The following is a 55,407-nucleotide window of genomic DNA, read 5'->3' on the forward strand; positions in this document are numbered from 1 at the left end:
TGAGCCCTTATCAGACCCAGCTTGGCGCCGCCGATGCCAGTGGTAATCGGCAACTCACCGTTGTCGACAGCCTCGGTGGCATGACCTTGCGCCGAACGGTCAGCCAACGCCAGTTACAGGAGCAGCGCCTGCTGATCGACCTGGTCGATGGCCTTCACCGTGACCTGCAGATCGCCGAGGGGCGCCTGCAGCCTTGTGTCATCGCGGCTTTGCAGCAACGCCAACAACCTGCGGGAACCTTTGCCTGAGTGGCGCATCAGACACAGTAGGGCAGCCAGCCAGCACACAGCTCCGGTGATGGCGGGTTGTCACGGGAAGTCCAAGAGGACTTTCGATTGGCCCCGGGCGTCCTCCCCAGCGTCCCGGGGTTTCTTTTTTATCGCCCTTCGAAAAAATGCCTGCTCTGCTCCAGGTACTCTGTCTGGAACTCCGGATCCAGCCACCTGGCATAGAGCGCTGGAAGGGTGTCCTGGCGCAGCGCGGACAGCAGTTGGTCTATATGCGCGATGGCTGCGCGCCCCGATGGCGTATCGGAGCAGCCCACATGCAGGAACTGATAGCGGTCCACGCCTTGTATCGGGTGAAACTGATAGTCATCGAGCGAGCCGCCTTGTTGCTGGATCAGGTAGCGCACTTCCGGCCAGTAGCCGAGCACCAGTTGCAGGCGCCCCAGGCGCTGCATCTGCAGTAGGTTGGCAGTGGCATCGTTACCATAGTGGCGGCTGAGAACCGAGTCGGGAAGCGGGTGCAGGATCGCATCGATCTGGGTGCTGTAGCTGCGCCCGGCGACGAGGCCGAGCTTCAGTTGCTTGTCGCTCAACAAGCGCTTGAGATCGATCTGCGCGCCATCCAGAAACGGTGCCAGCAGTGGTTCGGCTTGCTTGCGCACCACCAGGCCACCGCTCATCGCCCCCAGCGCCGGTTTGGAGAAGTGCACGAACTTCGCGCGCTCCGGTGTCCACATCAAGGTCGGGTCGCAGGTGAAGCTGGCAGGGTCCTGCAGCATCTGTATGCCGCGTGCCCGAGTGACGCGCACGATGTCGTGGTCGTATTCGGGCATCTGCTCGATCAGCAGCGCCAGCATCCGGTCGATCGCACCTTGGCCTTTGGCCGCACCCTCCAGGATGGTGAAAGGCGGCAGGTCGCGGACCAGCCATAGCAGGCGTTCCTTGGCCTGCACTGGCGCGATGGCCATGGCGAGCAGCAGCCCGAACAGCAGGGACAGGCGCGTGCGCACGGGCGGAGGCGACCTCAGACTGCGCCGGCCTGGCGCAAACGGGCGATGGCGGCGGCGTCATACCCCAGGGTGCCAAGCAGGGCGTCTGTGTGTTCGCCTAGCGCCGGGCCCACCCACTCGGCCGAGCCGGGTGTCTCGGACAGCTTGGGTACGATGCCTGGCATCTTGAACGCTTTACCGTCTGGCAGGCGGGCCTGCAGGAACATTTCGCGGGCCAGGTACTGCGGGTCGCTGAACATGTCTTGCGCCGAATAGATGCGGCTGGCCGGAACATCGGCGACGGTCAACGTCTGCATCAGCTGCTCCAGCGGCAAGCTGTTGGCCCAGCGGTCGATAACGCCATACAGCTCGTCACGCCGTGCATCGCGGCCATCATTGCTGGCCAGCGCCGGGTCGTCGGCCAGGTCGTGACGGCCGATGGCCTGCATGAAGCGTTTGAAGATCGCATCGCCATTGGCACCGATCTGCACGTGCTTGCCGTCGGCGCTGGTGTGGATGGAGGAGGGCGTGATGCCTGGCATGATGTTGCCGGTGCGTTCGCGAATGAAGCCAAACACATCGAACTCCGGGACCATGCTCTCCATCATGGCGAAGATTGCTTCGTACAGCGCCACGTCCACCACCTGGCCCTGGCCGCCGTTGACTTCGCGGTGACGCAGCGCCATCAGTGCGCCGATCACGCCCCACAATGCAGCGATCGAATCGCCGATGGAGATGCCGGTGCGTACCGGTGGGCGGTCATCGAAGCCGGTGATGTAGCGCAGGCCACCCATCGACTCGCCCACGGCGCCGAAGCCTGGCTGATCCTTCATCGGCCCGGTCTGGCCGAAGCCTGACAGGCGCACCATCACCAGTTTCGGGTTGAGCTCGTGCAGCACATCCCAGCCCAGGCCGAGCTTTTCCAGCACGCCCGGGCGGAAGTTCTCGATGAGAATGTCGGCCTCGGCCAGCAGCCGCTTGAGGACCTCGCGGCCATCGGGGTGCTTGAGGTTCAGGGTCAGCGACTGCTTGTTGCGCGCCTGCACGAACCACCACAGCGACGTACCCTCGTACAGCTTGCGCCATTTACGCAGCGGATCACCGCCATCGGGCGACTCGACCTTGATGACCTCGGCCCCGAACTCGGCGCAGATGCGCGAGGCGAACGGGCCAGCGATCAGGGTGCCAAGCTCGATCACTTTCAGGCCGGCGAGGGGTTTGCTCGGTGTAGGCATGGGGCATCCGGGGCGAATGGGCAGAGGCGTGGTTTTATCATAGGTCGTTGGCGGCAGATACTGCTGCGGCGCAACGAAGAGCAGGATCGGGTAGACTGTGTGACTTTTCTTTGCGCAAGAAGCCCGTCGACCATGGCCCAGCCGTCCACCACCTACAAATTCGAACTGAATCTGACCGATCTCGATCGCGGCGTGTACGAAAGCGTCAAGCAGACCATCGCCCGTCATCCTTCGGAAACCGAGGAGCGCATGGCCGTGCGGCTGTTGGCCTACGCACTTTGGTACAACGAGAATCTGTCGTTCGGCCGCGGCCTGTCGGATGTCGACGAGCCTGCCCTGTGGGAGAAGAGCCTGGACGACCGCGTGCTGCACTGGATCGAAGTGGGCCAGCCTGACGCTGATCGCCTGACCTGGTGTTCCCGCCGTACCGAGCGCACCAGCCTGTTGGCCTACGGCAGCTTGCGGGTATGGGAGTCCAAGGTGGTGGGCGCGGTCAAGAACCTGAAAAACCTGAACATCGCCGCTGTACCGCAAGAGGTGCTCGAAGTGCTGGCCACGGACATGCCGCGCAGCATCAAGTGGGACGTGATGATCAGCGAAGGCACGGTGTTCGTCACAGATGACCGTGGCCAGCACGAAGTGCAGCTGCAGTGGCTGCTCGGTGAGCGTGGCTGAGCCAACCGACCCATGCGTATCGAACCCCGCCCGCTGCCGCCGACACTGCCGTTTCTCGGTAACCTGCCACCCTTGCTGACCCGACTGTATGCCGCCCGTGGCGTGCAATCTGAGGCAGAGCTGGACAAGAGCCTGGCGAGGCTGTTGCCGTACCAGCAGCTAAAGGGCATTGATGCCGCGGTAGACTTGCTGGTCGAAGCGCTCGACCAGCGCCAGCGCATCATCATCGTCGGCGACTTCGATGCCGACGGCGCCACCGCCAGTACGGTCGGCGTACTCGGGCTGCGCCTGCTGGGGGCAGCCCATGTCGACTACCTGGTGCCCAACCGTTTCGAATATGGCTATGGCCTGACGCCAGAGATCGTCGAGGTGGCGCTGCAGCGCCAGCCACACTTGCTGATCACGGTCGATAACGGCATTTCCAGTGTCGAGGGTGTGGCGGCAGCCAAAGCGGCCGGGCTCAAAGTGCTGGTCACCGACCACCACCTGCCAGGCCAGCAGCTGCCGGACGCCGACGCCATCGTCAACCCGAACCAGCCAGGTTGCGGCTTCCCGAGCAAGTCGCTGGCCGGCGTCGGGGTGATCTTCTATGTGCTGATGGCCTTGCGCGCCCGCCTGCGCAGCCTGGGGCGCTACGAAACACAACCACAACCGAACATCGGTGAACTGCTCGACCTGGTCGCGCTGGGCAGCGTTGCCGACGTGGTGCCGCTGGATGCCAACAACCGCATTCTGGTGCACCAAGGCCTTGAGCGCATCCGCGCCGGCCGGGCACGGCCGGGGCTGAAGGCGATTCTGGAGGTGGCACGTCGCGACCACCGGCGTATCACCTCCACCGACCTGGGTTTCATTTTAGGCCCGCGGCTCAATGCCGCCGGGCGCCTGGACGACATGAGCCTGGGTATCGAGTGCCTGTTGTGCGAGGACGAGGCGCTGGCCCAGGACATGGCGCAGCAGCTCGATGGCCTGAACCAGGACCGCAAGTCGATCGAGCAGGGCATGCAGCGCGAAGCGTTGGCCCAGCTCAAGGATTTGCCGGTCGAGGCCATGCCGTACGGCCTGTGCCTGTTCGATGCCGAATGGCACCAAGGTGTGATCGGCATTCTTGCCTCGCGCCTGAAGGAGCGTTACCACCGCCCGACCATCGCCTTTGCCGATGCTGGCGACGGCATGCTCAAGGGCTCCGCACGTTCGGTGCCGGGGTTCCATATCCGCGATGCGCTGGATGCAGTGGCGGCGCGCCATCCGCAGTTGATCAGCAAGTTTGGCGGCCATGCCATGGCTGCAGGCCTGTCGTTGCCCGAAAGTCATTTCCCGGCGTTCGCCGAAGCGTTCGATGAAGAAGTCCGGCGCCAGTTGCGCGAAGACGATTTGACCGGCCGTCTGCTTTCGGACGGCAGCCTGGCGGTGGAGGAATTTCACCTGGACCTGGCAAAGGCCCTGCGTAATGCCGGGCCTTGGGGGCAACACTTCCCCGAACCACTGTTCCATGGCGTGTTTCAGTTGGTCGAGCAGCGTGTGGTCGGCGAGCGGCATTTGAAGGTGGTGCTCAAGAGCGAATGTGGCTCGGTTCGTCTGGACGGCATCGCCTTTGGCATTGACCGCGAAGTCTGGCCCAACCCGACCGTGCGCTGGGTGGAGCTGGCGTACAAGCTGGATGTGAACGAGTTCCGCGGGAACGAAAGTGTGCAGTTGATGATTGCGCATATGGAGCCGCGCTGAGGAGCCTGCAGGTGCCTGACTTGTCTTTGCGGGGCGGCGCTCGATTGCCCTGGCGCCGTAAACCTAAAGGTCAAGACCTAGGCTCCCTGACACTTTAGCCATCCGAAGAAAGTTAGCCTGTCATGCCTAACTCGGCATCATCCATCAGTGCCTTGGCCATGGCACTGAGGTAGTGGGATGCCCAGATCATCATCGGTTTTTCATCCATCAGGCCGATGATGGTCAGCTCTCGTACATAACCCATCAATTCCGAGGCCTGCTCACGGGCATCGCGGCAGGGAATCCCTGGCTCGATGCGGAACAGTGGGTGAGTCTGGTGTTCACCTTGAAAGAAGGTGGTCTTCCCGACAGTAAAGTGGGTGTCGTCTGTGGTCATCGAATTCTCTCCTGAAGTTTCTCGATTGCTTGTTCTGGCCTCTTTTTGGGCAAGCTCCCACAGGTCATCTGCAAGTTTTGAGGATTGGGATGCCCCGGTGGCTGCGGGGTTACCCGCGAAGAGGCCAGTGGATCCAACCTCAATGCAGGGTAGTAGTACGCTCCAAGGCCAATGACAGCGCATCCGCTTGGCCCCAGGCAATCTGCAGGGCACGCAGCCCATTCACAAGCGATTCCCGGGAGCTGTCATCTTCGACGGCATCGAGGACTCGATGGCAATGGTTGTAAGCGAGCATCAGGTAATGGGTGACATTCATCAACACGTGATCGATTGGCACGATGCCTTCGTTCACGGCGTTGGTCAGGGTCTTGTCGGAGGGAAGGTCGAAATGGTGCGGTGGATCGGGGACTAGTTTTTTCATAGTGAACGACTCGTAAGGTTACTGATTGACCGACCTGTCCGATTCCACACGGATGGGTGGCAGTTGTACGCGGTGTGGAATCCAGGCTACGAGTAAACCCGGTAGGCTTTGCGGCCTCCCGCGCACAACTGCCATGACGACAGCAACTCAGTAATTGACAGGATTCCACTCCCGGACGCCAAACATCAGCGACGCAAGAAGCCTAAAGGGTGGGGTTTCCAGGGACAATCAGCCGCGAGTCGACAAGATTCGTAGGATATTTTCCTGATGTAAGTATCGCTAGCTCATATGTGTAGGAAATATCTGGTGCGCGCGTCGGAGCAGTCAGCAATCTGAGGGAACCTTCCCCCCCACCAATCTGGTCTAGTCTGATTAATGACTGGCACCGGGCCAGGGATGTGCACTTGAATGCCCGGGCCGGATCACCATTGGAGTCCTTGGGAGGTGCCCTCATGAGCCTGCTGCTCGAGCCTTACACCCTGCGTCAGCTGACGTTGCCCAACCGCATCGCCGTCTCGCCGATGTGCCAGTATTCCGCCGTCGATGGCCTGGCCAACGACTGGCACCTCGTTCATCTGGGCAGCCGTGCCGTCGGCGGCGCCGGGCTGGTCATCACCGAAGCGGTAGCCGTGACCGCCGAGGGCCGCATCACTGCCGAGGACCTTGGTCTGTGGACCGATGATCAGATCGCGCCATTGCAGCGCATTACGCGGTTCATCACTGCCCAGGGCGCTGTGCCGGGCATCCAGCTGGCCCACGCCGGGCGCAAGGCCAGCACCTATCGCCCTTGGCTGGGCAAGCATGGCAGCGTCAAAATCGAGGAAGGAGGCTGGCAGCCGGTGGGCCCCTCGAAAATTGCCTTCGACCCTGAACACACGGCGCCACGTGAGTTGAGCAAGGACGAGATCCAGGATGTTGTAGCCGAGTTTGTCAAAGCCACCGAACGCGCGTTGCAAGCGGGTTTCAAAGTGGTCGAAATCCACGCCGCCCATGGCTACCTGCTGCACCAGTTCCTCTCGCCGCTGAGCAATCAGCGCCGCGATGAATATGGCAGTTGCTTCGAAAACCGCATCCGCCTGACGTTGCAGGTGACCGAGGCGGTGCGTAAGGTCTGGCCGCAGGAACTGCCGCTGTTCGTGCGTGTGTCGGCGACCGACTGGGTAGAGGACGGCTGGAACCCGGACGAAACCGTGGAACTGGCCCGCCGGCTACGTGTGCTCGGGGTCGACCTGATCGACGTGTCCTCCGGCGGTACTTCGATGAATGCGGAAATCCCCACCGGCCCCGGCTACCAGACCCGTTTCGCCGAGCGTGTACGCAAGGAATCGGAAATCGCTACCGGCACGGTGGGCATGATCACCGAACCGGCCCAGGCTGAACACATCCTGCGCACCGGGCAGGCCGACCTGATCTTCCTGGCTCGCGAGCTGCTGCGCGACCCTTACTGGCCGTTGCATGCCGATGATGACCTGGGCGGTAACAGGGCTACATGGCCGGCGCAGTATCAACGGGCTACCAGCCGGGCAAATCCGATACATGAGTCGGATCTGCGCGACTGATTGACCCCCTCAGCTGTAAGCGGCCTTGCGCAGCCTATCGCTGACCCACTGATTGATGCTTTTTCCCGCCAGCTCGGCCTTTGCGGCCACGCTGGCGTGAAGGGTGGGCTCAAGGCGCAGACTCAGCTTCCCCGAATAGGTCTTGTGCGGCTCACGGCCAAGGCGTTCACAGGTTTCGAGGTGTCATAAACGGCCTCCTCGACAGCCGGACTGTAGGAGATAGGGACGGTGCTTGAAGGAAAGGTCCTAGGTATCCATGCGAGGACGATCGCCACTTTGTACCGGCCTCCTTGCTGACTTGCCTCAGCAGAGGCCGGTAGCTTCACATCACGTTCAGTGCTTGATCATCACATGCCGCACGCAGGTGTAATCCTCCAGCCCATACATCGACATGTCCTTGCCATACCCCGAATGCTTCTGCCCGCCATGGGGCATTTCGCTGACCAGCATGAAGTGGGTATTGACCCAGGTGCAGCCATACTGCAACCGCGCCGCCAGGCGGTGGGCGCGGCCGGTGTCGCGGGTCCACACCGACGAAGCCAGGCCGTACTCCGAGTCGTTGGCCCATTCCAGCGCCTGCGCTTCGTCAGTGAAGCGTGTTACCGACACCACTGGGCCAAACACCTCGTGACGCACGATCTCGTCATCCTGCAGCGCATCCGCCAGCACTGTTGGCTCGAAGAAGAAACCCTCCCCCGGTAGTGCCTTGCCTCCGGTGACCAGGCGAATGTGCGGCTGGGCGATGGCGCGCCCGACCAGGCCGGCTACCTTGTCACGGTGCTGGGCGCTGATCAGCGGGCCGAGTTCGGTGTCCTCGGCATCCTGCAGGCCGGTTTTAAGGCTGGCCACGGCTTTGCCGAGGCGTTCGACGAAACGTTCGTAGATGCCCGCCTGCACATACAGGCGGCAGGCCGCAGTGCAGTCCTGCCCTGCGTTGTAGAAACCGAAGGTGCGGATGCCATCGATGGCGGCATCGATGTCGGCATCGTCGAACACCAGCACCGGCGCCTTGCCGCCCAGCTCCATGTGCATGCGTTTAACGCTGCCCGCCGTGGCGCCGATGATGTGCGCGCCGGTGGGGATCGAGCCGGTCAGCGAGACCATACGCACCTTGGGGTGGGTCACCAGTGGGCTGCCCACCGTCTGGCCGCGGCCGAAGAGGATGTTGAGCACGCCGGCCGGCAGTAGGTTCTTGGCCAGTTCGCCGAGGCGCAGGGCGGTCAGCGGGGTGAGTTCGGACGGCTTGATGACCACGGTATTGCCAGCCGCCAAGGCGGGGGCGATCTTCCACGCCAGCATCATCAGCGGGTAGTTCCAGGGCGCAATCGAGGCCACTACGCCCAGCGGGTCGCGGCGGATCATCGACGTGTGCCCGGGCAGGTATTCACCAGCCGCCGAGCCACCGAGGCAGCGGGCGGCGCCGGCAAAATAGCGGAACACATCGGCGATGGCCGGTATCTCGTCGTTCAGGGCCGCTGCGAACGGTTTGCCGCAATTCTGCGACTCCAGCCTGGCCAGCTCATCGGCATGCGCCTCGATCGTGTCGGCCAGCGCCAGCAGGGCCAGCGAGCGCTCTTTCGGGCTGGTCTGCGACCAGCTGTCGAAAGCCAGGTCGGCGGCGCGCACTGCCGTATCGACCTGGGCCTCGGTGGCTTCGTTGATCTGTGCCAAGGCACTGCCTTCGGCGGGGTTGAGCACGGTCCAGGCCGGGCCATCGCCTGCGACCAGGCGACCGTTGATCAGCATGTTGGTTTGCATCGGGGGCTCCTTGTGGGTCATTTGCCGCTGCCCGCAACGCTTTCACCGTCGCGGGTCAGGTAATAGGCGCCGAGGATCGGCAGCATGGTCACCAGCATCACCAGCATGGCAACCACGTTGGTCACCGGCACGTCGATGGGCCCGTCATCGGCCTGAGCGCGGCCCTCGTTCGGTCGTCCTGCAGACGCAGGTCGAGGTGTTTCCAGTTGGGAATCGGCCCGGTATTGATCGGCTGCAATCAAGAAAGCAGTGAAGCGATCGTCATAGGTGTAAAGCGCTTGTGGCGAAATCGAGTCTAGTTGGCTTTTTGCCTACCGATGCAACATCCGGAAGCAAATCCACGGGTGGCCCTGGGCCCTGCAGGCCTTACTCTGAACGTCATTTTCCGCAGCGTGGAGCCATGCCAATGAATACTCGGGGTCTGCTCGATCAACTGCTCAAATCCGGCCAGGAACTGCTGAACAAACAGGGCGGCGCAAGCAAGCCGGCCGCAGGCTCAGGCGGCCTGGGCAGCCTGTTGTCCGGCGCTGGGGGCGGGGCGCTGGGTGCCGGCGCCCTGGGCTTGCTGTTGGGCAACAAGAAGGCGCGCAAGTACGGGGGCAAAGTGATCACCTACGGTGGCCTCGCCGCGCTCGGTGTGCTGGCCTACAAGGCCTATGGCAACTGGCAGGCCCGTCAGGGCGCAGGGCAGGGGGCCGAACCGCAAACCCTCGATCGCCTGCCCCCGGCCCAGGTCGAGCAGCACAGTCAGGCGGTACTGCGGGCGTTGGTGGCAGCGGCCAAATCCGATGGTCACATCGATGACCGTGAGCGTGCGTTGATCGAAGGCGAATTCACCCGCCTGGACAGCGACCGTGAACTGCAGCACTGGTTGCACGCCGAGCTGAACAAACCGCTGGACCCGGCCGAAGTCGCGCGCGCCGCACAAACACCAGAGATGGCTGCCGAGATGTACCTGGCCAGCCTGATGATGGTCGATCAGGAGAACTTCATGGAGCGTGCATACCTGGACGAACTGGCCCGCCAGCTTCGCCTGGACCCAGCGTTGCGTCAGGAACTGGAAAGCCAGGCCCGCCTTGCCGCCGCAGGTCAATGACGCGCAAATGGCCTGATCTCAAGGCAGGGATGCCTGATTGCCCCGCATATTCAGCCGCCTAAGCGTAGGAAGCCTGGGCTATACTTCGGCGATTTTTCCCGCTCGTTGTGAATTCCTGAGGGCTGAATGTGAAGAACTGGACCTTGCGCCAACGGATCCTGGCAAGTTTCGCCGTGATCATCGCCATCATGTTGCTGATGGTCGTAGCTGCTTACTCGCGGCTGGTGGCGATCGAAAGTGCCGAGGAGGCAGTGGGTACCGACAGCATTCCCGGGGTCTACTACAGCTCGATGATCCGCAGTGCCTGGGTCGACAGCTATGTCACCAGCCAGCAGTTGGTGGGGTTGTCCGACCACCGCGAGATCACAGCCGCCGACATGGAGCTGTTCAAAAGCTTCGACGAACGCCTCAAGCAATATCTGGCCAGCTACCAAGGCACCATTCACGAAAAGGACGACCAGGCCCATTTCGACGCCTTCATCCAGATGGAGGCGAACTACACCCAAATCATTGGCCAGGTGATCGAAGCCTACCGTCAGCGTGATTATGCCGAGGCAGAGCGCTTGATCAAGGACGTGCTGGCACCGGTCTGGTCCCAGGGCCGGAACCACCTCAACACGATGATCGAGTACAACCGCGAAGCCGCTGACACCGCTAACCACCAGATCGTCGGTGCCGTGAGCACTGCCAAAGGCAGCATGATCGTTTCGCTGTTGTTGGCAATCATCGCAGCGGGCATCTGCGGCCTGCTGCTGATGCGCGCCATCACCGCCCCGGTGCAGCGCGTGGTGCACGCCCTCGACAAGCTGCGCTCGGGCGACTTGAGCATGCGCCTGAGCCTGGAGCGCAAGGACGAGTTCGGCGCCATCGAAAGCGGCTTCAACGAGATGGCCGAGGCGCTGGCCAAGCTGGTGTCCCAGGCTCAGCGTTCTTCGGTGCAGGTGACCACATCGGTCACCGAAATTGCCGCCACGTCCAAGCAACAGCAGGCCACCGCCACCGAAACCGCTGCGACCACCACGGAAATAGGGGCCACTTCGCGCGAAATTGCGGCGACATCGCGCGATCTGGTGCGCACCATGACCGAAGTCACCAGTGCCGCCGACCAGGCCTCGAGCCTGGCCGGTTCCGGCCAGCAAGGCCTGGCGCGCATGGAAGACACCATGCACCAGGTCATGGGTGCAGCCGACCTGGTCAATGCCAAGCTGGCGATTCTCAACGAAAAGGCCAGCAACATCACGCAGATGGTGGTGACCATCGTCAAGGTCGCCGACCAGACCAACCTGCTCTCGCTCAATGCTGCCATCGAAGCGGAAAAAGCCGGCGAGTATGGGCGCGGCTTTGCCGTGGTAGCCACCGAAGTAAGGCGCCTGGCGGACCAGACGGCTGTGGCCACTTACGACATCGAGCAGATGGTGCGGGAAATCCAGTCGGCGGTATCGGCAGGGGTGATGGGCATGGACAAGTTTTCCGAAGAAGTACGCCGAGGCATGTTCGAAGTGCAGCAAGTGGGCGAGCAACTGAGCCAGATCATTCATCAGGTACAGGCGCTGGCGCCACGGGTGTTGATGGTCAACGAAGGCATGCAGGCCCAGGCTACGGGGGCCGAGCAGATCAACCAGGCACTGGCTCAGCTCAGCGATGCCAGCACACAGACGGTGGAATCGCTGCGCCAGGCCAGCTTCGCCATCGACGAGTTGAGCCAGGTGGCCGCGGGCCTGCGCGGTGGTGTATCGCGCTTCAAAGTCTGACCGCCATGAGTGACCTGTACTCGCATGCGGCAGTAACGGCCAGCGCCAAGGGCAAGCTGTACCTGCTGTTTCGTCTCAACGAGCAACGCTTCGCCCTGGATGTGCGCGAGGTGATCGAGGTGCTGCCGCGCCGGCCACTCAAGCCGATCGCCCAGGCGCCGGCCTGGGTTGCTGGGATTGTCGCCCATCGTGGCGTGCTGGTGCCGGTGGTCGACCTGTCGGCCCTGAGTTTCGGCCAGCCTGCCACTGCGCGCACCAGCACACGGCTGGTGCTGGTGCACTATCGCGGCGAGCATCAACTGGGGCTGATCCTCGAACAGGCTACCGAGACCTTGCGCTGCCTCGCCGAGGAGTTTCAGCCCTATGGGCTGGACAACCCCGAAGCGCGTTACCTGGGCCCGGTTCGCCAGGACGCCGATGGCCTGCTGCAGCGTATCGAGGTCGATGACTTGCTGTCGGATCCTGTGCGCGAACTGCTGTTCCCACCAGCATCGGGGCAGGTGTCGGCATGAGCGAGCAACGGTTTTTCCGCTTTCTGCAAGCGCGCATCGGCCTGGATGTCGAGTCGGTCGGCGTGCCCATGGTCGAGCGTGCCCTGCAGCAGCGCTGTGTCGCAGTCAATGCTCAAGACCTGCACGACTATTGGCTGTACCTGCAGCGCTCCGCAGAGGAGCAGCAAGCGCTCATCGAAGCGGTCATCGTCCCGGAGACCTGGTTCTTCCGCTACCCAGAGTCGTTTACCGCGCTGGTCGGGCTGGCCCACAAACGCCTGAACGAACTCGCCGGCGAGCGGCCGCTACGCTTGCTGAGCCTGCCGTGCTCCACGGGCGAAGAGCCGTATTCCCTGGCCATGGCCTTGCTCGATTCGGGGATGAACCCGGCTGCGTTTCGCATCGACGGTATCGACATCAGCCCCAACTCGGTGGCCAAGGGCGTGCAGGCGGTCTACGGTCGCAACTCGTTCCGCGGCGCTGAACTGGGCTTTCGCGAGCGCCACTTCAATGCGCTTGCCGAGGGCCATGAGTTGAATGAGCGGGTGCGCGCACAGGTGGACCTGGCCGTGGGCAACGTGCTCGATCCGGCACTGGGCAGCCGTAATGGCTGTTACGACTTCGTGTTCTGTCGCAATTTGCTGATCTACTTCGACGTGGCGACCCAGCAGCGAGTCTTCGAGGTGCTCAAGGGCCTTACCCACGAGCACGGCGTACTGTTCATCGGGCCGGCCGAGGGTAGCCTGCTGGCAAGGCTGGGGATGCGGCCGCTGGGCATTGCCCAGTCGTTCGCCTACGTCCGCCAGCCGTTGGAGACGCCAGCCCAGCCTCGGCTCAGCCCGCCGGTGCCACTCGCACCGAGCCGTCCCGTGCCGGCCCCGGCGCCCATTTTGCGGCCATTGCGTTCGGTGCCGGTTGCCCCGCCCACAGCCGTGCAGCGCGAGAGCGCCAGTGAGTTGCTGGCCCTGATCGCGAAGCAGGCCAACGCCGGGGAGGGCGCGCAAGCGCGTGCCAATTGCCAGCGCTACCTGCAGCAATTCGAACCCACGGCTCAGGTGTATTACTGGCTGGGACTGCTCAGCGATACCGAAGGCGATGCCCGGCAAGCCCAGACTCACTACCGCAAAGCCCTGTACCTGGAGCCGCAGCACCCTGAGGCGCTGCTGCACCTGGCCATGTTGCTGGCGGCCCAGGGCGACGAAGCAGGTGCCCGCCGCTTGCAGGAGCGCGCGACACGCGCTGGCAGGGGGGCTGAACGATGAGCGTTGAAGACGCGATTGCACTGCTCGCCGAGGACGTTGAGCGTATCGACGATTGCTGGAACCGGATCGGCGTGCACGGCAACAAGCAATGCCCGCTGCTGGAAAGGCATATCCACTGTCGCAACTGTGAAATCCATGCGGCGGCCGCTACCCGTCTGCTGGACCGCTATGCATTGGTCCAGGACGATCATGTGCAGGAGGCGGCGCAGGCCGAGGCCAGCGTCGGGCGCTCGCTGCTGCTGTTTCGTCTGGGGGAGGAGTGGCTGGCCCTGGCCACTGCCTGCCTGGCCGAGATCGCCCCGGTGCAGCCGGTGCATTCCTTGCCGCATCAGCGCTCCCGAGTGCTGCAAGGGGTGGCCAATGTGCGTGGCGCACTGGTGCCGTGCCTGTCGCTGAGCGAACTGCTGGGGGTGGCGCAATTCTCCGAGCCTGCGCACAGCAGCCGGGCGATGCCGCGCATGTTGATTCTGGCGGCGGCAGGCGGGCCAGTGGTGCTGGCGGTGGACGAGATCGACGGTATTCATCGCCTGGAGCCCACACTAGCGGGGGGCACTGAAGATAGCGCACCCTTCACCGCTGCCGTACTGCAGTGGCGCGGGCGCAGCGTGCGTGTGCTGGACGATCAACAACTACTGTCTGCCGTGCAGCGGAGCCTGTCATGACCCCTGAGCAAATGCGCGACGCATCGTTGCTCGAGCTGTTCAGCCTGGAAGCGGACGCTCAGACCCAGGTGCTCATCACCGGGCTGATGGCACTGGAGCGTGACCCGACCCAGGCCGATCAGCTGGAAGCCTGCATGCGTGCTGCGCACTCGTTGAAAGGGGCTGCGCGCATCGTTGGCATCGACGACGGCGTCAGCGTGGCCCACGTGATGGAAGATTGCCTGGTAGCGGCCCAGGAAGGCCGGCTGCTGCTGCGCGCTGAACATATCGACGCCTTGCTGCGCGGGACCGACCTGCTGCTGCATGTCGCCACACCCGGTGACCCCGCCGGGGAGGGCGCGGTACCCGGCTTTCTGGCCCAGATGTCTGGCCTGCTGGGCCCTTCCAGTGCACCTGCGCCTGCCACGGAGCCGCTGCACAAACCATTAGCTGCGGCCGACCCGATCACTGCCGAGCCTGAGCCAGAAGCAGAGCCGCTTGTGCCGCGCAAAACAGGCAAACGCAGCGCACCAGGTGGCGAGCGGGTGTTGCGGGTAACCGCCGATCGACTCAACAGCCTGCTCGACTTGTCGAGCAAGTCGCTGGTCGAGACGCAGCGCCTCAAACCCTACCTGGCCACGCTGCAGCGCCTCAAGCGCATGCACGGCCAAGGCATGCGCGCCCTCGATGGCCTGAAAGCCCAATTGGAAGGCAGCGGCCAGAGCCTGCTGGTGCTCGAAGCGCTGGCCCAGACGCAACGGTTGTTGCTGGAAACCCAGCAGATCCTGCAGCAGCAGACCGCCGACCTCGACGAATTCGGCTGGCAGGCCAGCCAGCGCGCCCAGTTGCTGTACGACACGGCCTTGGCCTGCCGCATGCGCCCGTTTGCCGATGTGCTTACCGGCCAGAGCCGTATGGTGCGGGACCTGGGCCGCTCGCTGGGCAAACAGGTGCGTCTGCAGATAGACGGTGAAAAGACCCAGGTCGACCGTGATGTACTGGAAAAGCTCGAAGCGCCGCTGACCCACCTGCTGCGCAATGCAGTCGACCATGGTATCGAACTGCCTGAGCAACGATTGCTGGCGGGCAAACCGCCAGAAGGCGCAGTACGCCTGCGGGCCTCCCATCATGCCGGCCTGTTGGTCCTTGAACTGAGCGATGACGGCGCCGGTATCGACCTGCAACAGCTACAGCGCAGTATCGTTCAGCGCGGCCTGTCCCCGGCCGATACCGTGGCGCAGATGAGCGAAGCGGAGCTGCTGACCTTCCTGTTTCTGCCGGGCTTCAGCATGCGCGATAAGGTGACCGAGGTCTCCGGCCGTGGCGTCGGCCTGGACGCGGTGCAGCATCTGGTGCGCGACCTGCGCGGCTCGATCGAGCTGACCCAGCAGGCCGGCCAGGGCTGCCGTTTCCATCTTGAAGTGCCGTTGACGCTTTCGGTGGTACGCAGCCTCGTGGTGGAAGTCGGCGGTGAGGCTTATGCGTTTCCGCTGGCGCATATCGAGCGCACCGTGGAAGTGACGGCCGAGCAGATCGTGCAAATCGAGGGGCGGCAGCATTTTTGGCATGAGGGCCGGCATATCGGCCTGGTGGCGGCCAGCCAGTTGCTCAACCGGCCTGCCGTGCAAGGTGATGAAAGCGGTTTGCCGGTGGTGGTGATCCGCGAACGTGAACAGCTGTACGGTGTGGCCGTGGAGCGGCTGATCGGTGAGCGGGTGCTGGTAGTGATGCCGCTCGATGCACGGCTGGGCAAGGTCCAGGACATTTCTGCCGGAGCGCTGCTGGACGATGGTTCGGTGGTGTTGATCGTCGATGTCGAAGACGTGCTGCGCTCGGTCGAGAAGCTGCTCAGCACCGGCCGCCTGGAGCGCATCGAGCGCGGCGTGCAGGCCGGCCGTGGTGCCAGCCGCAAGCGCATTCTGGTTGTCGACGACTCGCTCACCGTACGCGAACTGCAACGCAAGCTGCTGAGCAACCGCGGCTTCGAGGTGGCCGTGGCGGTCGACGGCATGGACGGTTGGAACGCACTGCGTAGCGAGGATTTCGACCTGCTGATCACCGACATCGACATGCCGCGCATGGACGGTATCGAGCTGGTCACATTGGTGCGCCGTGACCAGCGGCTGCAGTCGCTGCCGGTGATGGTGGTGTCGTACAAGGACCGCGAAGAAGATCGACGGCGGGGCCTGGACGCTGGCGCCGACTACTATTTGGCAAAAGCCAGCTTCCACGACGATGCGTTGATCGATGCTGTGATCGAACTGATCGGAGGTGCTCAAGGATGAAGATCGCCATCGTCAACGACATGCCCCTGGCGGTAGAAGCGTTGCGCCGGGCCCTGGCCCTGGAGCCTGCGCATGAGGTGATCTGGGTGGCCAGCAATGGCGCCGAGGCCGTGCGCCAGTGTGCCCAGGCAACGCCCGACCTGATACTCATGGACCTCATCATGCCGGTGATGGATGGGGTGGAAGCGACCCGGCAGATCATGGCCGAAACGCCCTGTGCCATCGTCATCGTCACCGTCGACCGCAAGCAGAACGTGCACCGCGTGTTCGAGGCCATGGGCCACGGGGCCCTGGATGTGGTCGACACCCCGGCGCTTGGCGCGGGTGATGCACGGGAGGCCGCGGCCCCGTTGCTGCGCAAGATCCTCAACATCAGCTGGTTGATCGGCCAACAGCGGCCCAGCGCGACCAAACCGGTCGCCGCGCCTCTACGCGATGCCGCCCAGCGCCGCGGCCTGGTGGCGATCGGCTCTTCGGCCGGGGGGCCTGCGGCCCTCGAGGTACTGTTGAAGGGGTTGCCCAAGGGGTTTCCGGCATCCATCGTGCTAGTCCAGCATGTTGACCAAGTGTTCGCTGCCGGCATGGCCGAGTGGCTTGGCAGTGCCTGTGGCATGCCGGTGCGCCTGGCCCGTGGAGGCGAACCGCCGCAGCCCGGGCAGGTCCTGCTGGCGGGCACCAACCACCATATACGTCTGCTGCACAACGGCCAGTTGGCCTACACTGCCGAACCTGTCAATGAGATCTACCGGCCCTCGATCGATGTGTTCTTCGAGAGTGTGGCGCGCTATTGGCGCGGGCAGGCGGTAGGCGTGCTGCTCACCGGCATGGGGCGCGATGGTGCCCAAGGCTTGAAAATGATGCGCCAGCAAGGTTTCCTGACCATTGCTCAGGACCAGTCAAGCAGCGCAGTCTACGGTATGCCCAAAGCCGCCGCGGCAATCGATGCAGCGGTGGAAATCCGTCCGCTGGAGCGAATCGCCGGGCGCTTGATGGAAATCTTTGCACAATGACGATATGTATTGAGTCACACCGCTCCTGCGGCCGTGATCAGGTGAATAGGGATGATTGATCTACCGATCGAAGGGTTTGCGACCGCCAATGAAAATTCGGCGATGGTGTTGCTGGTCGATGATCAGGCGATGATCGGTGAAGCGGTGCGGCGTGGCCTGGCCCAAGAGGAAAACATCGATTTCCATTTCTGCGCCGACCCCCATCAGGCCGTGGCCCAGGCCATGCGCATCAAGCCCACGGTGATCCTCCAGGACCTGATCATGCCGGGCCTCGACGGCCTGACCCTGGTGCGCGAATACCGCAACAATCCGGCTACCCGGGACATCCCGATCATCGTGCTGTCGACCAAGGAAGACCCTCTGGTCAAGAGTGCCGCCTTCGCTGCCGGGGCCAACGACTACCTGGTCAAGTTGCCGGACACCATCGAACTGGTGGCCCGCATCCGCTACCACTCCCGCTCGTACCTGACCCTGCTGCAACGTGACGAGGCCTACCGGGCATTGCGCGTGAGCCAGCAGCAATTGCTCGATACCAACCTGATGCTGCAGCGCCTGATGAACTCCGATGGCCTCACCGGGCTGTCCAACCGCCGCCATTTCGATGAGTACCTGGAGCTGGAGTGGCGCCGGGCCATGCGTGAGCAACAGCAGTTGTCGCTGCTGATGATCGATGTCGACTATTTCAAGGTCTACAACGACAGCTTCGGGCACCTGGCCGGCGATGAGGCGCTGCGCAAGGTGGCACAGGCCATTCGCGGTTCGTGTTCACGGCCTACCGACCTGCCGGCGCGCTACGGTGGCGAGGAGTTCGCGCTGGTATTGCCCAACACCTCCCCGGGCGGGGCGCGGCTGGTCGCGGAGAAACTGCGTCAGACCGTACATGGCCTGGATATCCCGCATACCGCGCCGCAGGACGACTCGCGCCTGACCGTGAGCATTGGCCTGGCGACGCAGACCCCGGCTGTGGGCAGCCATTGCCGGCAGCTCATATCCGCTGCCGACAAAGGCTTGTACCTGGCCAAGAACAGTGGTCGGAACAAAGTGGGTATCGCATGAGGGCTTGGCTGGCACGAGCGGGGTAGCCGCCAGTCAAGTTTATTTGGCGGCTTTTCTCTTGAGCCGGTAAGTGCGATCTGCAGAGCGGACGGTGAGCTCCGTTTCTTCGCCTGCGATCTTGAACCTGACGACCGCCCATATTCTGTAGCTGGCGGCCTCTTTCAGGACGGCGCCGGGTACATAGCCTTCAACGGTCTCTTCGCGCCGGGGGTCTGCAGGTGATCGTCCCGTTCCCCAATTATCGCCGTAACACCCGACGGTGACGCTTTCGAGCCCGGGAATCTCTTCCTTCAACCCCGGGTAATGTACTTTTACAGGGTTACGGGCGGGCGCTGGGTCGAACTCTAGCGTGTCGTTCACGGCGTTCGTGAATTCTGGAGGCAGAATTTCGAACCCCTCCAGCATTTTCAATGCGCGGTCAAAGTCATCACTCATTTTCATTGCTCCCATTGAGGCGGCGGACGATCCGCATGCCTGGGGGCAAGTCTTGCGTGGCTCGACGCCTGGGGGCTACTGGCAGAATTACCAGGAAATCACGCGCGGTCATGATCCGGCGCTGTGCGGGCTGCTCAACGGGCTGCCGTGCTTGGCTGTATGGGTTATACTCGCGGGCTTTTCACCGAATTCGTACGAGAGCCCCGCGCCCATGGAAATCCAACCGATCCTGAACACCATCAAGGACCTCACCGAACGCTCCCAGTCCATTCGGGGGTATCTTTGACTACGATCAAAAGCATGACCGCCTGATCGAAGTCAACCGCGAGCTGGAAGACCCCAACGTCTGGAACAAGCCTGAGTACGCCCAGGCCCTGGGCCGCGAGCGCGCCATGCTGGCGCAGGTCGTCGAGACCCTGGACAAGCTGTCCGGTGGCCTGGGGGACTGCAAGGACCTGCTCGACATGGCTGTCGAGGAAAATGACGAAGGCGCCGTCAGCGATGTCGTGACCGAGCTGGAAGGCCTGGAAGAAAACCTGGCCCAGCTTGAGTTCCGTCGCATGTTCAGCGGCGAGATGGACATGAACAACGCCTACCTGGACATTCAGGCAGGTTCCGGCGGTACCGAAGCGCAGGACTGGGCCAACATCCTGCTGCGCATGTACCTGCGCTGGGCCGACAAGCGCGGCTTCGACGCCACCATCATCGAGCTGTCCGAAGGTGAAGTCGCCGGCATCAAGGGCGCCACCGTGCACATCAAGGGCGAGTACGCCTTCGGCTGGCTGCGCACCGAAATCGGCGTGCACCGCCTGGTGCGCAAGAGCCCGTTCGACTCCGGCGCCCGTCGCCACACCTCGTTCTCGGCGGTGTTCGTGTCGCCCGAGATCGACGACAAGGTCGAGATCGATATCAACCCGTCCGACCTGCGTATCGACACCTACCGCTCCTCCGGTGCCGGTGGTCAGCACGTGAACACCACCGACTCCGCGGTGCGTATCACCCACGTGCCGACCAACACCGTGGTGGCGTGCCAGAACGAACGCTCCCAGCATGCCAACAAGGACACCGCCATGAAAATGCTGCGGGCCAAGTTGTACGAGCTGGAAATGCAGAAGCGCAACGCCGCTTCCCAGGCGTTGGAAGACAGCAAGTCGGACATCGGCTGGGGCCACCAGATCCGCTCCTACGTGCTCGATGACTCGCGCATCAAGGACCTGCGTACCGGCGTCGAGCGCAGCGACTGCAACAAGGTGCTCGATGGCGACATCGACCAGTACCTGGAAGCGAGCCTCAAGCAGGGGCTGTAAGCCGCACACCACCGCCGCGATGCCTGTACGCCGGCATCGCGTGCCCTGCCCGAAAAGGGCAACGAATACCTGATGGAAAGAATGACGACATGAGCGACCTCAAGACCGAATCGCAAGACCTGCAACAGGAAGAAAACACCCTGATCGCCCTGCGCAAGGAAAAGCTTGCCGCCGAGCGCGAGAAGGGTCAGGCCTTCCCCAACGACTTCCGCCGCGACAGCTACTGCAACGACCTGCAGAAACAGTACGCGGACAAGACCAAGGAAGAGCTGGAAGCGGCAGCGATCCCGGTCAAGGTTGCCGGTCGCATCATGCTCAACCGTGGCTCGTTCATGGTCATCCAGGACATGACCGGGCGCATCCAGGTCTACGTCAACCGCAAGACCCTGCCGGAGCAAACCCTGGCCGCGGTCAAGACCTGGGACCTGGGCGACATCATCGCCGCCGAAGGCACTTTGGCCCGTTCCGGCAAGGGCGACCTGTACGTCGAGATGACCAACGTACGCCTGCTGACCAAGTCGCTGCGCCCACTGCCGGACAAGCACCACGGCCTGACCGACACCGAGCAGCGCTACCGCCAGCGTTATGTCGACCTGATGGTCAACGAAGAAACCCGCCACACCTTCCGTGTGCGTTCGCAGGTGATCTCGCATATCCGCAAGTTCCTCATCGACCGCGACTTCCTCGAAGTCGAAACGCCGATGCTGCAGACCATCCCTGGCGGCGCCGCGGCCAAACCGTTCGAAACCCACCACAACGCCCTGGACATGGCCATGTTCCTGCGTATCGCGCCGGAGCTGTACCTCAAGCGCCTGGTGGTCGGTGGTTTCGAGAAGGTGTTCGAGATCAACCGCAACTTCCGTAACGAAGGCGTTTCGACCCGGCACAACCCCGAGTTCACCATGCTCGAGTTCTACCAGGCCTACGCTGACTACCGCGACAACATGGACCTCACCGAGGAGCTGTTCCGCGAGCTTGCCCAGCTGGTGCTGGGCAGCACCGATGTGCCCTATGGCGACAAGGTGTTCCACTTTGGTGAGCCGTTCGTGCGCTTGTCGGTGTTCGATTCGATCCTCAAGTACAACCCGGAGCTGACCGCAGCGGACCTTCAGGATGTCGAGCGGGCCCGCGAAATCGCCAAGAAAGCCGGTGCCAAGGTGCTGGGCCACGAAGGCCTGGGCAAGCTGCAGGTGATGATTTTCGAAGAGCTGGTCGAGCACAAGCTGGAGCAGCCGCACTTCATTACCGAATACCCGTTCGAAGTGTCGCCGCTGGCCCGTCGCAACGACGACAACCCGGCCGTGACCGACCGCTTCGAGCTGTTCATCGGTGGCCGCGAGATCGCCAACGCCTACTCCGAGCTCAATGACGCCGAGGACCAGGCAGAGCGTTTCCTGGCCCAGGTGGCCGAGAAGGACGCCGGTGATGACGAAGCCATGCACTACGATGCCGACTTCGTTCGTGCCCTGGAGTACGGCATGCCACCGACTGCCGGTGAAGGTATCGGCATCGATCGCCTGGTGATGCTGCTGACCAACTCGCCGTCGATTCGCGACGTGATCCTGTTCCCGCACATGCGCCCACAGGCCTGAGTGGATTGAACAAGCCGCCTTTCGGGGCGGCTTTTTATTGCCTGAAGCCTTATTTTGTTTGTCAGAGCCCCTTCGCCGGCAAGCCGGCTCCCACAGAAACCGCACTGCGCTTGAACAGAGCGGGGTGTTTGGGCGGCCCCAGGACGTCGGACACCCATCCAATGTCGTTGGGCAGTGCACGTTGTGGAAGCCGGCTTGCCGGCGATAGGGCCGGTGCAGTCACCCCCAAGATCGATGAGGTACACCCGTGACCCCCGCAATGGCCCAGCAAGGCGCCGCCGGCATTGCCACCGCCGTCGCCGAAAGCGTGCAATACCAGGGTCGCAAGACCGCCCGCCAAGGCAGCGAACAGCGCCGCCAGTTGATCCTCGACGCCGCCATGCGCATTGTCGTGCGTGATGGTGTGCGTGGCGTGCGCCACCGTGCCGTTGCCGCCGAAGCCGGTGTGCCGCTGTCGGCCACCACCTACTATTTCAAGGATATCGAGGACCTGCTCACCGATACCTTCGCCCAATACGTCGAACGCAGTGCCGCCTACATGGCCAAGCTATGGGCCAATACCGAAGTGGTGTTGCGCCAGCTGCTTGCCCAGGGGGATGGCAGTGCGCAATCAAGGGCGCGCCTGGCTGACGAAGTGGCGCAGATGACTGCCGACTACGTTTCCCGTCAGTTGGTCACCCGCCGCGACTTCCTGATGGCGGAGCAGGCCTTCCGTCAGGAGGCGCTGCTGTGCCCGCGCCTGGCCGAGTTGGTGTGTGCCCACGAACAGATCCTGCTGCATGGCACGCGCCAGCTGTTGCAGGTGGTCGGTTCGCAGCAACCGGAACAGGACGCCCAGATGTTGACGGCGATCATCGAGCAGATGGAATATCAGGGCCTGCTCAAGGATGCCGATGCGCAAGCCGATGGGCAGATGCTCGCTATGCTTACCCGTTACCTGCACCTGGTGCTGGCATCGGGCTGAGCCGAGAACGAACTTTCAAGGAGAACTTGATGAAAGCCTGGCGTGTGGTGTTGTTGACGTTGTCATTCCTCGTGCTGGGCGGTTGTCTGGTGACCTTCCATGAGCCATTGCCGAGCAATCAGGCGGCGCCCAAAACCCTGCTCGGCACGTGGAGCAGCAAGGACGCCTGGGGCGAGCCACTCAAGATGGTCATCAGCCGCAGTGGCGCCGATGCCTACAAGGCCGTGGCCACTGCCAAAGGCAAGAAGCCCGAAGAGTACGTATTCACCGTGTCACGCCACGGCAACCGCTGGTACCTCTCTGCTGGTGTCCCCAAACGCCTGGGCGGCCATTTCCTGATTGGCGGTTTCGATATCGTCGATGGCAAGGAGCTGGTCATCTACAACCTCGATGTAGAACAGGTGCAGCAGGCGCTGGAGAAAAAAGAGCTGAGCGGGCGTAGGACCGAGGTACCAGAGGACAATGGCGAGGGCGTGTTGATCGACAGCCCTTCAGCGCGGGTGCTGGCCTACCTGGATGACCCGGCCAACTCCGACCTGTTCGTCGAGGTGGCGCGCTTCCAGCGAGTCGGCAAATGACCGTGCAGGCCCTGGCGCCGGCTTGCCGAGGCTAGGGCCAGTACAGGTGCCTTGTTCTAGAAAGGAGTTCCCCGTTGGACGAGTACCAGCAGACCATTCGCGCACTGTCCGATCGCATCGTCACCGCGCAGACCCCGATCCGAGTGCTCGATGCGGTCAAATGGGACGACAGCATCCGCCAAGGCTTTCTGAAGGCCAAGGGCAAAGAGCCGCCGGCAGTGGACCGTGCCTATTACCAGTCGCGGCCGCTGTCGTTCGACTCAAGTGCGGTCAAGGCCGAGTTCCAGAGCATCGAGCGCGACATCACCCGGCAATTGGGGCAGTTCAACCCGGTGGGGCAGATCATGCGGCGCATGTGCAAGGAGTACCGCATGGTGGTGCGCATGCTCGAGGCACGCGGCACCGAGGATTTCGGCCTGATCTCCCAGGAACTCTATGGCGCGGCGTCCGATGCCTTCCACGCTGGCGACCCGACGCTGGCCGACCTCGGCCTGATGCTGTCCGATTACCTGAACAACATCGACGGCCGTGGTGACCTCAAGGACGAGCCGAAAAACATCACTGCCAAAGAGACCGTGGATATCCTGCAGCATCGCCTGAACAAGGTGTTCGGCGAGGCTGAAGAGACTATCCGGGTGTTTGAGTCGGACGGGATTGTCGCCGATGCGGCGGCCGGTGCCGACTATATCAAGGTGCGCGCCGACGCCATGTTCAACAGCCGTGATGTGCGCGCGCTGGAAGTGCACGAGGGGCTCGTGCATGTGGGCACCACGCTCAACGGCCTGAACCAGCCGATCTGCACCTTCCTGGCCAAGGGCCCGCCTTCATCGACGGTGACGCAGGAGGGCTTGGCGATTCTCATGGAGGTGATCGCCTTCGCCTCGTACCCCAGCCGCCTGCGCAAACTCACCAACCGCACGCGCGCCATCCACATGGTCGAAGAGGGCGCCGATTTTCTTCAGGTCTTCGAGTTCTTCCGCGCCCAGGGTTTCGAAATGGCGCAAAGCTACAGCAATGCAAGCCGGGTATTCCGCGGGTCGGTGCCCGATGGTCTGCCATTTACCAAGGACTTGTCCTACCTCAAGGGTTTCATCATGGTGTACAACTACATTCAGTTGGCCGTGAGAAAGGGCAAGCTAGAGCAGATTCCGTTGCTGTTCTGCGGCAAGACTACCCTCGAGGACATGCGCACCTTGCGTCAACTGGTCGAAGAAGGCCTGGTGGAACCGCCCAAGTACCTGCCGGAGCAGTTCCGCGACCTCAATGCCCTGTCGGCCTGGATGTGCTTCTCCAACTTCCTCAACCACCTGAGCCTGGATCGCATTGAAGCCGACTACGCGAACATTCTTTGAGCGCTGCCGCTGCCTGGCCCTGGGCTTGGCGCTGCTGGGCCTGGGCGGCTGCAGCAGCCTGTTGTTCTACCCGGAGCCGGGCCAGCCGTTTACCCCCGAGCGTGCCAAGCTGCAGTACCGCGATGTCACCCTGACCACCGCCGACGGCGTTCGCCTGCATGGCTGGTGGCTGCCGGCCAAGGCCGGTGTCGAGGTCAAGGGCACGGTGCTGCACTTGCACGGCAATGGCGGCAACCTGGCGGGGCACCTGGGCGGTAGCTACTGGCTGCCGGAGCAGGGTTATCAGGTGCTGATGATCGATTACCGGGGCTATGGCCTGTCTGAGGGTAAGCCCGGTTTGCCGCAGGTCTACAACGACATCGCAGCGGCCATGGCATGGCTCGACCAGGCCCCCGAGGTCAAGGGTAAACCCCTGGTACTGCTGGGGCAGAGCCTCGGTGGGGCAATGGCCATCCATTATCTGGCAGCCCACCCCGAGCAGCGCCAGCGCTTCAGCGCACTGGTGTTCGATGGCGTACCAGCCAGTTACCGTGACGTCGGGCGCTTTGCGCTGAGCACATCATGGTTGACCTGGCCCTTGCAGGTGCCGTTGTCCTGGCTGGTACCCGATGGCGACAGCGCGATCCGTTCCGTCGAGCGCCTGAGCAGCCCACCCAAACTGTTCTTCCATAGCATCGACGACAACCTGGTACCCATGGACAACGGCATCCGCCTCTACCAGCACGCACCGCCTCCAAGGGTGCTGCAGTTGACCCGTGGCGGCCACGTGCAGACCTTCGCCGACCCAGTCTGGCGCCAGGTGATGCTGCGTTTTCTTGATGATCCCAGCCATTTCAACGGCCTGCGGCGGCTGGCCGAAGTGCCCAACTACCCCGACGAGAAGAGCAAGCAATGAGTGAAGAACGCAACGCCATCCCGCTGATCCTGACCGGTGTCGGCAGCATCATCGTGACGGTGGGGGCTCTGTGGTACTACGGCTACCTGCATTTCGCCAAGCCGGAAGATGCGCTGTTGCTGCAGGATTTCACCATGCTCAAGACCGTTCCCGGCGAGGATTACAAGGTGTCCCTCGACCCTGCGCCGCAGGTGGCGCAGTGTGTAGATGGTGTGCTGGTGCTGTTCGACACAGCGCAGAAGGGCCTTACCGGGGTACTGGTCGACAACCGCAAGCGTGCGGTGCGCTGCATGGGTGAACAAACCCCGCAACGCGTGCAATGACCCGTTCCAGCCAATGATCAAAAATGAAGAACCCCGCCATGAAGGCGGGGTTCTTTTTAGCGGCCTGTGAGCGTTACTGCACTTGGCTCACCGAGCGCGGCGCTACCGGCTGGTTGTCGTTGGAGATGGTCACCTCCACCCGGCGGTTCTGCGCACGGCCCGAGTTGCTGGAGTTGTCAGCAACCGGGTACTCCTTGCCGTAGCCCTGGGCGACGATGCGCGCAGGGTCCACGCCTGCACGTACCAGCGCCATGCGTACAGCACCGGCGCGACGTTCGGACAGGGACTGGTTGTAGCTGGCCGAACCGACGCTGTCGGTGTAGCCCTCTACGATGACCTTGCGCTCAGGGTTTTGCTGAAGGAACTGGGCCAGCTTGGTCACGTTAGGGTAGGCGCTGCTCTTGAGTTCGGCTTTGTTGAAGTCGAACAGAACATCGCCGAAGGTCACCAGCGTACCGCGGTCGGTCTGTTTGGCGTTCAGGCTGTCCTGAAGCTTGGCGATCTGCGCGTCGCGGGCATCAAGCTTGGCTTGGGCACGTTGGGCAGACGCGTTCTTCAGCTCGTTTTCGGCCGTGCGCAGGGCAATGGTCTGCTTGGCCACTTCAACGCGCTGGTTGGTCAGGTAGGCCAGCTGGTCGACTTTCTCGCTGTCTTCACGCTCCATGTAGGCCTTGTCGGCCTTGTTCAGCCAGTCCTGTGCGTCCTTGGTTTCAAGGGCTGCGACCTTGCTCGCCTGCGGGTCGCTCTGCAGCGAGGAGAAGTTGGTGCGGGCCGACTCCAGGTTGGCATTCGGGTCGTGCGAGCAGGCAGCGAGACCGACGCTCAGGGCCAGCAGGGCGGGAATCATGACGTGTTTGCGCATAGTGTTCATCCTTTGATCGAGTGCGAAGGCTAAGGCAGGTTGGGCAGCGTTCACTGAACGCTACGCAGGCCTTCCTGACGTACGTCTTGAACGCCTTGGCGGGCGTCCTGCACGGCCTTCTGGGCTTTGGCTGCCTGGGCTTTGCGTTCGGCGAGGCGAGCGTCCCATTCGGCCTGCTCGGCCAGACGCTTGGCTTGCTCGTAGTTCTTGTCGTGCATGGCGATTTCGGCCTGCTTGAACTTGTCCTGCGCCGCTTTCATTTCAACGGCGGCAAACTCGGTACCGCCAGCGCTGACGGCGGAGTTCACGGCGGATTCGGTGACGGCATATTGCTCGGTGGGCGGGTTACCTGCACAGCCGGCCAGGACCAGGCTACTGCCCAGGGCCAGCGCGGCCAGCTTGAGCCCGCGCACATGAGTTGAGGAAAGTTTCGACGTGCGGGTCTTCATGGTGGTCAGCTCCATTGGATCACTCCTGATAACGACGATGTCCGTAGCAGTCCATCCCATCGCTCAATCCCTGGCATCGCCGTGTGTGTCAGCTCAATGGTGCACAACGACTGTGTGCAGGGTTTTAGCGTGATGGCTATTGGCTGTGACTGAGTCGTTTTTTGAATAGTTCAGAAAAAAATGCCAACTATTTCTGACTGATCGGTCAGTGGTATGGGGGCGGAACTTCCACTGTCAGAAGCGGTATTCCGGGCTGGAGGGCAGCCCGGAACGGGGGCTGGCACGTCAGTTTCCGCTGTTCTCGCCGGGGTTGCTGAGCGTGTGCAGATGGCGCCGTGAAAGGGCCAGAAAGCGCGGTGTAGAGCCTATGTCCTCGTACAACGGGTCGCCTTCTTCGTCGGTGGAAATGACCTTGTTGCCCTGCACGTAGGGGAAGCTGGCCTCAAGCTCCTCAAGCGCCGCTGCGACCAGTTCACCGAGCAACTCCTCGGCGGTGCGCTTGGGGTACATGTCGATGAGCGCCGCCAGGCGCGCCTCCGATTCCAGGTCAAGGTGCAAGGTATGGCCGGTCGGGCTCAGGGCGCCGGCGGCATTCTGTTCCCAGTGCTGGGCGAGTTCGCGGATTTTCATGATGACCTCTGTCAACGCCTTGAAAAGGCTGCACTGCATCGGACTGCTACGTGTTTACTTTAGTTTGCTTTACCGGTCATGGCTTGCCATGGCTGCCCTGCTATGGGCACTCTTGGGCCAGTGCTGTTTCCGGAGCAGAGCGCGGGCGAGCCGTGCCGAAGAGAGGGCCAATGACTGATATCGATGTGCGCTTGCGTGAAGATGTCCATGTGTTGGGGGATTTGCTGGGCGAAACCATACGCCAGCAGCACGGTGACGCGTTCGTGCAGAAGATCGAGGACATTCGTCATAGCGCCAAGGCGGACCGGCGCAGCGCCGGCGAACAGCTGAGCTCTACGTTGGCGAACCTGGGCGAGGACGACTTGCTGCCGGTGGCGCGTGCCTTCAACCAGTTCCTCAACCTGGCCAACATGGCTGAGCAGTACCAGTTGATCCGCCGCCGCGACGCCGAGCAGCCAGAACCTTTCGAGGCGCGGGTGCTGCCTGAGCTGCTGACGCGGCTCAAGCAGGCCGGGCACAAGGATGATGCCTTGGCCAGGCAGTTGGCCAAGCTCGACATCCAGCTGGTGCTCACCGCGCACCCGACCGAAGTGGCACGCCGCACGCTGATCCAGAAGTACGATGCCATTGCCGGCCAGCTGGCCGCGCAGGACCATCGCGACCTGACCCCGGTCGAGCGCCAGCAGGTACGCGAGCGCCTGCGCCGGTTGATCGCTGAGGCCTGGCACACAGAAGAAATCCGCCGCACCCGGCCAACGCCGGTAGACGAAGCCAAATGGGGCTTCGCGGTGATCGAACACTCCCTGTGGCATGCCATTCCCAGCCACTTGCGCAAGGTGGACAAGGCGCTGTTCGACGCCACTGGCCTGCGCCTGCCACTGGAAGCGGCCCCTGTGCGCTTTGCCTCCTGGATGGGTGGCGACCGTGATGGCAACCCCAATGTGACCGCCGCCGTGACCCGCGAAGTGTTGCTGCTGGCGCGCTGGATGGCGGCCGACCTGTTCCTGCGCGATGTCGACGCGCTGGCCGCGGAGCTGTCCATGCAGCAAGCCAGCAGCGCTGTGCGCGAGTGGGTAGGGGACACCCCTGAACCGTACCGCGCCGTTCTCAAGCGCTTGCGTGACCGCTTGCGGGCGACGCGCGCCTGGGCCCATGCGTCGCTCACCGCAACCCAGCCGGCCAGTGCCGAGGTGCTGGTGGACAACCGTGACCTGATCGCGCCGCTGGAGCTGTGCTACCAGTCCCTGCACGAATGCGGCATGGGCGTGATCGCCGATGGGCCATTGCTCGACAGCCTGCGACGTGCCGTGACATTCGGCCTGTTCCTGGGGCGGCTGGACGTGCGCCAGGATGCCGCCCGACACCGCGACGCACTGTCGGAGATCACCGACTATCTGGGCATGGGCAGCTATGCGGACTGGGATGAAGACAAGCGTATCGCCTTCCTGCAGGCCGAACTGAAAAACCGCCGGCCTTTGCTGCCGGCCCACTTCATGCCCCAGGCGGACACTGCCGAAGTGCTTGCCACCTGTCGCGAAATCGCTGCGGCGCCGGGTGCATCGCTCGGTTCTTATGTCATCTCCATGGCCGGCGCGGCATCGGACGTGCTGGCGGTGCAATTGCTGCTCAAGGAAGCGGGGCTGACCCGGCCGATGCGGGTCGTGCCGCTGTTCGAAACCCTCGCCGACCTGGACAACGCAGGCCCTGTGATGGAGCGGCTGCTCGGCCTGCCGGGCTACCGCGCGGGCTTGCGCGGGCCGCAGGAAGTGATGATCGGCTACTCCGATTCGGCCAAGGACGCCGGGACCACTGCCGCGGCCTGGGCCCAATACCGGGCGCAGGAAAACCTGGTGCGCATCTGCCGTGAGCATCAGGTCGAACTGCTGCTGTTCCATGGCCGCGGTGGCACAGTCGGCCGCGGCGGTGGCCCGGCGCATGCGGCGATCCTGTCGCAACCACCGGGGTCGGTGGCGGGGCGGTTCCGCACTACCGAGCAAGGCGAGATGATCCGCTTCAAGTTTGGTTTGCCAGGCATCGCCGAGCAGAACCTCAACCTGTACCTGGCGGCGGTGCTGGAAGCCACCTTACTGCCGCCGCCACCCCCGGAGCCGGCCTGGCGCGCCTTGATGGACCAACTGGCTGCCGATGGGGTCAAGGCTTACCGCGGTGTGGTGCGGGAGAACCCCGACTTCGTCGAGTATTTCCGCCAGTCCACACCCGAACAGGAACTGGGGCGTCTGCCGCTGGGCAGCCGCCCGGCCAAGCGCCGTGCCGGTGGAATCGAAAGCCTGCGGGCCATTCCATGGATCTTCGGCTGGACACAGACGCGTTTGATGCTGCCGGCCTGGTTGGGCTGGGAGACCGCATTGGGCAATGCACTGGCACGGGGGCAGGGTGAATTGCTGGCGCAGATGCGTGACCAGTGGCCGTTCTTTCGTACCCGCATCGACATGCTGGAGATGGTCCTGGCCAAAGCGGATGCACAAATTGCCGAGGCCTACGACGAACGTCTGGTGCAACCGGAATTGCTTCCTTTAGGTGCACACCTGCGCGACCTATTGTCGCAGTCCTGTCAGGTGGTACTGGCCCTCACCGGCCAACAGGTGCTACTGGCGCACAGCCCGGAAACCCTGGAATTCATCAGCCTGCGCAACACCTACCTGGACCCGCTGCACCGGCTCCAGGCCGAGCTGCTGGCGCGCTCGCGCAGCCGCGAAGCCGCTCTGGACAGCCCGTTGGAGCAGGCCCTGCTGGTGACCGTTGCAGGGATCGCCGCAGGCCTGCGCAACACGGGCTGAGGGCCTGCCTGGGGGCTCGCCCGCAGGGCCTTGGTGGGGACCAGGCCAGGGCAGGGCAGGTGGTTGCGCTTGGCGCAACCATCCGCCGCCTTGGCTACAGAGGACCCATTCCTGCAACTTTGGGACGCTTGTCTGGCTGACGGGCGCTGTGTATCTTGAGCAGCCTTCTGACCGATTTATGGTCATACCCGATTTTCCGGACTTGGCCCTGGTTGCCGAATCCATTGAATTTCATAAAAAAATTTGAGGAGCACGAGATGCGCGTAATTCTGCTGGGAGCTCCCGGGGCCGGTAAAGGTACTCAGGCAAAGTTCATCACCGAAAAGTTCGGTATCCCACAGATCTCCACCGGTGACATGCTGCGTGCTGCCGTCAAGGCCGGTACCCCGCTGGGTCTGGAGCTCAAGAAAGTCATGGACGCCGGCCAGCTGGTCTCCGACGAGCTGATCATCAGCCTGGTCAAGGAGCGCATCGCCCAGCCAGACTGCGCCAACGGCTGCCTGTTCGACGGTTTCCCACGCACCATTCCACAGGCTGAAGCCATGGTCGCTGCCGGTGTCGACATCGATGCAGTGGTCGAGATCGCCGTCGACGACGAAGAGATCGTCGGCCGCATGGCGGGCCGCCGCGTGCACCCGGCCTCGGGCCGTACCTACCACGTTCGGTACAATCCGCCGAAAGTGGAAGGCAAGGACGACGACACCGGCGAAGACTTGATTCAGCGCGCCGATGACAAGGAAGAAACCGTGCGTCATCGCCTGTCGGTCTACCACAACCAGACCAAACCGCTGGTGGACTTCTACCAGAAGCTGTCGGCCGCCAACGCTGGCAAGCCCAAGTACATCCACATCGAAGGCGTGGGTTCGGTAGAGGCCATTACCGCCAAAGTGCTGGCAGCCCTGAGCTGATCCATCACCGTGCGTCACGACGGCCCGCTTGCGGGCCGTTGTCGTCTATACTGCCGCTCTTTTCACTTGCTCCTGGATACCCGTTCGATGACCACCCTGCTGGCCCTGGATACCGCCACTGAAGCCTGTTCCGTCGCGCTGCTGCATGACGGCAAGGTAACCAGCCATTACGAGGTGATCCCGCGCATGCACGCGCAGAAGCTGCTGCCGATGATCAAGCAGCTGCTGAATGATTCCGGCGTGGCGCTCAATGCCCTCGATGCCATTGCCTTCGGCCGTGGCCCCGGCGCCTTCACCGGCGTGCGGATCGCCATCGGCGTGGTGCAAGGCCTGGCTTTCGCGCTGGAGCGCCCAGTCCTGCCAGTGTCCAACCTGGCCGCGCTGGCTCAGGGTGCCTTGCGCGAGCATGGCGCGCAGCAGGTAGCGGCGGCCATCGATGCGCGCATGGACGAGGTGTACTGGGGTTGCTACCAGGCGGTGGGTGGCGAGATGCGCCTGCAAGGCCTGGAAGCGGTGCTGCCACCGGAGCGCGTGGCGTTGCCAGAGGGCAGCCGCGGCGATTGGTACGGTGCCGGGACCGGCTGGGGCTATGCCGAGCGTCTGGCCGTGCAGGCCAGTGCCAGCAACCCGGCGGCATTGCCCAATGCGCTGGACATCCTCAGCCTGGCCAGCTTCGCCTGGGCACGGGGCGAGGCAATCGTCGCCGATCAGGCGCAACCGGTTTACCTGCGCGATAATGTCGCTACACCCAAAGCCCGCTGACGGCTGTCCGTCGGTTATCGCGCTTGTCGATAAAACCTTTGGTGCAAACTGTGGTCCAGTTATCACTAGGGCATTAGCGACGGAACACTGATGCTGCTAAATTGCCATCATTGGTCCTGAGTGCTCATCATGCGTATCGACGGTTTCTCATCGCAGTCCTATCCGGTAAAGCGCGCGCCGCGTAAGGCGCCGGTGCGCGATGAGAGCATCGACGATGCCGAGCTCGTCGAAGAGGGCGATGCCGCTCAGGAAGCGGCGCCGCGCCGTCGCCCCGGTGGCCTGCCGGCCCGCCAGCAGGACATGGTGTTCCCACGGGCGCGGGACCGCCGCACGGCGACCGCGCTGGCCAGCTACCTCAGTACTGCAGGTTTTACCGATTGGGACATGGAAGTGCTGGGGCTGGACCTGTACATTTGAGGGATGAGTTCATCCCACCTGCCTTATTTCCTGGGTTGCCCGTCTTGGAGCGAAAGCGCCTGGCGCGACTACCTGTATCCCGCTGACGCCCGCACCGGCGAGTTTCTTGGCCTTTACAGCCAGGTGCTCAATGCGGTCGAGGGCAACACCACGTTCTATGCCCGCCCAGCGCCGAGCACTGTCGAGCGTTGGGCGCAGGTCATGCCCGCGCACTTTCGTTTCACTGCCAAATTCCCCCGCGATGTCAGCCATGAAGGCGACCTGCGCGAGCGACTGGAAGCAGCATTGGACTTCACCCGGCTGCTGGCGCCCCTCGGCCAGCGGGTGTCACCGTACTGGTTGCAATTGCCGGCTCAGTTCGGCCCGGCTCGGCTGGCTGAGCTGGGGCAGTTTCTCGATCAGATCGGTGTGCCTGTGGCGGTGGAAGTGCGTAATCAGGCTTTTTTCGCCAAGGGTGAAGAGGAGCGCCTGCTCAACCGTTTGCTTAATGAGCGCGGTGTTGAGCGTATCTGCCTGGACCCGCGTGCATTGTTCAGCTGTACCTCGCGTGATGCCGCCGTGCTCGATGCGCAAGCCAAGAAGCCCAAGGTTCCGCCGCGCCCCGCCGCGTTCAGCCAGCACCCACAGGTCCGTTTTATCGGCCACCCTGTGCTCGAGGCCAACGAAGCGTTCCTTTCGCCATGGGTTGAAAAGGTCGCCAGTTGGATCGAGGAAGGCCGTAGCCCTTACATCTTCCTGCACACCTCGGACAACCGCCTGGCCGCCGCGCTGGCCCAGCGTTTTCATCAGCGGCTGATGGCGCGCCTGCCGGGGCTGGCGGCGTTGTGGGAATTGCCACGGGCCCCGGAGGTCGAACAACTGGGGCTACTTTGACCCTCACCGACCAGTAGGAGGTTGTGACCATGGATGTACAAACCCTGCGTGCCGAAGCCTTCAAAGCCCTGCACGAGCGCGATGGGGCGTTCGTCATCCCCAACCCTTGGGATGCCGGCTCCGCCAAGCTACTGGCAGACCTCGGTTTCGAGGCCCTGGCTACCACCAGTGCAGGCCTTGCCTTCAGCCTTGGCCGAGCGGATGCCGAAGCGGCGCTGAGCCTGGAGGAAACCCTCGGCAACGCCGGGATGATCGTCGATGCCACTGCCTTGCCCGTTGGCGCCGACCTGGAAAATGGTTTTGGTGACCTGCCGGACGACTGTGCCCACGCTATCTTGCGTGCCGCCGAAGCAGGGTTGGTCGGCGGCTCGATCGAGGATGCCAGTGGGCGCCGCGACGCGCCGATCTATGACCTGGGCCTGGCGGTGGAGCGGGTGAGGGCTGCAGTGCAGGCGGCGCGCAGCCTGCCATTCCCCTTCATGCTTTGCGCTCGCGCGGAAAACCTGCTGCACGGGCGTATGGACCTGGATGACACCATCCTGCGCCTGCAGGCTTACGCCGAAGCGGGCGCCGACGTGCTCTATGCGCCGGGTTTGCGCACTGCCGAAGAAATTCGCGCGGTGGTGCAGGCCGTAGCGCCGAAACCTGTCAATGTGCTGATGGGGCTGGCGGGTGTGCCATTGAGCGTCAATCAGCTGCAGGACTTGGGCGTACGCCGCATCAGCGTGGGCTCTTCACTGGCGCGTGCAGCGCTCGGTGCGTTCCAGCGCGCGGCATTGGAAATTCGTGACCAGGGTACGTTCAGCTACGGTGAGCAGGCGCTGCCGTTTGCCCAGCTCAACGACCTGTTCCGGCGCTGAAGCGCGGTGCGCGCATTGGTGCTGCTGTGCGGGCTGCTGCTGGTAGCTGGCGTTTTATGGCAGCTGGGTTGGCGCCTGCCCCAGGCTTGGGATCCGTGGGCAGCACTGGACGTTGGTCAGCCGCCGAACTTGCTGACGCCTTACAAGCTTTCGCGTCTGCGCGATGACCCTCAGCTGTGCCGCCAAGCGTTGGCCACCACCAGCCTGCGCTATCGGGCGCAGGCCGATAGCCCGGCATCGGCCAATTGCCCATTGCAAAACGTCTGGCGGATAGAAAGGGGCCAAGCGCGGTTGAGCAGCAGTTTTCTGGCCAGTTGCCCGTTGGCGGTGGCCTATGCGCTGTTCGAGAAGCACGGCTTGCAACCTGCCGCGCAGCAGGTGTTCGGTCAGCCGGTGGCGCAGGTCGATCATCTGGGCAGTTTTGCCTGCCGTAACGTCTATCACCGCAAGCAGGGCCGGCTCAGCCAGCACGCCACGGCCAATGCGCTGGATATCAGCGGCTTTCGTTTACAAGATGGGCAGCAGATCGTGCTGGCGCGGGACTGGCAGGCAGGTGGACAAAAGGCGGCCTTCCTGCGGCAGGTGCAGCAAGCGGCCTGTAAGAGTTTCAGCACGGTGCTGGGGCCGGAATACAATGCCGCTCACCGCAATCACTTTCACCTGGACATGGGCGTGTGGCAGGTCTGCCGTTGACATCAGGCGTGAACGCGAACGTTGTTCAGCACGACCGGCCGTGCCCAATGGATGTCGAACTCCAGGTCGTTCTGCTGCTTGGCCATGGTCGCGGCGTCGAAAGGCTCCGGCGCGGGGTCGAGCAGGGCAGTCTCGAACTCGGCGATAGGCAGGTGCAGCGGGCGCGGGGAGGGTGCAGGGCCTGGCTCGGCAAGCGGCTGCCCCTGGCTGATGACGACCGGGCGTAGCCAACTGTTGGTGATGTCCAATTGGCGCTGCTGCTGAATCATCTCGGCGGCGCTGAATGGCTCCGGCGCTGGCTCCAGCAGGTTGGCTTCGAGTTCGGCCTTGGGCAGGAACAGGGGCTCGGGTGGCGCGACGATGGTGTCGTGCACGGGGCAGGCGCGTTGGGCATCGATCAGGGCCAGGGCCCTGGCTCCGCCAATCGGCTCACCGCTGACGGTGTCATACTGCACCAGCGCCTGATGGCTGCTGTCTGCCTCATCCCCTTGCTGTTCGGCCATGGCGCGGGCAAAGAAATCCTGCCACAGGTGGCTGACGCCTCCCAGTGCCTGGGTATTCTGCCGACCGTAGTTGCCGACGGGCGACAGGTAGGTCAAGCCGATGGGAAGAGTATCTGTCATGGCAGTCGTGCGCGTTGTGCTCTGGCAGAATAGCGGGATATTGCCTGTATCGGCCGAGGGTGCCGATTCATTAAGGGCGTGGGTTGAATTTTCAGGTGTGGATGATGGAAGAGCAAGGCACGGGTATCAGAGTCGAAGCGATGTCGGCTGAGTATGTGCACCAGGCGACGGCATGGGCCGAGCGCCTCGGCCTGCCGCTGCAGGACGATGCGGCCGGTTTCGCTGTGCAGGTAGGCGCCGATGGCTTGCAGATCCAGCAGTTGGGCCCGCAGGCGCCCGGGCCGGTGCGGGTGGACTTCGTCGAAGGCCAGGCAGCGCATCGGCGCCAGTTCGGCGGTGGCAACGGGCAGATGATCGCCAAGGCCGTGGGTATCGCGCAGGGCGTGCGGCCGCAAGTGCTCGATGCCACGGCAGGCCTTGGCAAAGATGCATTCGTGCTGGCCAGCCTGGGTTGCCAGATGACCCTGATCGAACGCCAGCCGCTAATTGCCGCGCTGCTGGAGGATGGCCTGGCGCGGGCGCGGTCGGATGACGAGGTGGGCCCGATTGTCGGGCGCATGCGCCTGCTGACCGGCAACGCCATCGAGCGCATGCGCGCCTGGGAAGGCGAAGCGCCGCAGGTGATCTACCTCGACCCAATGTTCCCGCACCGCGACAAGAGCGCCCTGGTGAAAAAGGAAATGCGCGTGTTCCGGCCCTTGGTGGGGGACGACCTGGATGCCCCGGCCCTGCTTGAAGCGGCCCTGGCGCTGGCCAGCCACCGGGTGGTGGTGAAGCGCCCGCGGAAGGCACCGATTATCGACGGGCCGAAGCCGAGCCATAGCCTGGAAGGGAAGTCGAGTCGGTATGACATTTATCCGAAGAAAGCGCTGAAGGCCTGACCCGCCCCAACTGGTCCGACTAACACAGTTATAGGAGCGGCTTTAGCCGCGAACACCGGCAAAGCCGGTGCCATCCACCGCGTCGCCTTCTTAGAGGGCAGAGTCGCGCCTGCAATGACCGCGCTCGACTGACCTATTATTTTTGCCAGTAGCAATTTTTGGGGCGGGGGAGTGAATATATCAAACATTCAATCCTGATCGTAGGTTATCTTCATGTCCGCTATTCCCGATGCCCAGAAAAAAGGCTGTCAGCTTTTTTACTGTAACGGCAAGATCTCTACTGAAATTAATGGCGATGGCCGCTGGCGTTTCCTTCAGGCAAATGACCTGATACTGGCCCAGAATAATCACAAGACCCCAGGCTTACCCAGTAGGCTGGCGGCATGCGACCAGCAGCGCTCGGTATTCGCCATGTATGAGGAAAACTCTTCTGAGTCATATGCTTATTCTCCGTATGGGCATCACACTCAAGGCGGCTTACTGTCGTTGCTTGCCTTCAATGGTGAGCGGCGGGATGCAGTCACCGGGCATTATCACCTAGGGAATGGCTACAGGCAGTTCAGTCCGGTCATGATGCGGTTTTACAGTCCGGACAGTTGGAGCCCATTTGGCGATGGGGGCTTAAACGCGTATGTGTATTGTGCGGGAGATCCCTCGAACCGTAGTGACCCGACGGGGCATGCTGGAGCCTGGGGGTTAATCTTAAGAAAACTGAACCCAAGAAAACCTAATGAAAGGCCAAGCCCGGTAGTCGTTAAGCCTGACGTTCCAGTATCGAGAAAATATATAAATAAACGTGATGGGTCTGGTGGCGCCATACCAAGGGCTGTGGCGAAAGTTGATCATACTGTTCCATTTGAGTCATTATTCAATTCATCTGAAATCGCTGAGCAGCACCGCTTGATTGCGCAGTTTAGCGCACCTGCGAACGCATCTTCAAAAAGGAAGCAAGTCTACGTCCAGTCGCATGGTGCCGTTCAGGATGTCGACGCTGCAAAACGTTATGCTCAATCATTGGGTGCGCATAAGGCCTCGCTCGAAAACGAAAATAAAGTTCGTGGGATAGACGCTCTTTTGACGGATCTGGATACGGTTAATTCTCGCTTGTCCGGAGCAGGATCGTCGCGAGACATAATGATTCAGGCCGCGTTACAAAAAGAAATCAGAACGCGTCTCGGATAACGGGCATGCGTGACATAAGCCCTGTACTTTCTGCCTTTTCCGTGCATCAGCGCGAAGGCAGAAAATTCGCGAATAGGCGTTTGAACAGGTATGTGAGCAAATCCTGCTCAGCGCCTGAATGCCCGCAGGAACACCCCGACCACCTCACGCACATGCGCCTCGGCCTCTTCCCTTGCCAAGGGCGCTGCGCACCCCAGCAGCAACCGGTAATCCGGTGCCCCCTTGACCAGGCAGAAGAAGTGCTCCGCCGCACGCAGCGGATTGTCGATGCGCAACAGCCCGCGCTCATCCGCCCCGCGCAGCAGCGCTTCCATCCCAGCCAGCACGCGCTTGGGCCCGGCGTCGTAGAAGTATTCGCCAAAGCTTGGGTCCAGGCTGCCTTGGGCCATGATCAGGCGGCTGAGGTTGACCGCTTCGTCGCTGCTGATCAGTGCCTGGAAGCCACGGGCAATGGTCAGCAGTACCTCCTCCACCGGTGCCCCCTCGGGGTACTCGAACAGCAGGTCCGGCAGCTGGATCTGGCAGGTGGCCATGACCGCCGAGCCGAACAGGGTCTGCTTGTCGGTGAAGTGGCTGTAGACCGTAAGTTTTGAAACACCTGCCGCCGCAGCGACCGCATCCATGCTGGTGTTGGCATAGCCGAGGCTGAGGAACAGCGTCTTGGCCGCTTCGAGGATCGCCTCGCGCTTGGCAAGGTCCTTGGGGCGACCTGGGCCGATGGGTGCGTCGTTGGGCATTGGAGTCCATGTCTGGTGGAAGGGGCCCCCATCTTACCGGCTCGTTTGCCTTCCGGCTTCAGGGAATGGCCCATCCTTAGCGCTGATTTTCTTTCCGACGCTGGCTTCCCGGCTTCGGTTCCCTGATTTAATATACTCGACAGTATAAATATTCGATGCGCTCGTCGCGAAAGGATTCATCATGTTGCGTCATGCCTTGTGCCTCGCTCTGCCTGCCGCTGCCGCGTTGTTGCTGGCCGCCTGCGGGCAGCAAGCCGCCCCGCCCACTGCTCCCCGCCCTGCGCTGGTGGTCCAGCCGCAGCCGGCCCAAGCCTCAGCCGACAGCTACCCTGGCGAGGTGCGAGCGCGTTTCGAGCCGGAGCTGGCGTTCCGCATCGCTGGCAAGGTCAGCAAACGCCTGGTCGATGAGGGGCAGCGGGTAAAAGCCGATCAGCCACTGGCAGCGCTCGACCCCCAGGATGTGCGCCTGCAACTTGAGGCCAACCGCGCCCAGTTGGCGGCCGCCGAGGCCAACCTGGCGCTGGTACGCGCCGAGCGTGACCGCTACCGCACGTTGCTGGATCGGCAGATGGTCAGCCATTCCCTGTACGACAACGCCGAGAACCTCTACCGGGCCGGGCTCGCGCGCCTCAAGCAGGCCAAAGCCGAATTCGACGTGGCTGGCAACCAGGCCGGCTACGCCGTGTTGCGGGCGCCCCAGGCCGGCGTGATCGCCAAGCGTCAGGTCGAGGTCGGCCAGGTGGTGGCTGCCGGGCAGACGGTATTCACACTGGCGGCCGACGGTGAGCGCGAAGTCGTCATCGGCGTGCCGGAGCAGCAGTTCGCCCGCTTCGCCGTTGGCCAGCAGGTCAGTGTCGAGCTGTGGTCGCGGGGCAATGAGCGCTTTGAGGGCCGTATCCGGGAGTTGTCGCCTGCAGCCGACCCCCGTTCACGTACCTTCGCCGCACGCATCGCCTTCAACTCGGCCAAGGTGCCTGCCGACCTTGGGCAGAGCGCACGGGTATACATTGCCCATGACGGGCTGATCCCACTGGCTGTACCTCTCTCGGCGGTCACCGCGGAAAACGGTCAGGCATACGTCTGGCGGGTCAACCAGGACCGTCGCCTGGAGCGTGCCGCCGTGCGCCTGGGGCCTTATGGCAGTGACACTGTTCCCGTACTCGAAGGCCTGAACCCTGGCGACTGGGTGGTGGCCGCCGGCGGCCACGTGCTGCGCGAGGGGCAGGAGGTGCGGCCGGTGGACCGTACCAACCGTGTGGTGAACCTGACGGCCAAGGAGTAAGTCCCGATGGGTTTCAACCTTTCCGCCTGGGCGCTGCGCAATCGCCAGATCGTACTGTTCCTGATGATCCTGCTGGCTGCCATTGGCGCCATGTCCTACACCAAGCTGGGGCAGAGCGAGGATCCGCCCTTTACGTTCAAGGCCATGGTCATCCGTACCCTGTGGCCGGGGGCAACGGCCGAGGAAGTGTCGCGCCAGGTGACCGAGCGCATCGAGAAAAAGCTGATGGAAACCGGCGAGTACGAGAGGATCGTCTCGTTCTCACGCCCCGGCGAATCGCAAGTGACCTTCATGGCCCGGGACTCGCTGCATTCCAAGGACATCCCCGAGCTGTGGTACCAGATCCGCAAGAAGGTCGCGGATATCCGCCACACCCTGCCCCCGGAAATCCAGGGGCCGTTCTTCAATGACGAGTTCGGTACCACCTTCGGCAATATTTATGCGCTCACCGGTAGCGGCTTCGACTACGCCGTGCTCAAGGACTATGCAGATCGCATCCAGATCCAGTTGCAACGTGTCAAGGACGTGGGCAAGGTCGAACTGATCGGCCTGCAGGACGAGAAAATCTGGATCGAGCTGTCCAACCTCAAGCTGGCCACCCTGGGCGTGCCGCTGGAGGCCGTGCAGCAAGCGCTGCGAGAGCAGAACGCGGTGAGCACCGCGGGCTTTTTCGAAACCCCCAGCGAGCGTCTGCAACTGCGCGTCAGTGGCCAGTTCGACAGCGTCGAGCAGATTCGCCAGTTCCCCATCCGGGTAGGGGATCGTACCTTCCGTATCGGCGATGTCGCCGAGGTGTACCGTGGCTTCAATGACCCTCCCGCGCCGCGCATGCGCTTCATGGGTGAAGACGCGATCGGCCTGGCTGTGTCGATGAAGGATGGCGGCGACATCCTGGTGCTGGGCAAGGCACTGGAAGGTGAGTTCGAACGCTTGGCGCGCAACCTGCCGGCCGGGATGCAGCTGCGCAAAGTCTCCGATCAGCCGGCTGCGGTCAAGGCGGGCGTGGGCGAGTTCGTCCAGGTGCTGGTCGAGGCGCTGGTCATCGTGCTGTTGGTGAGCTTCTTCTCGCTTGGGCTGCGTACCGGTCTGGTGGTGGCCCTGGCTATACCCCTGGTGCTGGCGATGACGTTTGCCGCCATGCACTATTTCGGTATCGGCCTGCACAAGATCTCGCTGGGGGCGCTGGTGCTGGCCCTGGGCCTGCTGGTGGACGACGCGATCATTGCCGTGGAAATGATGGCGATCAAGATGGAGCAGGGCTTCGACCGGTTCAAGGCTGCCAGTTACGCCTGGACCAGCACGGCTTTTCCGATGCTGACCGGTACGCTGATTACCGCTGCCGGCTTTCTGCCGATTGCCACGGCAGCGTCCAGTACGGGTGAGTACACCCGCTCTATTTTCCAGGTGGTGACCATTGCGTTGCTCACCTCGTGGGTGGTGGCCGTGGTGTTCGTCCCTTACCTGGGCGAACGGTTGCTGCCGGACCTGGCCAAGCTGCATGCCGCCCGTCATGACGGTAACGGGCATGCGCCGGACCCCTATGCCACCGCGTTCTACCAGCGTGTGCGACGTGTAGTGGAGTGGTGCGTGCGGCGGCGCAAGACGGTGATCCTGCTGACCATCGCAGCCTTTGTCGGCAGCATTGCGTTGTTCCGCTTCGTGCCGCAGCAGTTCTTCCCGGCGTCCGGCCGCCCAGAACTGATGGTCGACCTCAAACTGGCCGAGGGCGCGTCGCTGGGCAATACCGCCGAGCGGGTCAAGCAGCTTGAGGCCCTGCTCAAACAGCAGGATGGTATCGACAACTATGTGGCCTACGTAGGCACCGGGTCGCCGCGTTTTTATCTGCCATTGGACCAGCAACTGCCCGCCGCCAGCTTTGCCCAGTTCGTCGTGCTGGCCACGTCCCTGGAGGAGCGCGAGCGCTTGCGCAGTTGGCTGATCGACACGGTGGACCAGCAATTCCCCGACCTGCGCGCCCGCGTCACCCGCCTGGAGAACGGCCCGCCGGTGGGCTACCCGGTGCAGTTCAGGGTCACGGGCGAGCATATCGAGAAGGTGCGCGCCCTGGCCCGCGAGGTGGCGGACAAGGTGCGTGAAAACCCCCATGTGGTGAACGTGCACCTGGACTGGGAAGAGCCAAGCAAGGCGGTGTTCCTGGCGATCGACCAGGACCGTGCGCGTGCACTTGGCGTAAGTACCGCGCACCTGTCGAGCTTCCTGCGCAGCTCGCTCACCGGCACCACGGTGAGCCAGTACCGGGAGGACAACGAGCTGATCGAAATTCTCCTGCGTGGCACGCAGAAGGAGCGTGGCGAACTGGGCAACCTCGGCAGCCTGGCGTTGCCCACCGACAACGGCCAGAGCGTGGCGCTGTCGCAGGTAGCGACCCTGGACTATGGCTTCGAGGAAGGCATCATCTGGCACCGTAACCGCTTGCCGACGGTGACGGTACGCGGCGACATCTATGACAAGGAGCAGCCGGCGACCCTGGTCAAGCAGATTGCCCCGACCTTGCAGGCAATCAAGGACAAGCTGCCGGATGGCTACCTGCTGGAAGTGGGCGGCACCGTCGAGGACTCCGAGCGCGGGCAGAAGTCGGTGAACGCCGGCATGCCGCTGTTCATCGTCGTGGTGCTCAGCTTGTTGATGATCCAGCTGCGCAGCTTCTCGCGCACGGTGATGGTGTTCCTCACGGCGCCACTGGGGCTGATCGGCGTGACCTTGTTCCTGCTGGTGTTCCGCCAGCCGTTCGGCTTCGTCGCCATGCTTGGCACCATTGCCCTGGCGGGGATGATCATGCGCAACTCGGTGATCCTGGTGGATCAGATCGAGCAGGATATCGCCTCGGGGCTGGACCGTTGGCAGGCGATCATCGAGGCTACCGTGCGACGTTTCAGGCCAATCGTGCTGACCGCACTGGCAGCGGTGCTGGCGATGATCCCGCTGTCGCGCAGCGTGTTCTACGGGCCGATGGCGGTGGCGATCATGGGCGGGTTGATCGTTGCCACGGTGCTGACCCTGTTGTTCCTGCCGGCACTGTATGCGGCGTGGTTCAGGGTGAAGAAGGGCTGAAGGCTGCGGGGGAGGGCATAGCCCTCCCTTCGCGGGTCACAGGGCGCCAAATACCTTCTTGGCCAGGCTGGTAGCTGCCTGTGCGGGGTTCTGGCGAATGCTCTGTTCTTGCTTGGCGATCATTTCAAACAGGCCGTCTAGGGCTTTTTCGGTCACATAGCTCTCGACATTGGCACTCTTGGCATCGCCCAGGCCCAGGGCTGACGCCTGGCCGGCAAAGGCGTTGTACTGTTGAACTACGCCCACCTTGTCGGTCGCTGCCTTGACGATGGGCAGGAACTTGGCGCGGATCTTCTCGCGGCTGCTCTTGTTCAGATACTGGGTGGCCGAATCATCGCCCCCGCTGAGGATGCCCTTGGCATCGGTCACGCTCATGTTCTTCACCGCATCGACCAGGATCGCCTGGGCTTGCGGCACCGCCGCTTCCGCGGCCTTGTTCATGCTGTCTTCCAGGGCCGTGACCTGGTCACCTTTGCCGAACATCTTCATGGCCTTGGCGGCCTTGCCGAGGTTGCCTGGCAGTTCGATGCGCACATCCGGGTTGTTGCTGAAACCACCGGGGGTGCTCAATTGCTTGACGGCGACCTGTGCACCTTGGGTGAGTGCATCTTTCAGGCCGCCGGTGGCGTCCTTCTGGGTCAGGTCGCCCAGTGACAGGGCCAGGGCGCTGGCGGACAGCAGCAGGCCGGCGCACAGGGCGGTGAAGCGCAGGGAGGAGCGAATCATGAAAGGGTCCCTTTCAACAGAAGTAGGCGGATATCAGCGTACGGGATCGACTTTGATCCGTACCGGCTGGGCGTCGCTGCCATCGAGCTCGACGCCGTGGTGTTCGGTGTTGATGAACAGCAGCTTGCCGCCCAGTTCGATGCGCGCGCTGACCGCGTAGCGGTGGCCGGGCTTGACTTGGGCGGGGTCGTAGGTGAGGTGGAACGGCAGCGGTACGTTGCCTTTGACCGGGCCGGCCTGGCGCGCCAGGGTGACGGCGGGGGCGTCCATCAGCGATACGTCCTGCAGTTCCACGCTCAAGGTGGCCGCGGGCGGCAGGGCGATGCGCTGAAGGTAGAAGACTTCGCCATCCAGGCTGGCCTGGGGTGGCGGGGTGTGGGTGGAACAGGCTGCGAGCAGGGATGCGCACCACAGCATTACGAGCTTTTTCATGGAGTCTCCAAAGTCCTTGGGGTTGGCTTGTGGCCAACCCCAAGGACTTTAACGGATTTTCCAGGGCAGGTGGTCAACCCATGAGGTTGCCGCCGTGGAGACCTTCAGCGACCGAGTGCACCTTCTCGACCTCAACCTGATAGGTGCCTACGCCTGGTTTCAGCGTGTAGTTCGTGGTGTTGATGTACACCAGTTGCCCATCATTCTCGATGCGCGCTTCGATGGCATATTCGTGTTTCTGGTTGATCTGGCTCCAGTCAAAGGGCAGCGGCAGGGTGATCGGAAAACCGCTTCCCCAGCGCAGATCGAGTTCGGTAACAGGGGTGGACGGCGCATCTGCTAGCGAAACATCAGCCAAGCTCAATCTGACGAGGGCTGCCGCCGGCGGGGTGGTGGAGTCCGAGCAGGTGATTTCGACGGTCACCGATTTGATCTGAGGCATATTGATAGTCCTTGAAAGGGATGTGGGGTGCAGCGAATCGATGTTGATCCCTTTCAAGGACCGGGCGCAGGCTGAAAATCTACCCCTGCACGATGTCCGCCGGCTCATCACGGTGCAGCGCCACCTGGCGGATCGACAGGCGCAGCTCGGCTGACAGCACGCGCTTGGCCACGCCCTCGGCCAGCTCTCCCAGCTTGTCGTGATAGCCCAGCTTGCCATTGCCGTCCGGGCGCAACACGCCCTGCTCGACCAGGGTCTGGATGAAGTGGCGGAACAGGGTCTTGTCGAAGAACTCCGGGGCATTGAGACCGTGCAGGATCGACAGGCGTTGAGCCATCATCACGCACAGGTCTTCGAGTTCTTCCGCGCTGAGGGTGTTCTGCCCACTGTTGAGCAGCAGCGAAGTGGCCATGTAGAAACGTTGCAAGGTCTGGGTGATGGAGCGGGCCAGCAGGGTCAGCAGGACGAATTGGCGCGAACTCGGCGCAGGGCGAATGTAGCTGTCTTGCTCCTGGCGTAGCAGCCCCTGTTCGACCAACGCGGCCAGCCACTGGTCGATCACCTCGTCCAGTTGCTCGGGTGACCAGCGCAGGAACAGCTCGGCCTGCAGGTACGGATACAACGCGTGTACATACTGCCCGAGCAGGTCACGGTTCATCCGTGAGCTGCTGTGGAAGAAGCTTGCCAGTAACGCCGGCAAGGCAAAGATGTGCAGGACGTTGTTGCGGTAATAAGTCATCAGCACCGCATTGGCTTCATCCAGGTAGAGGATGCGGCCCAGGGCGTCTTTCTGCTCCGCCAGCAGGTTCATGCCCCTGACGTGCTCGATCAGCGCCTGGCCGTCGCCCTCGGGCAGGGTGGTGTGCTGCGAATAGGGGACCTTGCGCAACAGGGCCAGGTACAGGTCCAGCACCCGGATCAGGGCACTTTCGTCCAGTGCCAGGCGGCTGGTGGAGAGCAACGCCAGGGCCACCAGGTTGACCGGGTTGACCGCTGCAGCCTCGTTGAGGTGGCGGGCCACGGTTTCACCCAGGCGGGTGGTGGTCTCGTTCAGCCAGGCCGGACGGAACTGCGGGCCAAGTGCCTGCTCACGCCAGCCGGGTTGCTGTTGGTCGAGAAAGCCTGCCAGGCGAATCGGTTCGCCGAAGTTGACGTAGACCTGACCGAAACGCTGCTTCAGCGCGCCGATGACTTTGAAGATGTCGAAGATCGACTCCTTCTTCTTGCTGGCGCCACGCAGTTCACCCAGGTAGGTGCGGCCTTCCAGGACACGTTCGTAGCCGATGTACACCGGCACGAAGACGATCGGTGTGCGCGATGAGCGCAGGAAGCTGCGCAAGGTGATCGCCAGCATCCCCGTGCGTGGTTGCAGCATGCGCCCGGTGCGCGAGCGCCCGCCCTCGACGAAGTACTCGACCGGGAACCCCTTGGTGAACAGGGTGTGCAGGTATTCGTTGAACACTGCGGTGTACAGCGGGTTGCCCTTGAAGGTGCGGCGCATGAAGAAGGCGCCGCCGCGGCGCAGCAAGCTGCCGATCACTGGCATGTTGAGGTTGATGCCGGCCGCGATGTGCGGTGGCGTCAGGCCGTTGCGAAACAGCAGGTACGACAGCAGCAGGTAGTCGATGTGGCTGCGATGGCACGGTACATAGATGACTTCGTGGCCCGGTGCGATGCCCTGCACCTGCTCGATGTGGTTGACCTTGATACCGTCGTAGATCTTGTTCCAGAACCAGCTGAGCACCACTTCCAGAAAGCGGATCGCGGTGTAGGTGTAGTCCGAGGCGATCTCGTTGCCGTAGCGCAGGGCCTGTGCTTCAGCCTTGGCCAGGGGAATGTTTTCCCGTTGGGCTTGTTCGCTGATGGCCTGGCGTACCAGTGGCGCGTGGACCAGGCCTTTGACCAGATTGCGCCGGTGCGAGATGTCCGGGCCGATCACCGCAGTCTTGAGGTTGCGAAAGTGCACGCGCATCAGGCGTTGGGCCATGCGCACGGTGCGTTCATGGCCTTTGTTGTGCTGCACCAGCTCACGCACCTGGATAGGCGCCGAGAACTGCACGCGGGTCTTGCGCCCCAGTATCAGGATCGTCAGCAGCCGGCGCAGGCGCCCGGTTACCGCCCAACTGTCAGCGAAGAGCAATTTCCACGGGCTCGATTCGCTGGCAGGCGTCTGGCCCCAGAACACACTGACCGGGATGATCTGTGCGTCTTCTTCGGCATGCTGGCTGACCGCTGCAATCACCCGCTCAAGGGTGGGGGGCGCGCCGCGCTTGTCGTGGCGGCCGAGCCAGTCCGGGTCGGGCGTGAGGTAGAAGAACCCGGCCGGCTCGTGCAGCGTGCCCACCGCTACCGGCAGTACCGGGCGCGGCAGCCCCGCCTTGGTGCACTCATGGTCGAGTACGGCCAGGTCGGTGAGCGATGGCGAGGGCAGGGCATAGAACACCGGGCGGCTGCGGTCGAGCTGCAGGCTCATGGCGGACTGGTTGATGGTCTCGGAGCGCACCCACAGGTACAACAGGCGACGCAGAGCGCCGAAGATCAGGCGGCGCAGGGGAGAACGGGTCATGGGGTGTGTGCCCTGGGTGTGATGTTCAGTGAATGTGCAAACGGTTAGTCTGCCGTATCTGCGTAAGTTCAGCAAAATCCTGCAAAGGGCGCGGCGGTCATGAAAATTATTTGTTCTGTGGCATATACTCGGCCTGCCACTTGCAGGATATTTCGGCAAGCGGCGTCGACACAGGGAGGAAACCCTGTGTCTACAAGGCGATCTTCACAATAAAAATCCGGAGTAGTTCAGATGTCGTCTCGTGAGACTGGGAATGTAAAGTGGTTCAACGATGCCAAGGGCTTTGGCTTCATTCAGCGCGAAGGTGGTGCGGATGTATTCGTCCATTATCGGGCGATCCGCGGTGAGGGGCATCGTACCCTGGTCGAAGGGCAGCGGGTCGAGTACTCCTGCGTGCAGGGCCAGAAAGGCCTGCAAGCCGAGGACGTCGTAGGGCTCTGAGTCCTGCGCTTCGAGCCTCAAGCTTCAAGCTGCAAGTTGACCGTGTAACTTGCAGCCTGATGCGAACCCTTTTGTAGCGTGCTGCTCACGAGGTACGCCAGGTGATCTCCTCTTCACCGTCAGCGCTGATGCGGATCCAGCGATCGGCATCTTCCTCGCCATCTTCCTCGACCCAGCCACCTGGCGCGCAGCGCACTTCCACGCCCAGTGCGGCGAATGCGGCGCGGGCGCAGGCGACGTCATCGTCCCATGGCGTCTGGTCGCTTTCCAGGTACAGGCTGTTCCATTTCCCTACAGCCTTGGGTAACCAGGTGACCGGAATGTTACCGGCCTTGCATTTGAAGGTCTGGCCTTTCTGCTGCCATTCGCTGCAGGGGCCAATCGCTTCGCCGAGCCATTGGGCAATCTGCTTGTGGTCGACGTCAGCGTCCTTCAGGTAGATCTCGATATCAGGTTGGCGCATAAGGGCTCCAGGTGTGCTCAGTCTTGGCGCACGAAATAGTCATAACGCATCGAAACCGTGACGTCGAAGGGCTCGGGCTGGTCTATCACCCGCGCACGTTTCTCGGCACTGGCGCGCCAGCCGTGTGGGGTCATGGCCAGCAGGTCGGCCCGGGCTTTGGGGGCCGCCAGGCTCAGCCGGAACTCAAGGGTTTCGCTGTGGGTATGGGCCATGCCCTGGGGGGCCAGGGCCAGGTGTTTGTCGTCGGCATAAGGACGTACTTCATCGTAGAGCACTTCGCGCAATTCCATCAGGTGGCCGCTGGTCGGGCCCACCCGCATCAGGCCGCCACCCGGGCTCAGCAGGCGCTGGGCCTCGGCCCAGTCCAGCGGGCTGAACACGCTGGCGATGAACTGGCAACTGGCATCGGCCATGGGTACGCGGGCCATGCTGGCGACCATCCAGGTGACCGAAGGGTCGCGGCGGCAGGCACGTTTGACGGCCTCCCGCGAGATGTCCAGGGCGTAGCCGTCGGCCTGTGGCAGGGCCTGGGCGAGTTGCGCGGTGTAATAGCCTTCGCCGCAGCCAATGTCCAGCCAGGCGCCAGGCTGGCGCTCGGCGGCCAGTTCAGCCAGGCGACGGGCCACGGGCGCGTAATGGCCGGCATCGAGGAAGTCCCGGCGCGCTTCGACCATGGCCTGATTGTCGCCAGGGTCACGGCTGTTCTTGTGCTGCACAGGCAGCAGGTTCAGGTAACCCTGGCGGGCACGGTCGAAGCGGTGGCCGGCCGGGCACACCACACCGTTGTCGAGCCGCGTCAGTGACGCCTGGCAAATAGGGCAGGCGAGCATCAGGCGAGCAACCGCACCAGGGTCTGGTAGTAGATCTCGGTCAGCAGGTCGAGGTCGCTGGCCAGGATGCGTTCGTCGACCTGGTGGATGGTTGCATTGACCGGGCCCAGTTCGACGACCTGGGTGCCCATGGTGGCGATGAACCGGCCATCGGACGTGCCCCCGCTGGTGGACGGCTGAGTATCACGGCCGGTGACGCCCTTGATGCTGGCCGAAACGGCATCGAGCAGTTCACCGGGCTCGGTGAGGAATGGCAGGCCCGAAAGCGCCCAGTCGATCGACCAGTCCAGTTCATGCTTGTCGAGGATTGCCGAGACTCGCGCCTGCAGGCCTTCGACCGTCGACTCGGTGGAGAAGCGGAAATTGAACAGCGCGGTCAGATCACCCGGCACCACATTGGTGGCGCCGGTACCGGAATTGAGGTTGGAGATCTGGAAACTGGTCGGTGGGAAGAACGCGTTGCCTTCATCCCAGTGTTCGGCGGCCAGCTCCGCCAGCGCTGGCGCGGCCAGGTGGATCGGGTTGCGTGCCAGGTGCGGGTAGGCCACATGGCCTTGTTTGCCGCGCACGGTCAGTTTGGCGCCAAGCGAGCCACGGCGGCCGTTCTTGACCACGTCACCGAGCAGGCTGGTGCTCGACGGCTCGCCGACGATGCACCAGTCCAGGCGCTCGTTGCGCGCGATCAGGCGCTCGACCACAGCCTTGGTGCCATGGTGTGCCGGGCCCTCTTCATCGCTGGTGATCAGGAACGCGACCCTGCCGCGGTGGTTCGGGTAGTCCTGCACGAACCGCTCGCTGGCGACCACCATGGAGGCCAGGCTGCCTTTCATATCAGCAGCGCCACGCCCGCAGAGCATGCCATCGGCATCGATCAGTGCCTCGAACGGCTCATGCTGCCACTGCTGTACCGGGCCGGTTGGGACCACATCGGTGTGGCCGGCGAAGCACAGCACCGGCCCGTCCTGGTGACCATGGGTGGCCCAGAAGTTGTCGACGTCTTCGATGCGCATCGGTTCGAGCTGGAAGCCCACGGCGCCCAAGCGGTTCATCATCTGCGCCTGGCAGTCGGCGTCGACAGGGGTGACCGAGGGACGACGGATCAGGTCGCAGGCCAGTTGGAGGGTGGACGAGAGCTCGGCTGGGGCCGTCATGGGGAACTCCGGGGCAAGGCAAGGCGGAAAAACGAGGGGCGTTATCTTATATCAAACAAGGTTTGTCGGCACGGGGCTTTGGGCCGCTGCGCGGCCCCGCGATGCTCAAGCCTCCTGAGGCTCGGCCATGTTGTGCTCGGGCTTGGGCAGTGACGACAGCAGTGCCATTACCAGCGCCGCCAGGTAGGGCAGTGACTGCACCAGCAGCATCGCGACCCAGAAGCGCATGTCCGAGCTCGGCAACCCTTGCACCAGGTAGATCCCGGCTGCCGCTCCCCACAGCAGCAGCATGATGAACAGTTCTTCGCGCGCTTCGGAAATCGCGACCAGCAGCCCATGGCTGTCGGCATTTTTCGGCGTGCGGAAGAACGGCATGCTGCTGGTGAAGAACCCGTACAGCACCGCCTTGGCGATGGTGTGCGACAGTGCCAACCCCGCCAGGGCCGCTGCGAATGCGTCCTTGAGGTTGACCCCGACCGCCCGGCGGTAAAGGAAGATGATTTTGGCGACCTTGAAGAAGAACAGCGCCAGTGGCGGGATGGCGAAGATCATCAGGGGGGGATCGACCCGGTGCGGCACGATGATCATCGCCGCCGACCAGAGCAGGGCACCGACCGTGAAGAAGATGTTCATGCCATCGGCGACCCAGGGTAGCCAGCCGGCCAGAAAATGATAGCGCTGGCCACGGGTCAGCTCGCTGCCCTTGCCGCGCAGCAGGGCGGCGGCGTGGTGCTTGATGATCTGGATGGCGCCATAGGCCCAGCGGAAACGCTGCTTCTTGAAGTCGATGAAGGTGTCGGGCATCAGGCCCTTGCCATAGCTGTTGTGGGCGTAGGCAGCCGACAGGCCTTTCTCGAACACCCGCAGGCCCAGTTCGGCGTCTTCGCAGATGCACCATTCGGCCCAGCCCAGTTCTTCCAGCACGGTGCGCCGGGTCATGGTCATGGTGCCGTGCTGAATGATCGCGTCACGGTCGTTCCGGGTGACCATGCCAATGTGGAAGAAGCCTTTGTACTCGCTGTAGCAAAGCTTCTTGAAGGCGCTCTCATGCTGGTCGCGGTAGTCCTGGGGCGACTGCACCACGGCGATCTTCGGGTCGGCGAAATGCGGCACCATGTGCTTGAGCCAGTTGCGGTCCACGCAGTAGTCCGAGTCGATCACTGCGATCACTTCGGCATCCTTGGCGGTGTGCGGCAGCAGGTAGTTCAGCGCACCGCCCTTGAACCCGGCCAACGGCGCGACGTGGAAGAACTTGAAGCGCTCGCCGAGCTTTTCGCAGTGGGCCTTGAGCGGCTCCCAAACGGCTGGATCCTTGGTGTTGTTATCGATCACCAGCACTTCGTAGTCCGGGTAATCCAGGGCGGCCAGGGCGTCGAGCGTCTGTTTGACCATTTCGGGCGGTTCGTTGTAGCACGGTACATGCACCGAGACCTTGGGCCGGTAGGCGCTGTCGCCCTGGACTGGCAGAAACTCCCGGCGGCGCTTGTGAATCCACACGGCCTCGGCCAACTCGTGCGCCTCGGTCAATAGCACGATGAATACGCCGAGCGCGCCCAGCGCCAGCAGCACGCCGACAGTCAGGCTGAACCAGGTGCTGTACTGCTGGCTGTAGTCGTAACCGATCCACACCAGCACTGACCCACAGAGGAAGGTGATGAAGGTGAGGAACGTCCGCCCGCGTTGACGCAAGGCCGAGCCGTCGATCAGCAATATGGTCAGGGCGATCATCGCCAACACCACCGAGGCGACCGCCAGCGCACGCCATTGCGGTATCGCCACCACCGGCCCTTCAAAATTGAATTTTTGCTGGCGTTGGGCATTGAATACGCCCCAGTAGGCGCCCACCGAGCCCTCGTCACTGGCTTTCCAGGGTTGGTCGTAGGCTTCGATGACGAAATAGTTGTAGCCGCGGCGGTTGAGGGTGTTGACCAGCGTGCGCAGGTAGATGGCCTGGTCGGCCTGGGTCGCGTCGGCGCCGCCGCGCATGCGGCCGTTGCTCGGCCAGCCGACTTCCGAGAGCAGCAATGGCTTGCGCGGGAACTGTTGTTTCAGCTCACGGGCCCGATCCAGGACGAACTCCACGGAATCCTTCATGGGCACGAACTCCCAGTAGGGCAGGATGTGCGCGGCGATCAGGTCGACATGCTTGGCCAGTTCCGGGTGTTCCTTCCAGATGTGCCACTGTTCACTGGTGGTGACCGGCACCTTGACTGCGGCTCGCACCCGGTCGAGGTACTGGATCAAGGCTTCGGGCGTGACTTCTTCGCGGAACAGCGCTTCGTTGCCGACCACCACGCGAACCACACTGCGCGAGGTGTTGGCCAGTTCGATGGCGGTGGCGATCTCTCGCTCGTTGCGCTCCAGGTCCGGGCTGATCCAGATGCCCAGGGTGACGCGCAGCCCAAGCTCCTCAGCCAGGCGCGGGATATCGGCCTGGGTGCCTTCGACGGTATAGATACGGATGCTGTCGGTCAGCGTGCTCATCTGCTCCAGGTCTTGGCGCAGCTCGGCGTCGCTTGGGTATTGGCCTTTTTGCGGGCTTTCCCCCAGGCGAAATGGCGAGTACGAGAAACCTGATATCTGCTCAGGCCAGGCCGGCGCAGAAACCGGCCGATTGACCAGCGCCCAGAACCCGGTGAACAGTGCGGCGATGGCCAGGACAATCACCAGGTTCAAGCCGAATTTGCGAGATGACATTGTCGTCCATATCTGTCGAGGTAGTAGGACATTAAAGCAGGATCAGTAGGTGTTTTCCTAACGATGGAGGTCATCGGCGCTGCTGGCCTATAATGCGCGCCGTTTTGGCGGTATGAGCTTCGGGGTACGAACATGAGCACAGAAGATCCACGCTTTGCCGGCGTTGGCCGGCTGTACGGCGACGAGGGGCTGCAACGCCTGAACCGGGCCCACGTGGCGGTCGTCGGTATCGGCGGAGTGGGCTCCTGGGTGGCCGAGGCGCTGGCGCGCAGTGGCGTGGGTGAGATCACCTTGTTCGATCTGGATGATGTCTGTGTCAGCAACACCAACCGCCAGGCCCATGCCCTGGAAGGGCAGGTGGGGCGCCCCAAGGTCGAGGTGATGGCCGAGCGTCTGCGTGCGATCAACCCGGCCTGCACGGTGCATGCGGTGGCTGACTTCGTCACCCGCGACACCATGGCTGAGTACATCACCGAGCAGCTCGATTGCGTCGTCGACTGCATTGACAGCGTGATGGCCAAGGCGGCGCTCATTGCCTGGTGCCGGCGGCGCAAGATCGCGATCGTCACCACCGGCGGCGCAGGGGGGCAGATCGACCCCACACAGATTCAGATCGGCGACCTCAACAAGACCTTCAACGACCCGCTGGCATCGCGGGTACGTTCGACCCTGCGGCGTGACTACAACTTTTCGCGCAACGTCAGCCGCAATTACGGGGTGCCGTGTGTGTTCTCCAGCGAACAGCTGCGCTACCCCAAGGGCGATGGCAGCGTGTGCCTGCAGAAGAGCTTCGTGGGCGAGGGTGTGCGCCTTGACTGCGCCGGGGGCTTTGGCGCGGTGATGATGGTGACGGCGACCTTTGGCATGGTGGCGGCGAGCAAGGCCGTGGAAAAGCTGGTGGCTGGCGCCCGGCGCCCGTCAGAGCGGGTCAAGGCCGAGTGAGGCGCACGGCCGAGCTGGGTTCAGTGGTCTGAAACCAGCTCGGCCATGCGCAGCAACACTGCATGCAGGCCATTGCTGCGCGATGGCGACAACTGCCGCTCCAACCCCAACTGGGTAAACCACTCGCGCAGATCAAGCGCCGCCAGTTCGCGGCTGTCCAGCCCTTGCACCCGCACCAGCAGCACTGCCAGCAGGCCACGTAACAGTCGCGCATCACTGCTCGCCTTGAACTGCCACTGGCCGTCGTGCTGTTCAGCTACCAGCCATACCAGGCTTTCACAGCCGTGCACGCGGTTGTCCTCGCCTTTTTGCGTATCGCTCAGCGGTTCCAGTTGCTCACCCATCTGCATCAGAAGCCGGGCACGCTGCTCCCAGCCGCGGGCCTGCCCGAAACGCTCCAATACTGCCTGGGCGCGTACTGGCAGGCTCATCGCAACAGCTCCAGGCCTTGATCGAGGGCATCGAAGAAACGTTGCAGGTCATCGCTGTCGTTGTACATGCCCAGCGATACCCGAATCGCGCCTTCGAGCCCCAGCCCCTTGAGCAGTGGCATGGCGCAGTGATGGCCGGCACGTACGGCAATGCCTTGCTCTGTCAGCAGGTGGGCGATGTCGGCATTGTGCACGCCTTCGATGACAAAGCTGGCCAAGGCAGCCTGTGGCGCGCCCAGCACCCGCACCCCGTCACGGTCGGCCAGCCCGCGCAGCAGGTGATGATGAAGGTGGGTCTCGTGGTTCTCGACGGCCTGGCCGTCGAGGCTGGCCAGGTAATCGAGCGTCGCCCCCAGGCCGATCACCCCGGCGATCGGCGGGGTGCCAGCCTCGAAGCCCAGCGGTGCGGGGCGGAAGCTGGCACTCTGGTAGTCAGCCAGCTGTACCATTTCACCGCCGAACTGCCAGTGGCGCAGCAGTTCCAGCGCTTGCACACGGCCATAAAGTACGCCGACGCCTTCCGGGCCATACAGTTTGTGGCTGGAGAATACGTAGAAATCACAGCCCAGTTGCTGAACATCGTGGCGGCCATGCACCACGCCCTGGGCGCCATCGACCACCGTCAGCGCCCCTTGGGCCCGGGCATGGGCGAGTAACGCTGGCAGCGGCTGCCAAGTGCCGAGCACGTTGGACAACTGGCTGACCGCAAGCACGCGAGTACGCGGGCCAATCAACTGCAGCGCCTGCTCAAGGTCGATGCGGCCCTGCTCATCCAGTGGCAGCACCACCAGGCGCAGGTTGCGCCGCCGCGCCAGTTGTTGCCAGGGCAGCAGGTTGGCATGGTGCTCCAGCGCGCTCACCGCGATTTCGTCGCCTGCCTCGAAACGGTGTTCCAGGCCATAGGCCAACAGGTTCAGGGCCGACGTGGCGCCGTGGGTGAAGATGACCTGCCGCGATTCGCCAGCGTTGAGCCAGGCGGCGACCTTGTCGCGGCTGGTTTCGAACGCCTGGGTCGCCAGTGCGCCCGGCAGGTGCTGGGCACGGTGCACGTTGGCAGCGCCGTGGCCGTAATAGTGGCTCAGGGCATCGAGCAGGGCCTGGGGCTTCTGGGTGGTGGCAGCGCTGTCCAGGTAGGTCTGGTGCTGGCGTTGCAGGGCGTCGATGGCGGGGAAATCGGCACGCCAGGGGGAGGGCTGGAACATGATCACGGGGCCTGGAATGAAAATCGGGTCTGGCGTGAGTGCGCCAGACCCGATC

The 55,407-nt window shown here is 63.1% G+C and carries 53 protein-coding genes and 2 pseudogenes (1 of these 55 running past the window's edge); 32 read left to right on the top strand and 23 right to left on the bottom strand.

Features of this window, described 5'->3' with window-relative positions:
- Positions 1-248, top strand: partial view of a DUF3509 domain-containing protein gene (locus ACIPZC_RS08900; RefSeq protein WP_241804344.1) — the 3' portion only. The gene continues 34 nt to the left of window position 1, outside the view; the window shows 248 of its 282 coding nt (coding positions 35-282); its start codon lies beyond the left edge, outside the window; the stop codon is at positions 246-248.
- 128 nt (positions 249-376) lie between these two features.
- Here the strand turns inward: ACIPZC_RS08900 and ACIPZC_RS08905 are convergent, their stop codons facing one another.
- Together ACIPZC_RS08905 and ACIPZC_RS08910 are read right to left on the bottom strand one after the other, a co-directional pair.
- Positions 377-1,237, bottom strand: coding sequence for a TIGR02285 family protein (locus tag ACIPZC_RS08905; protein ID WP_400626271.1), 861 nt, complete (start codon positions 1,235-1,237; stop codon positions 377-379).
- A 14-nt stretch (positions 1,238-1,251) separates the two neighbouring features.
- Complete coding sequence (locus tag ACIPZC_RS08910; RefSeq protein WP_400626273.1) at positions 1,252-2,451, bottom strand: CaiB/BaiF CoA transferase family protein; 1,200 nt, start codon at positions 2,449-2,451, stop codon at positions 1,252-1,254.
- A gap of 132 nt (positions 2,452-2,583) precedes the next feature.
- Between ACIPZC_RS08910 and ACIPZC_RS08915 the strand changes: the two genes are divergently transcribed.
- Both ACIPZC_RS08915 and recJ read left to right on the top strand, forming a co-directional pair.
- Complete coding sequence (locus ACIPZC_RS08915) at positions 2,584-3,126, top strand: YaeQ family protein (RefSeq protein ID WP_046784361.1); 543 nt, start codon at positions 2,584-2,586, stop codon at positions 3,124-3,126.
- A 12-nt stretch (positions 3,127-3,138) separates the two neighbouring features.
- The gene (gene recJ / locus ACIPZC_RS08920) at positions 3,139-4,848 is read left to right on the top strand and encodes a single-stranded-DNA-specific exonuclease RecJ (protein WP_267818326.1); all 1,710 of its coding nucleotides are present in this window, start codon (positions 3,139-3,141) and stop codon (positions 4,846-4,848) included.
- Positions 4,849-4,960: 112 nt separating this feature from the next.
- On the opposite strand, the gene ACIPZC_RS08925 is transcribed toward recJ, so the two are convergent.
- Complete coding sequence (locus ACIPZC_RS08925) at positions 4,961-5,224, bottom strand: DUF3077 domain-containing protein (protein WP_115274004.1); 264 nt, start codon at positions 5,222-5,224, stop codon at positions 4,961-4,963.
- Positions 5,225-5,363: 139 nt separating this feature from the next.
- A complete protein-coding gene (locus tag ACIPZC_RS08930) occupies positions 5,364-5,645 on the bottom strand; it encodes a hypothetical protein (RefSeq protein ID WP_241804348.1) in 282 nt (93 codons plus the stop codon).
- A 452-nt stretch (positions 5,646-6,097) separates the two neighbouring features.
- Between ACIPZC_RS08930 and ACIPZC_RS08935 the strand changes: the two genes are divergently transcribed.
- Complete coding sequence (locus ACIPZC_RS08935; protein WP_241804349.1) at positions 6,098-7,204, top strand: NADH:flavin oxidoreductase/NADH oxidase; 1,107 nt, start codon at positions 6,098-6,100, stop codon at positions 7,202-7,204.
- A 9-nt stretch (positions 7,205-7,213) separates the two neighbouring features.
- On the opposite strand, the pseudogene ACIPZC_RS08940 reads toward ACIPZC_RS08935, so the two are convergent.
- From ACIPZC_RS08940 to ACIPZC_RS08950, 3 genes and pseudogenes are all read right to left on the bottom strand, one after another.
- Positions 7,214-7,387, bottom strand: a pseudogene (locus ACIPZC_RS08940) (toxin-antitoxin system HicB family antitoxin); the annotation flags it as partial.
- A gap of 150 nt (positions 7,388-7,537) precedes the next feature.
- A complete protein-coding gene (locus ACIPZC_RS08945; protein ID WP_400626276.1) occupies positions 7,538-8,962 on the bottom strand; it encodes a gamma-aminobutyraldehyde dehydrogenase in 1,425 nt (474 codons plus the stop codon).
- 17 nt (positions 8,963-8,979) lie between these two features.
- A pseudogene (locus tag ACIPZC_RS08950) lies at positions 8,980-9,102 on the bottom strand (ABC transporter permease); the annotation flags it as partial.
- 266 nt (positions 9,103-9,368) lie between these two features.
- Here ACIPZC_RS08950 and ACIPZC_RS08955 point away from each other — a divergent pair.
- The 8 genes from ACIPZC_RS08955 (at position 9,369) to wspR (ending at position 18,554) form a co-directional block, all read left to right on the top strand.
- A complete protein-coding gene (locus tag ACIPZC_RS08955) occupies positions 9,369-10,058 on the top strand; it encodes a tellurite resistance TerB family protein (protein ID WP_241804355.1) in 690 nt (229 codons plus the stop codon).
- A 128-nt stretch (positions 10,059-10,186) separates the two neighbouring features.
- Complete coding sequence (locus ACIPZC_RS08960) at positions 10,187-11,809, top strand: methyl-accepting chemotaxis protein (protein ID WP_400626278.1); 1,623 nt, start codon at positions 10,187-10,189, stop codon at positions 11,807-11,809.
- A 5-nt stretch (positions 11,810-11,814) separates the two neighbouring features.
- Entirely contained in the window at positions 11,815-12,321 is a 507-nt protein-coding gene (locus tag ACIPZC_RS08965) for a chemotaxis protein CheW (RefSeq protein WP_400626280.1), read from the top strand.
- Positions 12,318-13,562 carry a CheR family methyltransferase gene (locus tag ACIPZC_RS08970; RefSeq protein ID WP_400626282.1) on the top strand — a complete coding sequence of 415 codons (1,245 nt, stop codon included), beginning with the start codon at positions 12,318-12,320 and terminating at the stop codon, positions 13,560-13,562. The genes ACIPZC_RS08965 and ACIPZC_RS08970 overlap by 4 nt, the downstream gene beginning before the upstream one ends.
- Positions 13,559-14,224, top strand: coding sequence for a chemotaxis protein CheW (locus ACIPZC_RS08975; protein ID WP_400626284.1), 666 nt, complete (start codon positions 13,559-13,561; stop codon positions 14,222-14,224). The genes ACIPZC_RS08970 and ACIPZC_RS08975 overlap by 4 nt, the downstream gene beginning before the upstream one ends.
- On the top strand, positions 14,221-16,488 hold the full coding sequence (locus ACIPZC_RS08980) for a hybrid sensor histidine kinase/response regulator (RefSeq protein ID WP_400626286.1): 2,268 nt from the start codon (positions 14,221-14,223) through the stop codon (positions 16,486-16,488). Before ACIPZC_RS08975 ends, ACIPZC_RS08980 begins: the two co-directional genes overlap by 4 nt.
- Positions 16,485-17,498, top strand: coding sequence for a chemotaxis response regulator protein-glutamate methylesterase (locus tag ACIPZC_RS08985; protein WP_400626288.1), 1,014 nt, complete (start codon positions 16,485-16,487; stop codon positions 17,496-17,498). Before ACIPZC_RS08980 ends, ACIPZC_RS08985 begins: the two co-directional genes overlap by 4 nt.
- A gap of 51 nt (positions 17,499-17,549) precedes the next feature.
- The gene (wspR, locus tag ACIPZC_RS08990; RefSeq protein ID WP_267818297.1) at positions 17,550-18,554 is read left to right on the top strand and encodes a Wsp signal transduction system regulator diguanylate cyclase WspR; all 1,005 of its coding nucleotides are present in this window, start codon (positions 17,550-17,552) and stop codon (positions 18,552-18,554) included.
- Positions 18,555-18,593: 39 nt separating this feature from the next.
- Here wspR and ACIPZC_RS08995 read toward each other — a convergent pair whose 3' ends face one another.
- Positions 18,594-18,989 carry a hypothetical protein gene (locus ACIPZC_RS08995; protein ID WP_241804363.1) on the bottom strand — a complete coding sequence of 132 codons (396 nt, stop codon included), beginning with the start codon at positions 18,987-18,989 and terminating at the stop codon, positions 18,594-18,596.
- A 211-nt stretch (positions 18,990-19,200) separates the two neighbouring features.
- On the opposite strand from ACIPZC_RS08995, the gene prfB reads away from it, so the two are divergent.
- From prfB to ACIPZC_RS09030, 7 genes are all read left to right on the top strand, one after another.
- A protein-coding gene (gene prfB, locus ACIPZC_RS09000; protein ID WP_241804364.1) for a peptide chain release factor 2 occupies positions 19,201-20,296 on the top strand; the annotation gives its coding sequence in 2 pieces (ribosomal slippage) (positions 19,201-19,272 and positions 19,274-20,296; 1,095 coding nt in all).
- A gap of 89 nt (positions 20,297-20,385) precedes the next feature.
- On the top strand, positions 20,386-21,888 hold the full coding sequence (lysS, locus tag ACIPZC_RS09005; RefSeq protein WP_241804365.1) for a lysine--tRNA ligase: 1,503 nt from the start codon (positions 20,386-20,388) through the stop codon (positions 21,886-21,888).
- A gap of 259 nt (positions 21,889-22,147) precedes the next feature.
- A complete protein-coding gene (locus tag ACIPZC_RS09010; protein ID WP_241804437.1) occupies positions 22,148-22,852 on the top strand; it encodes a TetR/AcrR family transcriptional regulator in 705 nt (234 codons plus the stop codon).
- Positions 22,853-22,881: 29 nt separating this feature from the next.
- Positions 22,882-23,430: a hypothetical protein gene (locus ACIPZC_RS09015; RefSeq protein WP_400626291.1), complete on the top strand. Its 549-nt coding sequence runs from the start codon at positions 22,882-22,884 to the stop codon at positions 23,428-23,430.
- 74 nt (positions 23,431-23,504) lie between these two features.
- Positions 23,505-24,782 (top strand): flavohemoglobin expression-modulating QEGLA motif protein, encoded by a 1,278-nt coding sequence (locus ACIPZC_RS09020; RefSeq protein WP_241804367.1) that lies wholly within the window; start codon positions 23,505-23,507, stop codon positions 24,780-24,782.
- On the top strand, positions 24,754-25,677 hold the full coding sequence (locus ACIPZC_RS09025) for an alpha/beta hydrolase (protein WP_400626293.1): 924 nt from the start codon (positions 24,754-24,756) through the stop codon (positions 25,675-25,677). The genes ACIPZC_RS09020 and ACIPZC_RS09025 overlap by 29 nt, the downstream gene beginning before the upstream one ends.
- Positions 25,674-26,000 carry a hypothetical protein gene (locus tag ACIPZC_RS09030; protein ID WP_267818286.1) on the top strand — a complete coding sequence of 109 codons (327 nt, stop codon included), beginning with the start codon at positions 25,674-25,676 and terminating at the stop codon, positions 25,998-26,000. Before ACIPZC_RS09025 ends, ACIPZC_RS09030 begins: the two co-directional genes overlap by 4 nt.
- 73 nt (positions 26,001-26,073) lie before the next feature.
- Here the strand turns inward: ACIPZC_RS09030 and ACIPZC_RS09035 are convergent, their stop codons facing one another.
- From ACIPZC_RS09035 to ACIPZC_RS09045, 3 genes are all read right to left on the bottom strand, one after another.
- The gene (locus ACIPZC_RS09035; RefSeq protein WP_400626295.1) at positions 26,074-26,862 is read right to left on the bottom strand and encodes an OmpA family protein; all 789 of its coding nucleotides are present in this window, start codon (positions 26,860-26,862) and stop codon (positions 26,074-26,076) included.
- A 50-nt stretch (positions 26,863-26,912) separates the two neighbouring features.
- Entirely contained in the window at positions 26,913-27,326 is a 414-nt protein-coding gene (locus ACIPZC_RS09040; RefSeq protein ID WP_400626297.1) for a DUF4398 domain-containing protein, read from the bottom strand.
- A 270-nt stretch (positions 27,327-27,596) separates the two neighbouring features.
- Entirely contained in the window at positions 27,597-27,941 is a 345-nt protein-coding gene (locus ACIPZC_RS09045; protein WP_400626299.1) for a pilin assembly protein, read from the bottom strand.
- 170 nt (positions 27,942-28,111) lie between these two features.
- On the opposite strand from ACIPZC_RS09045, the gene ppc reads away from it, so the two are divergent.
- The 7 genes from ppc to ACIPZC_RS09080 all read left to right on the top strand — a co-directional run bounded on the left by ppc (position 28,112) and on the right by ACIPZC_RS09080 (position 35,252).
- Entirely contained in the window at positions 28,112-30,739 is a 2,628-nt protein-coding gene (ppc, locus tag ACIPZC_RS09050; RefSeq protein WP_400626301.1) for a phosphoenolpyruvate carboxylase, read from the top strand.
- Between the two features lie 257 nt (positions 30,740-30,996).
- Positions 30,997-31,647, top strand: a complete 651-nt coding sequence (gene adk / locus ACIPZC_RS09055; protein ID WP_400626303.1) for an adenylate kinase — start codon at positions 30,997-30,999, stop codon at positions 31,645-31,647.
- Positions 31,648-31,734: 87 nt separating this feature from the next.
- Positions 31,735-32,409 carry a tRNA (adenosine(37)-N6)-threonylcarbamoyltransferase complex dimerization subunit type 1 TsaB gene (gene tsaB / locus ACIPZC_RS09060; protein WP_400626305.1) on the top strand — a complete coding sequence of 225 codons (675 nt, stop codon included), beginning with the start codon at positions 31,735-31,737 and terminating at the stop codon, positions 32,407-32,409.
- Between the two features lie 129 nt (positions 32,410-32,538).
- The gene (locus tag ACIPZC_RS09065; protein WP_241804376.1) at positions 32,539-32,826 is read left to right on the top strand and encodes a hypothetical protein; all 288 of its coding nucleotides are present in this window, start codon (positions 32,539-32,541) and stop codon (positions 32,824-32,826) included.
- A 3-nt stretch (positions 32,827-32,829) separates the two neighbouring features.
- Positions 32,830-33,699, top strand: a complete 870-nt coding sequence (locus tag ACIPZC_RS09070; protein ID WP_400626307.1) for a DUF72 domain-containing protein — start codon at positions 32,830-32,832, stop codon at positions 33,697-33,699.
- 29 nt (positions 33,700-33,728) lie between these two features.
- Positions 33,729-34,559, top strand: coding sequence for an oxaloacetate decarboxylase (locus ACIPZC_RS09075; protein WP_400626309.1), 831 nt, complete (start codon positions 33,729-33,731; stop codon positions 34,557-34,559).
- Positions 34,560-34,565: 6 nt separating this feature from the next.
- Positions 34,566-35,252, top strand: coding sequence for an extensin family protein (locus tag ACIPZC_RS09080; protein ID WP_400626311.1), 687 nt, complete (start codon positions 34,566-34,568; stop codon positions 35,250-35,252).
- A gap of 2 nt (positions 35,253-35,254) precedes the next feature.
- On the opposite strand, the gene ACIPZC_RS09085 is transcribed toward ACIPZC_RS09080, so the two are convergent.
- Positions 35,255-35,875: an energy transducer TonB gene (locus ACIPZC_RS09085; RefSeq protein WP_400626313.1), complete on the bottom strand. Its 621-nt coding sequence runs from the start codon at positions 35,873-35,875 to the stop codon at positions 35,255-35,257.
- Positions 35,876-35,979: 104 nt separating this feature from the next.
- Here ACIPZC_RS09085 and ACIPZC_RS09090 point away from each other — a divergent pair, with 104 nt between their 5' ends.
- Together ACIPZC_RS09090 and ACIPZC_RS09095 are read left to right on the top strand one after the other, a co-directional pair.
- Positions 35,980-36,756, top strand: a complete 777-nt coding sequence (locus ACIPZC_RS09090) for a class I SAM-dependent methyltransferase (RefSeq protein WP_400626315.1) — start codon at positions 35,980-35,982, stop codon at positions 36,754-36,756.
- A gap of 213 nt (positions 36,757-36,969) precedes the next feature.
- A complete protein-coding gene (locus tag ACIPZC_RS09095) occupies positions 36,970-37,938 on the top strand; it encodes an RHS repeat-associated core domain-containing protein (protein ID WP_400626317.1) in 969 nt (322 codons plus the stop codon).
- Positions 37,939-38,045: 107 nt separating this feature from the next.
- On the opposite strand, the gene ACIPZC_RS09100 is transcribed toward ACIPZC_RS09095, so the two are convergent.
- Positions 38,046-38,675, bottom strand: a complete 630-nt coding sequence (locus ACIPZC_RS09100; protein ID WP_400626319.1) for a TetR/AcrR family transcriptional regulator — start codon at positions 38,673-38,675, stop codon at positions 38,046-38,048.
- A 181-nt stretch (positions 38,676-38,856) separates the two neighbouring features.
- On the opposite strand from ACIPZC_RS09100, the gene ACIPZC_RS09105 reads away from it, so the two are divergent.
- A complete protein-coding gene (locus ACIPZC_RS09105; protein ID WP_400626321.1) occupies positions 38,857-39,957 on the top strand; it encodes an efflux RND transporter periplasmic adaptor subunit in 1,101 nt (366 codons plus the stop codon).
- Positions 39,958-39,963: 6 nt separating this feature from the next.
- Positions 39,964-43,029 (top strand): efflux RND transporter permease subunit, encoded by a 3,066-nt coding sequence (locus ACIPZC_RS09110; RefSeq protein ID WP_400626323.1) that lies wholly within the window; start codon positions 39,964-39,966, stop codon positions 43,027-43,029.
- 36 nt (positions 43,030-43,065) lie between these two features.
- Here ACIPZC_RS09110 and ACIPZC_RS09115 read toward each other — a convergent pair whose 3' ends face one another.
- The 4 genes from ACIPZC_RS09115 to plsB all read right to left on the bottom strand — a co-directional run bounded on the left by ACIPZC_RS09115 (position 43,066) and on the right by plsB (position 47,195).
- Positions 43,066-43,755, bottom strand: coding sequence for a DUF4197 domain-containing protein (locus ACIPZC_RS09115; RefSeq protein ID WP_267818257.1), 690 nt, complete (start codon positions 43,753-43,755; stop codon positions 43,066-43,068).
- 33 nt (positions 43,756-43,788) lie between these two features.
- A complete protein-coding gene (locus tag ACIPZC_RS09120) occupies positions 43,789-44,187 on the bottom strand; it encodes a YbaY family lipoprotein (protein ID WP_241804396.1) in 399 nt (132 codons plus the stop codon).
- A 73-nt stretch (positions 44,188-44,260) separates the two neighbouring features.
- Complete coding sequence (locus tag ACIPZC_RS09125) at positions 44,261-44,629, bottom strand: YbaY family lipoprotein (protein WP_400626326.1); 369 nt, start codon at positions 44,627-44,629, stop codon at positions 44,261-44,263.
- 79 nt (positions 44,630-44,708) lie between these two features.
- Positions 44,709-47,195, bottom strand: coding sequence for a glycerol-3-phosphate 1-O-acyltransferase PlsB (gene plsB / locus ACIPZC_RS09130; protein ID WP_400626328.1), 2,487 nt, complete (start codon positions 47,193-47,195; stop codon positions 44,709-44,711).
- Between the two features lie 231 nt (positions 47,196-47,426).
- On the opposite strand from plsB, the gene ACIPZC_RS09135 reads away from it, so the two are divergent.
- Positions 47,427-47,636: a cold-shock protein gene (locus ACIPZC_RS09135; protein ID WP_012315914.1), complete on the top strand. Its 210-nt coding sequence runs from the start codon at positions 47,427-47,429 to the stop codon at positions 47,634-47,636.
- A gap of 85 nt (positions 47,637-47,721) precedes the next feature.
- Here the strand turns inward: ACIPZC_RS09135 and ACIPZC_RS09140 are convergent, their stop codons facing one another.
- The 4 genes from ACIPZC_RS09140 to ACIPZC_RS09155 form a co-directional block, all read right to left on the bottom strand.
- Positions 47,722-48,099 carry a hypothetical protein gene (locus tag ACIPZC_RS09140; RefSeq protein WP_241804399.1) on the bottom strand — a complete coding sequence of 126 codons (378 nt, stop codon included), beginning with the start codon at positions 48,097-48,099 and terminating at the stop codon, positions 47,722-47,724.
- A 17-nt stretch (positions 48,100-48,116) separates the two neighbouring features.
- Positions 48,117-48,929: a putative RNA methyltransferase gene (locus tag ACIPZC_RS09145; RefSeq protein ID WP_400626330.1), complete on the bottom strand. Its 813-nt coding sequence runs from the start codon at positions 48,927-48,929 to the stop codon at positions 48,117-48,119.
- The gene (gene dapE / locus ACIPZC_RS09150) at positions 48,929-50,080 is read right to left on the bottom strand and encodes a succinyl-diaminopimelate desuccinylase (protein ID WP_400626332.1); all 1,152 of its coding nucleotides are present in this window, start codon (positions 50,078-50,080) and stop codon (positions 48,929-48,931) included. The genes ACIPZC_RS09145 and dapE overlap by 1 nt, the downstream gene beginning before the upstream one ends.
- A gap of 105 nt (positions 50,081-50,185) precedes the next feature.
- Positions 50,186-52,777: a glycosyltransferase gene (locus tag ACIPZC_RS09155; protein WP_400626334.1), complete on the bottom strand. Its 2,592-nt coding sequence runs from the start codon at positions 52,775-52,777 to the stop codon at positions 50,186-50,188.
- A gap of 132 nt (positions 52,778-52,909) precedes the next feature.
- On the opposite strand from ACIPZC_RS09155, the gene tcdA reads away from it, so the two are divergent.
- On the top strand, positions 52,910-53,719 hold the full coding sequence (tcdA, locus tag ACIPZC_RS09160) for a tRNA cyclic N6-threonylcarbamoyladenosine(37) synthase TcdA (RefSeq protein ID WP_400626336.1): 810 nt from the start codon (positions 52,910-52,912) through the stop codon (positions 53,717-53,719).
- A 20-nt stretch (positions 53,720-53,739) separates the two neighbouring features.
- On the opposite strand, the gene ACIPZC_RS09165 is transcribed toward tcdA, so the two are convergent.
- Positions 53,740-54,150, bottom strand: coding sequence for a SufE family protein (locus tag ACIPZC_RS09165; RefSeq protein WP_400626338.1), 411 nt, complete (start codon positions 54,148-54,150; stop codon positions 53,740-53,742).
- Entirely contained in the window at positions 54,147-55,352 is a 1,206-nt protein-coding gene (locus ACIPZC_RS09170; protein ID WP_400626340.1) for a cysteine desulfurase, read from the bottom strand. Before ACIPZC_RS09170 ends, ACIPZC_RS09165 begins: the two co-directional genes overlap by 4 nt.
- Between the last annotated feature and the right edge of the window lie 55 nt (positions 55,353-55,407).

The organism is Pseudomonas sp. NPDC089743, from assembly GCF_044748785.1.
GTDB lineage: Bacteria > Pseudomonadota > Gammaproteobacteria > Pseudomonadales > Pseudomonadaceae > Aquipseudomonas > Aquipseudomonas putida_X.

Bases quoted from the DNA above. Each gene is read 5' to 3' on its own strand.
- ACIPZC_RS09085 (WP_400626313.1), bottom strand. From the start codon at position 35,875: ATGACAGATACTCTTCCCATCGGCTTGACCTACCTGTCGCCCGTCGGC.
- tcdA (WP_400626336.1), top strand. From the start codon at position 52,910: ATGAGCACAGAAGATCCACGCTTTGCCGGCGTTGGCCGGCTGTACGGC.
- ACIPZC_RS09145 (WP_400626330.1), bottom strand. From the start codon at position 48,929: ATGCTCGCCTGCCCTATTTGCCAGGCGTCACTGACGCGGCTCGACAAC.
- ACIPZC_RS09075 (WP_400626309.1), top strand. From the start codon at position 33,729: ATGGATGTACAAACCCTGCGTGCCGAAGCCTTCAAAGCCCTGCACGAG.
- ACIPZC_RS08975 (WP_400626284.1), top strand. From the start codon at position 13,559: ATGAGCGTTGAAGACGCGATTGCACTGCTCGCCGAGGACGTTGAGCGT.
- ACIPZC_RS09100 (WP_400626319.1), bottom strand. From the start codon at position 38,675: ATGCCCAACGACGCACCCATCGGCCCAGGTCGCCCCAAGGACCTTGCC.
- ACIPZC_RS09040 (WP_400626297.1), bottom strand. From the start codon at position 27,326: ATGGAGCTGACCACCATGAAGACCCGCACGTCGAAACTTTCCTCAACT.
- recJ (WP_267818326.1), top strand. From the start codon at position 3,139: ATGCGTATCGAACCCCGCCCGCTGCCGCCGACACTGCCGTTTCTCGGT.
- ACIPZC_RS08910 (WP_400626273.1), bottom strand. From the start codon at position 2,451: ATGCCTACACCGAGCAAACCCCTCGCCGGCCTGAAAGTGATCGAGCTT.
- ppc (WP_400626301.1), top strand. From the start codon at position 28,112: ATGACTGATATCGATGTGCGCTTGCGTGAAGATGTCCATGTGTTGGGG.
- ACIPZC_RS09065 (WP_241804376.1), top strand. From the start codon at position 32,539: ATGCGTATCGACGGTTTCTCATCGCAGTCCTATCCGGTAAAGCGCGCG.
- wspR (WP_267818297.1), top strand. From the start codon at position 17,550: ATGATTGATCTACCGATCGAAGGGTTTGCGACCGCCAATGAAAATTCG.
- ACIPZC_RS09045 (WP_400626299.1), bottom strand. From the start codon at position 27,941: ATGAAAATCCGCGAACTCGCCCAGCACTGGGAACAGAATGCCGCCGGC.
- ACIPZC_RS09035 (WP_400626295.1), bottom strand. From the start codon at position 26,862: ATGCGCAAACACGTCATGATTCCCGCCCTGCTGGCCCTGAGCGTCGGT.
- plsB (WP_400626328.1), bottom strand. From the start codon at position 47,195: ATGACCCGTTCTCCCCTGCGCCGCCTGATCTTCGGCGCTCTGCGTCGC.
- dapE (WP_400626332.1), bottom strand. From the start codon at position 50,080: ATGACGGCCCCAGCCGAGCTCTCGTCCACCCTCCAACTGGCCTGCGAC.
- ACIPZC_RS08935 (WP_241804349.1), top strand. From the start codon at position 6,098: ATGAGCCTGCTGCTCGAGCCTTACACCCTGCGTCAGCTGACGTTGCCC.
- ACIPZC_RS08915 (WP_046784361.1), top strand. From the start codon at position 2,584: ATGGCCCAGCCGTCCACCACCTACAAATTCGAACTGAATCTGACCGAT.
- ACIPZC_RS09110 (WP_400626323.1), top strand. From the start codon at position 39,964: ATGGGTTTCAACCTTTCCGCCTGGGCGCTGCGCAATCGCCAGATCGTA.
- lysS (WP_241804365.1), top strand. From the start codon at position 20,386: ATGAGCGACCTCAAGACCGAATCGCAAGACCTGCAACAGGAAGAAAAC.
- ACIPZC_RS08955 (WP_241804355.1), top strand. From the start codon at position 9,369: ATGAATACTCGGGGTCTGCTCGATCAACTGCTCAAATCCGGCCAGGAA.
- ACIPZC_RS09140 (WP_241804399.1), bottom strand. From the start codon at position 48,099: ATGCGCCAACCTGATATCGAGATCTACCTGAAGGACGCTGACGTCGAC.
- ACIPZC_RS09105 (WP_400626321.1), top strand. From the start codon at position 38,857: ATGTTGCGTCATGCCTTGTGCCTCGCTCTGCCTGCCGCTGCCGCGTTG.
- ACIPZC_RS08985 (WP_400626288.1), top strand. From the start codon at position 16,485: ATGAAGATCGCCATCGTCAACGACATGCCCCTGGCGGTAGAAGCGTTG.
- ACIPZC_RS09125 (WP_400626326.1), bottom strand. From the start codon at position 44,629: ATGCCTCAGATCAAATCGGTGACCGTCGAAATCACCTGCTCGGACTCC.
- ACIPZC_RS09015 (WP_400626291.1), top strand. From the start codon at position 22,882: ATGAAAGCCTGGCGTGTGGTGTTGTTGACGTTGTCATTCCTCGTGCTG.
- ACIPZC_RS09030 (WP_267818286.1), top strand. From the start codon at position 25,674: ATGAGTGAAGAACGCAACGCCATCCCGCTGATCCTGACCGGTGTCGGC.
- ACIPZC_RS09095 (WP_400626317.1), top strand. From the start codon at position 36,970: ATGTCCGCTATTCCCGATGCCCAGAAAAAAGGCTGTCAGCTTTTTTAC.
- ACIPZC_RS09010 (WP_241804437.1), top strand. From the start codon at position 22,148: ATGGCCCAGCAAGGCGCCGCCGGCATTGCCACCGCCGTCGCCGAAAGC.
- ACIPZC_RS09135 (WP_012315914.1), top strand. From the start codon at position 47,427: ATGTCGTCTCGTGAGACTGGGAATGTAAAGTGGTTCAACGATGCCAAG.
- ACIPZC_RS08925 (WP_115274004.1), bottom strand. From the start codon at position 5,224: ATGACCACAGACGACACCCACTTTACTGTCGGGAAGACCACCTTCTTT.
- ACIPZC_RS08980 (WP_400626286.1), top strand. From the start codon at position 14,221: ATGACCCCTGAGCAAATGCGCGACGCATCGTTGCTCGAGCTGTTCAGC.
- ACIPZC_RS09115 (WP_267818257.1), bottom strand. From the start codon at position 43,755: ATGATTCGCTCCTCCCTGCGCTTCACCGCCCTGTGCGCCGGCCTGCTG.
- ACIPZC_RS09120 (WP_241804396.1), bottom strand. From the start codon at position 44,187: ATGAAAAAGCTCGTAATGCTGTGGTGCGCATCCCTGCTCGCAGCCTGT.
- ACIPZC_RS09165 (WP_400626338.1), bottom strand. From the start codon at position 54,150: ATGAGCCTGCCAGTACGCGCCCAGGCAGTATTGGAGCGTTTCGGGCAG.
- ACIPZC_RS09090 (WP_400626315.1), top strand. From the start codon at position 35,980: ATGGAAGAGCAAGGCACGGGTATCAGAGTCGAAGCGATGTCGGCTGAG.
- ACIPZC_RS09155 (WP_400626334.1), bottom strand. From the start codon at position 52,777: ATGTCATCTCGCAAATTCGGCTTGAACCTGGTGATTGTCCTGGCCATC.
- adk (WP_400626303.1), top strand. From the start codon at position 30,997: ATGCGCGTAATTCTGCTGGGAGCTCCCGGGGCCGGTAAAGGTACTCAG.
- ACIPZC_RS08945 (WP_400626276.1), bottom strand. From the start codon at position 8,962: ATGCAAACCAACATGCTGATCAACGGTCGCCTGGTCGCAGGCGATGGC.
- ACIPZC_RS08930 (WP_241804348.1), bottom strand. From the start codon at position 5,645: ATGAAAAAACTAGTCCCCGATCCACCGCACCATTTCGACCTTCCCTCC.
- ACIPZC_RS09070 (WP_400626307.1), top strand. From the start codon at position 32,830: ATGAGTTCATCCCACCTGCCTTATTTCCTGGGTTGCCCGTCTTGGAGC.
- ACIPZC_RS08995 (WP_241804363.1), bottom strand. From the start codon at position 18,989: ATGAGTGATGACTTTGACCGCGCATTGAAAATGCTGGAGGGGTTCGAA.
- ACIPZC_RS08970 (WP_400626282.1), top strand. From the start codon at position 12,318: ATGAGCGAGCAACGGTTTTTCCGCTTTCTGCAAGCGCGCATCGGCCTG.
- ACIPZC_RS08965 (WP_400626280.1), top strand. From the start codon at position 11,815: ATGAGTGACCTGTACTCGCATGCGGCAGTAACGGCCAGCGCCAAGGGC.
- ACIPZC_RS09170 (WP_400626340.1), bottom strand. From the start codon at position 55,352: ATGTTCCAGCCCTCCCCCTGGCGTGCCGATTTCCCCGCCATCGACGCC.
- tsaB (WP_400626305.1), top strand. From the start codon at position 31,735: ATGACCACCCTGCTGGCCCTGGATACCGCCACTGAAGCCTGTTCCGTC.